The 57,231-nt window shown below is 62.7% G+C and carries 56 protein-coding genes (2 of these 56 running past the window's edge); 29 read left to right on the top strand and 27 right to left on the bottom strand.

What is annotated here, in order from left to right; all coding sequences use genetic code 11:
• Positions 1–327, bottom strand: the beginning of a protein-coding gene (locus tag V1280_RS46075; protein ID WP_334537956.1) for a fatty acid--CoA ligase. The gene continues 1,326 nt to the left of window position 1, outside the view; the window shows 327 of its 1,653 coding nt (coding positions 1–327); its start codon is at positions 325–327; its stop codon lies off the left edge, out of view.
• A 372-nt stretch (positions 328–699) separates the two neighbouring features.
• Between V1280_RS46075 and V1280_RS46070 the strand changes: the two genes are divergently transcribed.
• Positions 700–1,767: an AraC family transcriptional regulator gene (locus V1280_RS46070; protein ID WP_334537955.1), complete on the top strand. Its 1,068-nt coding sequence runs from the start codon at positions 700–702 to the stop codon at positions 1,765–1,767.
• A gap of 19 nt (positions 1,768–1,786) precedes the next feature.
• Here the strand turns inward: V1280_RS46070 and V1280_RS46065 are convergent, their stop codons facing one another.
• The 3 genes from V1280_RS46065 to V1280_RS46055 are packed head-to-tail and all read right to left on the bottom strand — an operon-like array spanning position 1,787 to position 5,158.
• Positions 1,787–2,659 (bottom strand): ABC transporter permease, encoded by an 873-nt coding sequence (locus V1280_RS46065; protein WP_334537954.1) that lies wholly within the window; start codon positions 2,657–2,659, stop codon positions 1,787–1,789.
• A complete protein-coding gene (locus V1280_RS46060) occupies positions 2,656–3,597 on the bottom strand; it encodes an ABC transporter permease (protein WP_334537953.1) in 942 nt (313 codons plus the stop codon). The genes V1280_RS46065 and V1280_RS46060 overlap by 4 nt, the downstream gene beginning before the upstream one ends.
• Positions 3,598–3,646: 49 nt before the next feature.
• Positions 3,647–5,158 carry an ABC transporter substrate-binding protein gene (locus V1280_RS46055; RefSeq protein ID WP_334537952.1) on the bottom strand — a complete coding sequence of 504 codons (1,512 nt, stop codon included), beginning with the start codon at positions 5,156–5,158 and terminating at the stop codon, positions 3,647–3,649.
• Between the two features lie 224 nt (positions 5,159–5,382).
• Between V1280_RS46055 and V1280_RS46050 the strand changes: the two genes are divergently transcribed.
• From V1280_RS46050 to V1280_RS46000, 11 genes are all read left to right on the top strand, one after another.
• Positions 5,383–6,591: an ROK family transcriptional regulator gene (locus V1280_RS46050; RefSeq protein ID WP_334537951.1), complete on the top strand. Its 1,209-nt coding sequence runs from the start codon at positions 5,383–5,385 to the stop codon at positions 6,589–6,591.
• A complete protein-coding gene (locus tag V1280_RS46045; RefSeq protein WP_334537950.1) occupies positions 6,588–6,788 on the top strand; it encodes a hypothetical protein in 201 nt (66 codons plus the stop codon). Before V1280_RS46050 ends, V1280_RS46045 begins: the two co-directional genes overlap by 4 nt.
• On the top strand, positions 6,785–8,380 hold the full coding sequence (gene ggt / locus V1280_RS46040) for a gamma-glutamyltransferase (RefSeq protein WP_334537949.1): 1,596 nt from the start codon (positions 6,785–6,787) through the stop codon (positions 8,378–8,380). The genes V1280_RS46045 and ggt overlap by 4 nt, the downstream gene beginning before the upstream one ends.
• 46 nt (positions 8,381–8,426) lie before the next feature.
• On the top strand, positions 8,427–10,043 hold the full coding sequence (locus V1280_RS46035) for an ABC transporter ATP-binding protein (protein WP_334538624.1): 1,617 nt from the start codon (positions 8,427–8,429) through the stop codon (positions 10,041–10,043).
• A gap of 33 nt (positions 10,044–10,076) precedes the next feature.
• On the top strand, positions 10,077–11,306 hold the full coding sequence (locus V1280_RS46030; protein ID WP_334537948.1) for a Gfo/Idh/MocA family protein: 1,230 nt from the start codon (positions 10,077–10,079) through the stop codon (positions 11,304–11,306).
• Positions 11,307–11,465: 159 nt separating this feature from the next.
• On the top strand, positions 11,466–12,452 hold the full coding sequence (locus V1280_RS46025) for an ABC transporter substrate-binding protein (protein ID WP_334537947.1): 987 nt from the start codon (positions 11,466–11,468) through the stop codon (positions 12,450–12,452).
• Positions 12,453–12,504: 52 nt separating this feature from the next.
• Positions 12,505–13,290: an ABC transporter ATP-binding protein gene (locus V1280_RS46020; protein WP_334537946.1), complete on the top strand. Its 786-nt coding sequence runs from the start codon at positions 12,505–12,507 to the stop codon at positions 13,288–13,290.
• Positions 13,291–13,300: 10 nt separating this feature from the next.
• Positions 13,301–14,200 (top strand): ABC transporter permease, encoded by a 900-nt coding sequence (locus V1280_RS46015; RefSeq protein WP_334537945.1) that lies wholly within the window; start codon positions 13,301–13,303, stop codon positions 14,198–14,200.
• Positions 14,201–14,328: 128 nt separating this feature from the next.
• A complete protein-coding gene (locus V1280_RS46010) occupies positions 14,329–15,117 on the top strand; it encodes an aspartate dehydrogenase domain-containing protein (protein WP_334537943.1) in 789 nt (262 codons plus the stop codon).
• 129 nt (positions 15,118–15,246) lie between these two features.
• Positions 15,247–15,678: a MarR family winged helix-turn-helix transcriptional regulator gene (locus tag V1280_RS46005; RefSeq protein WP_334537941.1), complete on the top strand. Its 432-nt coding sequence runs from the start codon at positions 15,247–15,249 to the stop codon at positions 15,676–15,678.
• Positions 15,679–16,192: 514 nt separating this feature from the next.
• Positions 16,193–17,764, top strand: a complete 1,572-nt coding sequence (locus V1280_RS46000; RefSeq protein WP_334537940.1) for a tannase/feruloyl esterase family alpha/beta hydrolase — start codon at positions 16,193–16,195, stop codon at positions 17,762–17,764.
• A 105-nt stretch (positions 17,765–17,869) separates the two neighbouring features.
• Here the strand turns inward: V1280_RS46000 and V1280_RS45995 are convergent, their stop codons facing one another.
• The 6 genes from V1280_RS45995 to V1280_RS45970 form a co-directional block, all read right to left on the bottom strand.
• The gene (locus tag V1280_RS45995) at positions 17,870–18,973 is read right to left on the bottom strand and encodes an ISAs1 family transposase (protein ID WP_334530142.1); all 1,104 of its coding nucleotides are present in this window, start codon (positions 18,971–18,973) and stop codon (positions 17,870–17,872) included.
• Positions 18,974–19,186: 213 nt separating this feature from the next.
• Positions 19,187–19,891, bottom strand: coding sequence for an ABC transporter ATP-binding protein (locus tag V1280_RS45990; RefSeq protein WP_334537939.1), 705 nt, complete (start codon positions 19,889–19,891; stop codon positions 19,187–19,189).
• Positions 19,884–20,660: an ABC transporter ATP-binding protein gene (locus V1280_RS45985; protein WP_334538623.1), complete on the bottom strand. Its 777-nt coding sequence runs from the start codon at positions 20,658–20,660 to the stop codon at positions 19,884–19,886. Before V1280_RS45985 ends, V1280_RS45990 begins: the two co-directional genes overlap by 8 nt.
• Complete coding sequence (locus V1280_RS45980) at positions 20,660–21,601, bottom strand: branched-chain amino acid ABC transporter permease (RefSeq protein ID WP_334537938.1); 942 nt, start codon at positions 21,599–21,601, stop codon at positions 20,660–20,662. The genes V1280_RS45985 and V1280_RS45980 overlap by 1 nt, the downstream gene beginning before the upstream one ends.
• A gap of 2 nt (positions 21,602–21,603) precedes the next feature.
• Positions 21,604–22,476, bottom strand: coding sequence for a branched-chain amino acid ABC transporter permease (locus V1280_RS45975; protein ID WP_334537937.1), 873 nt, complete (start codon positions 22,474–22,476; stop codon positions 21,604–21,606).
• 100 nt (positions 22,477–22,576) lie between these two features.
• Positions 22,577–23,758 (bottom strand): ABC transporter substrate-binding protein, encoded by a 1,182-nt coding sequence (locus tag V1280_RS45970; RefSeq protein WP_334537936.1) that lies wholly within the window; start codon positions 23,756–23,758, stop codon positions 22,577–22,579.
• A 156-nt stretch (positions 23,759–23,914) separates the two neighbouring features.
• Between V1280_RS45970 and paaG the strand changes: the two genes are divergently transcribed.
• The 3 genes from paaG to paaZ are packed head-to-tail and all read left to right on the top strand — an operon-like array spanning position 23,915 to position 28,175.
• Complete coding sequence (gene paaG, locus V1280_RS45965; protein WP_334537935.1) at positions 23,915–24,706, top strand: 2-(1,2-epoxy-1,2-dihydrophenyl)acetyl-CoA isomerase PaaG; 792 nt, start codon at positions 23,915–23,917, stop codon at positions 24,704–24,706.
• A gap of 49 nt (positions 24,707–24,755) precedes the next feature.
• The gene (gene paaK / locus V1280_RS45960) at positions 24,756–26,090 is read left to right on the top strand and encodes a phenylacetate--CoA ligase PaaK (protein ID WP_334537933.1); all 1,335 of its coding nucleotides are present in this window, start codon (positions 24,756–24,758) and stop codon (positions 26,088–26,090) included.
• Between the two features lie 6 nt (positions 26,091–26,096).
• Positions 26,097–28,175: a phenylacetic acid degradation bifunctional protein PaaZ gene (paaZ, locus tag V1280_RS45955; protein WP_334537931.1), complete on the top strand. Its 2,079-nt coding sequence runs from the start codon at positions 26,097–26,099 to the stop codon at positions 28,173–28,175.
• 48 nt (positions 28,176–28,223) lie between these two features.
• Here the strand turns inward: paaZ and V1280_RS45950 are convergent, their stop codons facing one another.
• The 8 genes from V1280_RS45950 to V1280_RS45915 form a co-directional block, all read right to left on the bottom strand.
• A complete protein-coding gene (locus V1280_RS45950) occupies positions 28,224–28,883 on the bottom strand; it encodes a TetR/AcrR family transcriptional regulator (RefSeq protein WP_334537929.1) in 660 nt (219 codons plus the stop codon).
• Between the two features lie 117 nt (positions 28,884–29,000).
• A complete protein-coding gene (locus V1280_RS45945) occupies positions 29,001–29,153 on the bottom strand; it encodes a hypothetical protein (protein ID WP_334537927.1) in 153 nt (50 codons plus the stop codon).
• Positions 29,150–29,728, bottom strand: coding sequence for a histidine phosphatase family protein (locus tag V1280_RS45940; RefSeq protein ID WP_334537925.1), 579 nt, complete (start codon positions 29,726–29,728; stop codon positions 29,150–29,152). Before V1280_RS45940 ends, V1280_RS45945 begins: the two co-directional genes overlap by 4 nt.
• A gap of 63 nt (positions 29,729–29,791) precedes the next feature.
• The gene (locus V1280_RS45935) at positions 29,792–30,871 is read right to left on the bottom strand and encodes an ABC transporter ATP-binding protein (RefSeq protein WP_334537923.1); all 1,080 of its coding nucleotides are present in this window, start codon (positions 30,869–30,871) and stop codon (positions 29,792–29,794) included.
• Between the two features lie 9 nt (positions 30,872–30,880).
• The gene (locus V1280_RS45930) at positions 30,881–31,714 is read right to left on the bottom strand and encodes a carbohydrate ABC transporter permease (protein WP_334537922.1); all 834 of its coding nucleotides are present in this window, start codon (positions 31,712–31,714) and stop codon (positions 30,881–30,883) included.
• A gap of 9 nt (positions 31,715–31,723) precedes the next feature.
• Positions 31,724–32,674 (bottom strand): carbohydrate ABC transporter permease, encoded by a 951-nt coding sequence (locus V1280_RS45925; RefSeq protein WP_148771595.1) that lies wholly within the window; start codon positions 32,672–32,674, stop codon positions 31,724–31,726.
• A gap of 140 nt (positions 32,675–32,814) precedes the next feature.
• Positions 32,815–34,077: an ABC transporter substrate-binding protein gene (locus tag V1280_RS45920; RefSeq protein ID WP_334537920.1), complete on the bottom strand. Its 1,263-nt coding sequence runs from the start codon at positions 34,075–34,077 to the stop codon at positions 32,815–32,817.
• Between the two features lies 1 nt (position 34,078).
• Positions 34,079–35,035: an N-acetylmuramic acid 6-phosphate etherase gene (locus tag V1280_RS45915; protein ID WP_334537918.1), complete on the bottom strand. Its 957-nt coding sequence runs from the start codon at positions 35,033–35,035 to the stop codon at positions 34,079–34,081.
• 81 nt (positions 35,036–35,116) lie between these two features.
• On the opposite strand from V1280_RS45915, the gene V1280_RS45910 reads away from it, so the two are divergent.
• From V1280_RS45910 to V1280_RS45890, 5 genes are read left to right on the top strand one after another with little or no spacing between them, the layout of a single operon-like run.
• Positions 35,117–35,995: a BadF/BadG/BcrA/BcrD ATPase family protein gene (locus V1280_RS45910; protein WP_334537916.1), complete on the top strand. Its 879-nt coding sequence runs from the start codon at positions 35,117–35,119 to the stop codon at positions 35,993–35,995.
• Entirely contained in the window at positions 35,986–36,741 is a 756-nt protein-coding gene (locus V1280_RS45905; protein WP_334537914.1) for a GntR family transcriptional regulator, read from the top strand. Before V1280_RS45910 ends, V1280_RS45905 begins: the two co-directional genes overlap by 10 nt.
• Complete coding sequence (locus V1280_RS45900) at positions 36,738–37,763, top strand: SIS domain-containing protein (protein WP_334537912.1); 1,026 nt, start codon at positions 36,738–36,740, stop codon at positions 37,761–37,763. The genes V1280_RS45905 and V1280_RS45900 overlap by 4 nt, the downstream gene beginning before the upstream one ends.
• Complete coding sequence (nagA, locus tag V1280_RS45895) at positions 37,763–38,929, top strand: N-acetylglucosamine-6-phosphate deacetylase (RefSeq protein ID WP_334537910.1); 1,167 nt, start codon at positions 37,763–37,765, stop codon at positions 38,927–38,929. Before V1280_RS45900 ends, nagA begins: the two co-directional genes overlap by 1 nt.
• A 15-nt stretch (positions 38,930–38,944) precedes the next feature.
• Positions 38,945–40,042: a Gfo/Idh/MocA family protein gene (locus V1280_RS45890; RefSeq protein ID WP_334537908.1), complete on the top strand. Its 1,098-nt coding sequence runs from the start codon at positions 38,945–38,947 to the stop codon at positions 40,040–40,042.
• A 75-nt stretch (positions 40,043–40,117) separates the two neighbouring features.
• Here V1280_RS45890 and V1280_RS45885 read toward each other — a convergent pair whose 3' ends face one another.
• From V1280_RS45885 to V1280_RS45875, 3 genes are read right to left on the bottom strand one after another with little or no spacing between them, the layout of a single operon-like run.
• Complete coding sequence (locus tag V1280_RS45885; protein ID WP_334537906.1) at positions 40,118–40,894, bottom strand: cyclase family protein; 777 nt, start codon at positions 40,892–40,894, stop codon at positions 40,118–40,120.
• Positions 40,895–40,931: 37 nt separating this feature from the next.
• Positions 40,932–41,918, bottom strand: coding sequence for a fumarylacetoacetate hydrolase family protein (locus tag V1280_RS45880; protein WP_334537904.1), 987 nt, complete (start codon positions 41,916–41,918; stop codon positions 40,932–40,934).
• Positions 41,915–42,142 carry a hypothetical protein gene (locus V1280_RS45875; RefSeq protein WP_334537902.1) on the bottom strand — a complete coding sequence of 76 codons (228 nt, stop codon included), beginning with the start codon at positions 42,140–42,142 and terminating at the stop codon, positions 41,915–41,917. Before V1280_RS45875 ends, V1280_RS45880 begins: the two co-directional genes overlap by 4 nt.
• Between V1280_RS45875 and V1280_RS45870 the strand changes: the two genes are divergently transcribed.
• The 5 genes from V1280_RS45870 to V1280_RS45850 are packed head-to-tail and all read left to right on the top strand — an operon-like array spanning position 42,141 to position 45,994.
• Positions 42,141–42,953 (top strand): ABC transporter substrate-binding protein, encoded by an 813-nt coding sequence (locus V1280_RS45870; protein ID WP_334537901.1) that lies wholly within the window; start codon positions 42,141–42,143, stop codon positions 42,951–42,953. The genes V1280_RS45875 and V1280_RS45870 overlap by 2 nt on opposite strands.
• An 11-nt stretch (positions 42,954–42,964) precedes the next feature.
• Complete coding sequence (locus V1280_RS45865; RefSeq protein WP_334537900.1) at positions 42,965–43,669, top strand: GntR family transcriptional regulator; 705 nt, start codon at positions 42,965–42,967, stop codon at positions 43,667–43,669.
• A complete protein-coding gene (locus V1280_RS45860) occupies positions 43,666–44,472 on the top strand; it encodes an ABC transporter ATP-binding protein (protein WP_334537898.1) in 807 nt (268 codons plus the stop codon). Before V1280_RS45865 ends, V1280_RS45860 begins: the two co-directional genes overlap by 4 nt.
• A complete protein-coding gene (locus tag V1280_RS45855; protein WP_334537896.1) occupies positions 44,469–45,233 on the top strand; it encodes an ABC transporter permease in 765 nt (254 codons plus the stop codon). The genes V1280_RS45860 and V1280_RS45855 overlap by 4 nt, the downstream gene beginning before the upstream one ends.
• Entirely contained in the window at positions 45,230–45,994 is a 765-nt protein-coding gene (locus V1280_RS45850; protein ID WP_334537894.1) for an ABC transporter permease, read from the top strand. Before V1280_RS45855 ends, V1280_RS45850 begins: the two co-directional genes overlap by 4 nt.
• 70 nt (positions 45,995–46,064) lie before the next feature.
• Here the strand turns inward: V1280_RS45850 and V1280_RS45845 are convergent, their stop codons facing one another.
• A complete protein-coding gene (locus tag V1280_RS45845) occupies positions 46,065–47,063 on the bottom strand; it encodes a LysR family transcriptional regulator (RefSeq protein ID WP_334537891.1) in 999 nt (332 codons plus the stop codon).
• A gap of 185 nt (positions 47,064–47,248) precedes the next feature.
• Here V1280_RS45845 and V1280_RS45840 point away from each other — a divergent pair, with 185 nt between their 5' ends.
• Genes V1280_RS45840 through V1280_RS45825 form a run of 4 tightly spaced genes read left to right on the top strand, consistent with a single transcriptional unit; the run spans position 47,249 to position 52,704 of the window.
• On the top strand, positions 47,249–47,623 hold the full coding sequence (locus V1280_RS45840; protein WP_334537889.1) for a hypothetical protein: 375 nt from the start codon (positions 47,249–47,251) through the stop codon (positions 47,621–47,623).
• A 4-nt stretch (positions 47,624–47,627) separates the two neighbouring features.
• The gene (locus tag V1280_RS45835; protein WP_334537887.1) at positions 47,628–48,818 is read left to right on the top strand and encodes an efflux RND transporter periplasmic adaptor subunit; all 1,191 of its coding nucleotides are present in this window, start codon (positions 47,628–47,630) and stop codon (positions 48,816–48,818) included.
• Positions 48,815–51,946 carry an efflux RND transporter permease subunit gene (locus V1280_RS45830; RefSeq protein WP_334537885.1) on the top strand — a complete coding sequence of 1,044 codons (3,132 nt, stop codon included), beginning with the start codon at positions 48,815–48,817 and terminating at the stop codon, positions 51,944–51,946. Before V1280_RS45835 ends, V1280_RS45830 begins: the two co-directional genes overlap by 4 nt.
• Positions 51,943–52,704 carry a hypothetical protein gene (locus tag V1280_RS45825; RefSeq protein ID WP_334537884.1) on the top strand — a complete coding sequence of 254 codons (762 nt, stop codon included), beginning with the start codon at positions 51,943–51,945 and terminating at the stop codon, positions 52,702–52,704. The genes V1280_RS45830 and V1280_RS45825 overlap by 4 nt, the downstream gene beginning before the upstream one ends.
• Positions 52,705–52,836: 132 nt before the next feature.
• Here V1280_RS45825 and V1280_RS45820 read toward each other — a convergent pair whose 3' ends face one another.
• The 5 genes from V1280_RS45820 to iolG form a co-directional block, all read right to left on the bottom strand.
• Positions 52,837–53,841 carry a substrate-binding domain-containing protein gene (locus V1280_RS45820; protein WP_334537882.1) on the bottom strand — a complete coding sequence of 335 codons (1,005 nt, stop codon included), beginning with the start codon at positions 53,839–53,841 and terminating at the stop codon, positions 52,837–52,839.
• 55 nt (positions 53,842–53,896) lie between these two features.
• Positions 53,897–55,000: an ABC transporter permease gene (locus V1280_RS45815; protein ID WP_334537880.1), complete on the bottom strand. Its 1,104-nt coding sequence runs from the start codon at positions 54,998–55,000 to the stop codon at positions 53,897–53,899.
• Positions 54,990–55,730 carry an ATP-binding cassette domain-containing protein gene (locus V1280_RS45810; protein WP_334537878.1) on the bottom strand — a complete coding sequence of 247 codons (741 nt, stop codon included), beginning with the start codon at positions 55,728–55,730 and terminating at the stop codon, positions 54,990–54,992. Before V1280_RS45810 ends, V1280_RS45815 begins: the two co-directional genes overlap by 11 nt.
• Before the next feature lie 241 nt (positions 55,731–55,971).
• A complete protein-coding gene (locus V1280_RS45805; RefSeq protein ID WP_334537876.1) occupies positions 55,972–56,781 on the bottom strand; it encodes an SDR family oxidoreductase in 810 nt (269 codons plus the stop codon).
• A gap of 80 nt (positions 56,782–56,861) precedes the next feature.
• A protein-coding gene (gene iolG, locus V1280_RS45800; protein ID WP_334537874.1) for an inositol 2-dehydrogenase crosses the window boundary here: on the bottom strand, positions 56,862–57,231 show its final stretch. It continues 635 nt past the right edge of the window; only the last 370 of its 1,005 coding nucleotides appear in the window; its start codon lies off the right edge, out of view; the stop codon is at positions 56,862–56,864.

Here is a 57,231-nt window from a genome sequence, read left to right as displayed (position 1 = left end):
GGTGTAGGCGATCTGTTCGGGCGACAGGCGAACGTTCACCGTCTGGAGCACGGCCCCCATCATCGGGATCGCGAAGAATGCCTCGAGGAAACGATGGCTGTCCCAGTCGAGGACGCCGACGGTGTCGCCGGCCTCTACGCCCGCTTTGCTCAAGGCCGACGCCAGACGGCCGATTCGATCCCTGATCTGGCGATAGGTGAAGCGCCTGAGATCGCGATACACGATCTCCTGGTTCGGTGCCTGCACGAGCGGCGTGTGCCACAACTGCTTGAAGATCAAAGGGAACTGATAAGCGGATTTGGCGGTCTGAATCAGCCTTCCCACCATGGCGGCCTCCCTCGACGTCTCATCCCCGCGGCCCTGGTCGCGTCCGCAGTTCTGAGCGCGCGGATCGCAGGCCGACTTGCCTCACGACGAGTTCGTCGTACGACACGAGCGCAAGCGTCGCGCGCGGCCTCGTCCTTGTGAAGGTCCGGAACGGACAACGCCCGGTCCGGGCCGGACACGTTGCGCCACGAACCGTGATGCGTCTTGGATAAAACTGCTGCCATCTGGCCTTCCGCGTCGCACAACGATCGACCTGGCAAGCCTTAGGACGATCGAAAATGCGGCTATTCCGTCTCGACAACAATGCAGCCTATGCTGTTTGCCCAGCCATGCTGGCTTGCGCGTTAGGGCCGTCTCCGGAGGCAGGTTCAGTTGAGCGATCCCAGGCACCCCGACAAGACGATCGATGCAAAGAACGCGCTCGTCGTCGGAATGGACGAACGTGTCTACGAGTCAACCAAGCTCGCGGCTCTATTCGACGAACTGGTGGCTCAGGGGACCTCTGCCAAGGAAATTCTACGAAACATCGCGCTCCAGGTGCCGGAGGTTCACTCTCCAAAGACCAGGATCTCGCTCACGGAATTGATGACGGCTTGCGAGAACGCCATTCGGCTCTCGAGCGATCGGCATCTGCCCTACCGCATCGGCGCATCCATCCACATTTCGACCTACGGCATGTATGGTTTTGCCATTCTCTGCTGCCCCGACTTTCGCGACGCGATGTCCTTTGCATGGCGCTATCACTCGCTTGCCGCGCCGCTTGCCACGATAGAGTTCAGGGAAGAGAAGGGATTCGCGAGCTGGACAATTGAGCCCAACGCGCGCGCAGCGATCGACCCACGGGTCTACCGCTTTATTGCGGAGATGCAGATCGGCATCCATATTTCGCTGATGCGCGACATCATGGGCGCGGCATTCGTCCCGGATCACATCAGCCTCACCTATCCGGAAGCTGATGATTTCCGTCTGCCCGCCGATCTGATCGGATGTCCCATCCGCTTCTCCAATGGATTCAATCGGATCGTCTTTCGCTCCGATTGGCTGGATCAGGCCGCACGTCTCGGAAACAAGACGACCTATCCAATGATCGTGGCGCTCTGCGATGAGCTTCTTGGAGAGCTGAAATTGCGGGTCGGGATCGCCGGCGAGATCCGTGCGCTTCTGCTGCGGGATATCGCCAACCCTCCGACGCTCGCTGCCGTCGCAACGCTGCTCGACATCAGTGATCGCTCGCTGCGGCGCCAGCTTCGGCAGCAGGGCATTTCCTTCCGCGGCCTCCTGGATGAGCTCCGGAGCCACCTCGCTCTGAAATATCTGCGCACGACGAAGCTCGCCAACGAGGATATCGCGCTGGCGCTGGGATTCAGCGACGCGGCCAATTTCCGCCGCGCCTTCCGCCGCTGGACACAGAAATCCCCCAGCGAGATCAGAACCGAATAGCCTGCGGGCCGGCTTCCATCTAACGCCTCGGATTGAGAGCATCATTCAGGCCGTCACCCATCAGGTTGAAGCCGATGACGAGCGCAATGATCGCGAGCCCGGGCCAGAATGCCATCCATGGTGCCTCGCCGAGAAATTGCCTGGCAACATCGAGCATGGCGCCCCATGATGGGGCGGGAGGAAGCTGGCCAAGCCCCAGAAAGGCCAGGCTCGCCTCGGCGAGAACTGCAATCGCCATGGTCAGCGTCGCCTGCACAATCGTCGGCGCAAGCACGTTCGGCAACACCTGTCCGATCAGGATGGCGAAGTGACCGAGACCTTGGGACCGGGCCGCCGCGATGTAGTCCTCGGTGCAGACAACCAGCGTCTCGGCACGCGCAACACGAACGAACACCGGCACGGCGGAAATGCCGATGGCAATCATCGCATTTTGCAGGCTGGGGCCCAGGAACGCGGCGAGCGCAATCGCCAGCACCAGAAAGGGGCAAGCGAGCAGCGCATCGGCGAGGCGCGAGATCACCATGTCGATGAGGCCGCCGAAATAGCCGGCCATGAGACCGAGCGGGAGACCAATCAGCACCGCGACCGTCACAGAGACCAAGCCGGCGCCAAGCGAGGCTTGCGTGCCGAAGATCACGCGCGACAGCACGTCCCGGCCGAGATCGTCGGTGCCGAACCAGTGTGCCGCACCGGGTGCCGCGCGGATCGCCATCCAGTCCGGCGAGTTTGGATCGTACGGCGCAATCCACGAGGCAAATACCGCCAGCACGACGAAGAACAGAATGATCGTGGCCCCGATGACGGCGGATGGTTCGCGCAACAGGCGGCGAAATTCCGAACGATCGGTGGTGGGCGCACGACTCGCGACCGGTGCGGTCTCAATCGAGCTCATGACCTGAGCCTCGGATTGAGCAGCACATAGGCCATGTCGGCAATCAGGCTCATCAGAAGGAATACGGCTGCTGTGCAGAGCACGACGGCCTGAACCACCGCATAATCGCGGCTGAACACGCCGTCGACCACCATCTTGCCGAAACCCGGGATGGAAAAGACCTGCTCCGTCAACACCGCGCCGGCCAGCAATTCGCCAAATTGCAGCGTACCCAGCGTGACCACCGGGATCAGCGCGTTCGGCAACGCATGACGCAGCACAATGGTGCTTTCGCGAACGCCCTTCGCGCGAGCAGTGCGCACGTAATCCTGCTTCATCGCCTCGATCATCGCGCTGCGGACATGGCGCATCATGATCGCAGCGGTGCCGGTGCCGAGCACCAGAGCGGGCATCAGCATCGAAACCAAATTGCCTCGCACGCTTTCAAACGGCGAAACAAAACCTCCGGCCGGAAGCCAGCCGAGATTCACCGAGAACAGAAGGATCAGCATGATCCCCAGCCAGAAATGCGGGATCGACAGTCCAGCAAGCCCGAACAGACTGGCACCGTAGTCGAAGGGCGTCCCGCGCCCCAGCGCCGCGAAGATCCCGATTGGCAACCCGACCAGCAGCGCGACCAACATCGACAGAATCGCGAGCTCAAAGGTCACCGGTAATTTTTCCACCAGCATGGTGCCGATCGGCAATCGGGTGCGAACCGAAGTGCCGAAGTCGCCGTGCACGAGGGCTTTCAACCAGACGCCGTATTGCACCGGGATCGGATCATTGAAGCGATACTTCTGCCGAAGATACTCGACGACTTCGGGATTACGCTCCTCTCCGGCGAGCGCCAGCGCAGGATCGCCGGGCAGCAGCTTCTGCAGACCGAACACCATCATCGACACCAGCAACAGGGTCGGAAGCAAAACGGCAAGTCGGCGCAGAAGCAGGGTCTTCATCGGGGCAGACTGGTCCTCACCATGGCAAGCGCGTCGGCGGGCGCGCGCATCAATTCACAGGCCTGACACCGACCAGACGCAAGAGACCATCCGGCACCATGACGATGCCGCCGACTGATTTGCGAGCCGCAAAGAACCAGTTCGGGTGATGCAGAGGAATCGACGAGAGCGCTGTCAGGTAAATGTCCGTCGCCTTGGCGTAGAGTGCCTTGCGCTTGCCTTCGTCAGCTTCGCCCCGGGCCTGCATCAGGATCGCATCGAGATCCTTGTTGCAGTATTTGTTGACGTTCTGAGAGCCCGTGCAACTGAAAAAGGCAACCAGCGTCGGGTCCGGGTCAGCGCGACCGCTCCAGTTGCCAATATAGGCTTCGAAATTGCCGTTCAGGTAGCGCTCGATGGCCGTCGTCGTTTCCATCGGCAGCAGCTTGACGTCGAAGCCGGCCTCGCCCGCCATCGACTGGATGATCTGTGCGACCCGTGAATCGCCGGCCGTATTCTCGTACTGGATTTCGACCGGCACACGCGTCATCCCGGCGGCGGCAATCATCGCCTTGGCCTTGGCAACGTCGCGCGCCGGCGCCTTGCGCGCACTATCGTAGAAGGGAGATGACGGCGGAATCATCTGGTTATCCGCCAGGAACTCGCCATTGAAGGCAACGCGATTGATGACGTTGCGATCGATCGCCAGCTCAAAGGCCTGACGTAGCGTCGCGTTCTTGCCGAGTGGCGTATCGGCCTTCGCGCCCGCGCCGACATTGAACATCAAATGCGAGACGGCAAGCCCCTGGCCGGAATGCAGGGCGAGGTTGGGATCGTCGCGCACGGTCTTGAGATCGGTCGGCGCGACACGCTCCGCGAGATCGAGATCGCCCGCCCGGACACGCGACAACCGCACGGTTGAATCGGGAACGTAGTAATAGACGACTTCGTCATAGCCGACCTGTGCGGCATTCCAATAGCCGGGATATTTCTTGACGCGAATGAGGTCGCGCGACTTGCGCTCGACAAATTGATACGGACCGGCGCAGACCGGCGCGGCTGCAAATTCCCCGGCCTTCTCCGTGGCAGCCTTGGGCGAGACCATCATGCCGGCACGATCGCTGAGATTGGCAAGCAGCGGCACGAACGGCTCCGACAGGTTGAACTTCACCTTGTCCGCAGCAAGCGCCTCGACGCTCGCGATCGGCGCCAGTTCGGCCTTGCGCTTGGAATCCGGCATCGTCTTCATGCGCTCGATATTGAACTTGACTGCCGCTGCATCGAAAGCGGTGCCATCGTGGAACGTGACGTTCTTGCGCAGCGTAAAGGTGATCGACTTGCCGTCCGCGGCCCACTCCCATGCCTCTGCCAGCTGCGGCACGATCTTGAGGTCGGGAGAGATATCGACGAGCTTGTCGCACAGCGCCGCAAATACGAAGCGGCCCGCGTAAGTGCCGCTGAGCGCCGGGTCGAGCGCATCGGGATCGTCCTGAATGCCGACCCGCAATGTCGCGGCACTCGCCGAGACAACGCCCGATACGATCATCAGAATTGCCGCCAACGCCGTCGCGATCCGCTTCATACGGAATTCCTTTCGTTCCGAGGCCGTTTCCCAGGCTCTGCCGCTGGGGGCCAAGACAAGCACGCCCAATTCAATTTGTAAACATCTCGAACAAATTGCTCTGGAGCATGGAATTTAGTTACAATTCGGCAGCCCCTTAACGGACAAAATCCGCTCAATACTCCTCTTGACGACAAGCTTGATGACGTATTAGTTCGGAGTATTGACTAATTGGACCCAGGCTCATGCAAGACGCTCCCTCGTCGCCCGTGGCGCGACAACAATCCGTGCGCCTTGTGGTTGAGCGCCTGCTGCGCGATCGCTCGGTATCGCGCGCCGAAATCGCCCGCAGCACGGGCCTGTCCAAGCAGACCATCTCTGAAGTGATGCGCGATCTCGAGCGTGACGGCTGGGTCCATGAGGATGGGCAAATCCAGGGCAGTGTGGGGAGAAGTGCCGTCACCTATGCGCTCCGGCCGGACGCCGCCTTCGTGCTCGGCATCGACCTTGGCGGCACGAAACTGCACGTCGCGCTTGCCGATCTGCACGGTGAGATCGTCGCCGAGAGCATCGAACCGACATCCTCTGACGGCGGCGCGGCTGTGGTCACCCAGATCGAGCGCATGAAGGATGCCCTGCTTCAGCAGGCCTCCGTATCAGCGCAACGTTTGCGCGGCGGTGTGATGGGAAGTCCGGGAATGGTCGACCCGGCGTCGGGCAGCATCGTCATCGCGCCCAATATCCCCGGACTGGACAGCCTGGACGTGAGGGCCGCGCTGCGCGAACGGCTCGGGATCGACATCGCCATCGAGAATGATGTCAATCTCGCGGCAATCGGAGAGCATTGGCGCGGCAACAGCCGCAAAGCCCGCAGCTTCGCCTTCGTCGCAGTCGGCACCGGCATCGGCATGGGCATCTTTTCGGACGGCTATCTCGTGCGCGGTGCACGCGGGGCTGCCGGCGAGATAGCCTACCTGCCGCTTGGGGGCGATCCCTACGATGCGCGCGGCCTTCGGTACGGTACCTTGGAAACCGCCATCGGAAGTGTTGGCATCATCGAACGCTATGTCGGGCTCGGCGGCAGCCCCGGCAGCACGGTGCGCGATGTCTTCGATCGGCTCGACATCGAGGAGGCGGCACGGATCACGATCGACGAGGTCAGCCGGATTCTCACGACCGCGATCCTGGCCGTGCACAGCATCCTCGATTCGGAGATCATCATCCTGGGGGGTAGCATCGGCGCGCGGCCCGAGATGAAGCTCCGGATCGATGAGCATCTGGGACGCTGCATGCGCGAGCCCGTTCGTATCGAGCTCAGCGGGCTCGGCAATCGTGCCACACTGATCGGCGCGATCGGCAGCGCGCTCGACCTCGTGCATCGCTCGCTGTTTGGCATCGGCAGGGATGCCGGCCCATTGGCTCTTCCCGTCTCGGCGGCAGACGTCGCGGCATGAAAGAGCACGCGCCCAGAATTGAGGTTGTAGGCAATGTGAGTGCCGTCGCCGAGCGCGCGGCCGCGCGCTACGAGGCGCAGATTGCGGCTGCCGGTGGCATCGACCTGCTGCTGCTGGGCATAGACGTCGATATCCTTTGCGATGAATCGGCTGCCGCGGCGCTCGCCACACGGCCCAACAATCGGAGACGGGCATGAGCTGGGGACAGCGCGATTTCATGGTGCCGGGGCGCTCGCTGGCGGTCGGCGACCGGGGCATGGCCGCCAGCTCTCATCCGGCTGTCACGCTCGCTGCCGTCGAGATCCTGCGCGCCGGCGGCAATGCAGTCGATGCCGCCATTGCAGCGATCGCGCTCCAGGGTGTCATTGATCCGCATATGACCGGCATCGGTGGCGACTGCTTTGCGATCTATGCTCCCGCATCCGGCAAATCTGTCGCGATCAACGGCTCGGGCCGAGCGCCGGCGAAAGCCGAGCTCGGCTGGTTTCGGCAACAGGGGCTGGCGTCGATCCCGGACGATTCGCCCCATGCCGTCACAGTTCCAGGTGCAGTCGATGCCTGGTGCCGCCTCTCTGCCGACTATGGTTCAAAAGGCCTTGACGAGGTTCTGGCGCCGGCGATCCGCGCGGCCGAAACCGGCTTTGTGGTGACGCCGCGCGCCGCGCTGGACTGGGCACGCTACGCCGATCGCATCAAACGTCATCAGGCCGGCGTACCGGTCTATCTGCCCGGTGACGCTGCGCCCGCCGTCGGCAGCAAGCTCAATCATCCCGCACTCGGCGCGACGCTGCGCCGGATTGCACGCGAGGGACGCGCCGCGTTTTACGAAGGTGCCGTCGCCGAAGAAATCATCGCAACATTGAAGGCGATGGGCGGCGTGATGCAGCTTGAAGATCTGGCAACTGCCCGACCGGAGTACGTTGAGCCGATCAGCGCCGACTATCGCGACCATCAGATCCTGCAATGTCCGCCCAACGGACAGGGCGTCGCGGCGCTGCTGATCGCCCGCATCCTTGCCGGCTTCGACATGGCCAACCCCGCACTCACTGAGGCGGATCGCATCCACCTCCTCGCCGAGGCAACCAAGACCGCCTACCGGCAGCGTGACAGGCTGGTCGCCGATCCGGCATTCCATCCGCTCAATACCGACTCGCTGCTCTCGGACGCGTCAGTCGCGGCATTGGCCTCCTCCATCGACAGGAAGCGTGCCGGCGCAGCAGCGCATTTCGACATGCCCGTTCATCGTGACACGGCTTACGTCGCCGTCGCCGACCGCGACGGCAACATGGTGTCTTTCATCAATTCGCTGTTCTTCGCCTTCGGCAGCGGCATCTACGCCCCTCGTTCGGGTGTGCTCCTGCAGAACCGGGGTTCGGGATTCTCCCTCGTCGAAGGACATCCCAATGCCATTGCGCCGCGAAAGCGTCCCTTTCACACCATCATTCCCGGCTTGCTGGCGAAGCGCGGCAAGCCGATCATGGCCTTTGGTGTGATGGGCGGACAATACCAGGCGGCGGGCCATATGCAGATCCTGAGCGGTGTGCTCGATCGTGGGCTCGACATTCAGCAGTCCTCGGATGCGCCGCGCAGCTTTGCGTTTGATGGCACTCTGACGCTCGAGCCCACGATTCCCGGCGCTGTCGCCGACGAATTGATTGCGCGCGGCCATCGCGTGATCCGGGCGGACGAACCGCTTGGAGGTTGCCAAGCCGTTCATGTCGATCTTTCCAGGGGCGTCATGTTCGGCGCGTCGGACCATCGCAAGGACGGCATTGCACTGGCGGCGTGACCAGGGTGAGAAGGACCGTGATGTCGGATCGGACAACATGAGCGAGATGGCAGAGCCGGTCCTGACGATCGAACGGCTGACGCTGGCGCTGCCCGCCGGCGCGGATCGTGCCTCTGCCGTCGAGGACGTTTCACTTGCTCTGTATCGGCGGCAAATCCTCTGCGTCGTCGGTGAATCCGGCTCCGGCAAATCGGTTTGCGCTGCTGCCGTGATGGGCCTGCTGCCCAAGGCCATTCGCCCGGTTGCAGGGGCCATTCACTTCGAGGGACGCGATCTGCTGAACCTCCCGGCAGCAGAATGGCGGACGCTGCGCGGGCGACGCATCGCGATGATCTTTCAGGAACCGATGACAGCGCTCAATCCTGTGATCAGGATCGGCGACCAGATCATGGAAGCGTTCGAGGCGCACGACCAGTTCACGCCAGCTGAGCGGCACGCTCGCTTGCGCGCCCTCCTCGAAGAGGTAGGCATGCGCGATCTGGAGCGGATCATCCGCAGCTACCCGCATCAATTATCGGGTGGCCAGCGTCAGCGTGCCATGATCGCCATGGCACTCGCGCTCGAACCGTCGATCCTGGTCGCGGACGAACCAACTACGGCACTCGACGTCACCACGCAGGCGCAGATCCTTCGGTTGATCCGGGATATTCAGCAGCGGCGCGGCATGGCGGTGCTGTTCATCACTCATGATTTCGGCGTCGTCGCCGACATCGCGGACCGCGTCGCGGTCATGGAGAAGGGCCGCGTCGTCGAACAGGGGCCAGTGGAGGACGTGCTCGAACGCCCAGGGCATCCCTATACGCGTCGGCTGCTCGCCGCGGTACCCGGCGGCACCCCGCCGGTCCGGACCGAGATCCAGGACGAACCGATCGCCTGCGCGGCGAACGGACTTGCAAAGACCTATCGTGGCAACGACTGGTTCAGCTCGCCGACCGAGGTCGCCGCCGTGAAAAATGTGACCTTCGAAATCCGACGCGGCGAGACGCTCGGCCTGGTTGGAGAGTCCGGCTCGGGCAAGAGCACGATCGGCCGGCTGGTGATGCGTCTCACCGACGCCGATGCAGGCGTGGTCCGCATCGGCGAACTGGATTTCTCCGAGGCCCGAGGGGCCCGCCTGCGGGACGCTCGCAAGCACGTCCAAATGGTGTTCCAGGATCCCTTCGCCTCGCTCAATCCACGTCGCCGGGTCGGACGGATTATTGCCGACGGGCCGATCGCGCACGGCGTCCCGAAGGCGCAAGCCTTCGCGCGCGCGGAAGAACTGCTGGCACTGGTGGGTCTCGACCCACGGGCCGGGCGACGCTTTCCGCATGAATTTTCAGGAGGACAGCGCCAACGGATCGGAATTGCGCGCGCGCTGGCGCTCGATCCGGAGGTGCTGGTGGCCGACGAACCAGTGTCAGCACTCGACGTCTCGGTCCAGGCGCAGGTGCTCGCCCTGCTCGAGACATTGAAGGCGCGGCTGCGGCTGGCGGTGCTGTTCATCACCCACGATCTCAACGTGGCGGCCCAGGTCTGCGATCGGATCGCAGTGATGCGGCTGGGCGAGATCGTCGAGATCAGGCCAACCGCGGATCTTCTGAATCGACCGGAGCATCCCTACACGCAGGCCCTGCTGGCCGCGATCCCGGGTCGACAACGCAGCATGCCCAAATCCCTCTGAACCGCCGCATTTTCATCGAAAAGGGTCTCTGACATGCAGAAGCTCCCGGAACTTCCCCAGCTGCGCATCGGCCTTGTCGGCAGCGGCTTCATCGCCGCGTTCCACCTGCAATCCATGCTCGGCGTGCGCAACGTCAGCGTCGGCGGCGTCTACAGCCGCTCTGCCGAGCGGCGCACGCGCATCGCGGACAAGGCGCGCAATCTTGGCCTCGGGCCGGCGCGGGTGTTTGACAGCATCGAAGCGATGGCAATGTCCGGCGAAGTCGATGCGCTTTGGCTGCTGACGCCGAACGACAGCCGTGTCGACATCATGCGCGAGATCCACCGCGTGACCAAGGCCGGGGCTCCCCTGCGCGCCATTGCCTGTGAAAAGCCCCTCGCCCGCACGCTTGCCGAAGCACGGGAAATGCGCAGGCTCGTCGAAGATGCAGGCCTGCTTCACGGTTATTTGGAGAACCAGCTTTTCTCGACCGCTGTGATGCGCGGCAAGGACATCATCTGGCGGCGAGCGGTACCCGGCAGTGGACGCCCCTATCTCGCGCGTGCCGCCGAGGAGCATTCGGGACCGCACGAGCCGTGGTTCTGGCAAGGCGACAAACAAGGAGGCGGCGTGCTCTCCGACATGATGTGCCATTCAGTCGAGGTCGCGCGCTTCATGCTGACCGCGCCGGACGCAAAGCGCGACTCCTTGCGGCTGCTCAGCGCCAGCGCCACGACGGCCAATCTGAAATGGACGCGCCCCCACTACGCTGCCGACCTCAAGGCGCGAATGGGGGTCGATTTCACCAAACGTCCGGTCGAAGATTTCGCGCGCGGGATGCTGACGCTGGAAGATGCCGACGGACATCAATTGATGATCGAAGCGACAACCTCATGGGCGTATGTCGGCGCTGGCCTGCGCATCCAGCTTGAACTGCTTGGTCCCGAATATTCGATGGAGTTCTCCTCGCTCTCGACTGGCCTCAAGGTCTTTCTCTCCCGAGCGATCAAAGGATCAGAGGGTGAGGACCTGGTCGAGAAGCAGAATTCCGAGCAAGGTCTGATGCCGGTTGTCGAGGACGAAGCCGGCATCTACGGCTACACCGATGAGAATCGTCATATGGTGGAGGCATTCAGGCGAGGCATGAGTCCGACAGAGACCTTCGATGACGGGGTCGGCGTTATGGAAATGCTGATGGGGCTCTATCGCTCCGCGGAACTTGGCCGGACCATCTATTTCCCGGATCCCGAACTCGAACACTATATTCCTCGCGTAGCTCGCTGACGGCGGTCTCGACGCCTGGAACGCGGGTCGGCGCTCTCCCATGGTCGAGTTCGTTGACAATACGGTCGCATTTCGATATCCCTGCCTAATAGTACGAATACGTATTAAGTCTGGGGACCGTATTCGGGGCGATTTGGCTCAGTCTTGGACGGAGTATCCATGATGCGCTCTTCGTTGAAATGGCTGCTCGCGGTTGCCACCAGCCTGGCCTTGCTAACCCCAGCGCCGCGCGCTCAGGCGCAACCAGCAGGGCAACCAACCCGGATTGCCATTGCCATGTTCGGGCCACACCCCACGCTGCAGCAGGTTGTTGAAGGCTTCAAGCAAGAGATCGCCGCTCAGGGGATCAATGCGATTTACGACGAAGGCAATGTCAATTTTGACCGCTCGCTCGCTCCGCAACTCCTGACCCGGATGGCTGCGGCCAATCCAGCGCTCATGCTGACGGTCACTACCCCGATGACACAAGCGGCGCGTCAAGTCCTCGCCAGCCGTAACTTCCCGATTGTGTTCGCCCCGGTCACGGACCCGGTGGCTGCCAAGCTCGTCCCGTCCTGGGAGCATGGTGACGCGCTGATGACCGGCGTGTCCAACATTCCCGATCTGGACGCGACCTGCGACTTCATCAAGACGCTGCTTCCTTCGGCGACGCGGCTTGGAATCGCCTACAATCCCGGCGACGACAGTGACGTGGCCTTCGTCAACAAGTTGGAGAAGATCGTTGGCTCCCACGGGCTGCAACTCGTCAAAGTGGGCATCGACAATGCCAACGACATCGCACCGCGCCTACAATCGCTGCAGGGACGAGCTGATGCGCTGTTTGTGCCCGCGTCGAGTTTGCTCCAGCCGGCAGCGGCGACGATTGCATCGGTGACCAATCGCATCAAGCTCCCCGTGTTCAACAGCAACACGACGCAAGTGGTCGACCATCAGTTTCTCGCGGCGCTGTCGGTGGACTGGGGCCGCATTGGCGTCAATGCCGGTCGCATGGCCGCAGACATTCTCAAGGGCAAGAAGCCGGTCGACCTGCCTGTATCGCTGCCATCCCGGGCCGATCACGAGATGAAGATCAGCGCACGTCGCATGAGCGATCTCGGACTCACGCTCCCGGACTCGCTGAAGAGCTGCGACTGCGTGATCAAGTAGTTCGATTCACGGCGCCGGCTTGGTAAGCTCGGCTGAAGCGAGCGCGAGGCCAATGATTGAACTGCATGATGCAAGAGTTGTGTTTGGTCCAGGTACGCCCGACGAGAAAGTCGCGCTGGATGGTCTGAACCTGCGTTTGGGCGAAGGCAGCTTCACGGTCGTGGTCGGTGCAAACGGCGCAGGAAAGAGCACGCTGTTGAACGTGTTTGCCGGCTCGATCATCCCGCTTGGCGGCCGCCTCCTCATTGATCGGACTGATGTAACCTCGTGGCCGGTCTACCGCCGCGCGGCAATGGTGTCCCGCGTGTTCCAAGATCCGATGTTGGGCACGGCCCCCACACTCACGGTCGAGCAGAACCTCGCGCTTGCGGACATGCGTGGCAGAACTCGCACGCTGTCGATGGCCCTCGACCGTAAACGTCGGCAACGTTTTGAGGAAAAGCTTGCGGCTTTCGGCCTTGGTCTTGAATCTCGCATGACAGCGCTTGCCGGTACGCTTTCCGGCGGTCAGCGCCAGGTGCTGGCGCTGATCATGGCCACCCTCAATGCGCCACGCTTGTTGCTGCTAGACGAGCATACGGCCGCACTCGACCCTCGCACGGCCGCGCTGGTGATGGATGCCACGCGGCTCGTAGTTGATGCTCAGCGACTAACGACGTTGATGATTACCCACAACATGCAGCACGCTGTCGACTATGGGGACCGGTTGCTGATGATGGACGCGGGGCGAATCAAGCTCGACGTGGCAGGAGAAGAAAAGGCCGGTCTTAGTGTCCCGGAGATCGTGCAACGTTTTGGTACAGCGACCGATCATGTGCTTTTACAAGCCGTAGTTTGAGACCCGTCCGATGGAATTCTTCTCGGTCTACATCAATCTCATTCCGGTGACGCTGGTCCAGGGACTTGCCTATGCTTTCGTGGCGACGGGGATCATGATTCCTTTCCGTTTGATCAGCCTGCCCGATCTGTCGAGCGAAGGTACGTTTCCGCTCGGCGGCTGCCTGGTCGCGACCCTCATCACAACTGGGCTGCATCCTGTCTTGGCCACCCTGTTGGCCGCTTGCTCTGGCTTTGCAGCGGGCGCCAGTACCGCGCTGATCCACCTCAAGTTCAAAGTGCACTCTCTGTTGGCCGGCATCCTCACTGTGACCATGCTTTGGAGCGTGAGCTTGCGAATTATGGGCAAGCCCAACTCCGCGTTGTTCGGGCTACCAAACGTTTTCGACTGGCTGCATCCCGCCATCGCCGGCAGCCTGCTTCTGCAGTGCCTGCTATTTCTCGTCCTGCACATTCTGCTGATCGGCTTATTGTGGTGGGGTCTGCAAACTCACGCGGGTCTGGCCTTGCGCGGCATCGGTGCAAATAGCCAACTCGCTCCCTCCCTCGGCATCAATGCCGTGCGCTACACCGTGTTCGGCTTCGGAATGGCCAACGCCATCACCGCATTCGCCGGGGCCTTGATTGCGCAAAGCCAGGGATATGCCGACGTGAGCATGGGTCTTGGTCTGCTGGTCAACGGCCTGGCGTCCGTGATCATCGGAGAGGCGATTATCGGACGACGGCGCCTGCTGGCGCAGCTCTGCGCGCCGGTGGTCGGTGCGATCGCGTACTATCAACTCGGCTCGATTGCCCTCTCTCTGGGGTTGGCGCCATCAGATCTCAAATTCGCGACAGGCCTCTTCGTCCTCTTGACGATCGGATGGCCCGTATTGACCGGAAAACGGCCAGGAGCGGCTCTCAACACCTGATATGTTTATGATGCCTCCAGATCCCACCTGGCTCGACCAACAATACAACGCGTTGGTCGCAGCTCCCGACGCGCCAGCCATATTCAAGGGCTGCAGACTGCTCGACTTCGATCGCTGAAGGACTTCAAATGCGCATTGGCATCATTGGCTATGGCTACATCGGCAGGCATGTGGCACATGCGATCCTCGAACAACCCCAACATGGAATGGAACTGGCGTTCGTCCACGCGCGCAAGCCCGAGAAGCTTGCCGGATTGCCCGATACCTGCCGCGCAGAGCGGCTCGACGACATCGAGCGTTTCCATGCAGAATTGATCGTCGAATGCGCGCATCCCGACGTAACGCACCGCTATGGCGCTGGTTTCCTGCGGCAGGCTGACTACCTGCCGCTGTCCGTCAACGCATTGGGCGATGCGCGCACCGAATCTGCTCTACTCGAGTCGGCACATCGTCATGGCCATCGATTGCTGATACCGCATGGCGCCCTGATCGGCCTCGACAATCTCGTGGAGGTGCGAGGCAATTGGGCTGAAGCGACGATCACCTTCCGGAAGCATCCCAAAAATATCGATTTCACCGATGCGGGCATCGATCCGACGGACATCCGCGATGCTCGCGTACTCTATGACGGCCCGGTACGGGGCATCACCCGTCTGTATCCGCGCAACGTCAACACCATGGCGACCTTTGCCCTGGCGACGATCGGGCTGGACCGTTGTCGTGCCGTGCTCGTGGCCGATCCGTCGCTCGATGTGGCGATTGCCGAGGTACACGCGGTCGGGATTGATGGATCAATCCACGAGTCGCGCAAGGTGGTCCCGGTCGTGGGCGTGTCTGGCACCGAGATGCTCGCCTCACAACTGGGCTCTGTCTTGCGCGCCGCGGGCACGCGGCTTCCAGGGCTTCAATTCGTGTGAAGTGGCCCTGTTCGGAACGCCAGTCTTTCCTGTTTCACTCTGCCATGCCCTCCATCAGTCTCCCAAAAGGCGATCGACGAGGGTGGGACAGGTCAACGCGTGAGGATGCACCCAAGCTGGACTATGGCTTTGACAAAGAAATCCGCATTCAAGCTTCTTCACCATTTGCCACATTTGCTGCGCCGTGCTCACTTTTCGGCGGACGCCGCGTTTGTACAGATGCATGGCAACACAGTTACGTCGCCCCAGCTTGCGCTGCTGTCAGCCGTTTTGCGCCAACCCGGCTCTTCGCAAAGCCAGGTCGCGCAGGAGATTGGTCTCGACCTCAATACCTGCAGTGATCTGGTGACTCGAACTATCGCCAAGGGGCTGTTGGTCCGCGAGCGTTCCAGTATCGACGCACGCAACTTTTGTCTTCAACTGACGGAAGAAGGCATGCGGGTCGCTCTCGATGGAATTGCAAGGGCACCAGCTTATCAGGAGGTGGTCGCGCATCGCCTGACTGCCGAGGAGCTGAAACAATTGATAGCCCTGTTGCGTAAACTATTGGGTTTTACGTGAGCGTCGTTCTCAGGCCACAGCCTTGAGGGCTTAAGCGGGTGCGGCCCAGAGCAGTAGCTGGTCGACATCGCAGTGGTGATGCCCGTTGACGATCCTGGTCAGCACGTCTGCAAGACGGGCGAGCGCGTAGCGCGGCGATCAGAGTGACAGGATCGCCCTGGACGAAGGACCAGCGGTGGCCACAATTCGGCGCATGCGCGAACGCTTCAAAAAGCCGAGCATGACTTCCGAGGGCTTATTGCTTCTGATGAAGGCTGCCGGCTGATCGAAACAGCTGGTTTGTCAAGGCCGCAGTCGAATCCGTATAGCGTCATTCCCGACTGGGCTGCATGCATCCTCGCCTTGCCGTCGCCCAACAAGCGATCCGTCGAAGGTTGCAACACATCATCAAGACAATTTTCGGGCGATCGAGACGATCGACCCTACCGCAGAAAAACACGCTTGCATTGACCGACCGGACGGTAAATCTTAGCGGCAGGCCCGGTGAGGCCAAATTCAAACAGGGAGGGTACTTATGAGCAGACGCGAACTCCGCTCGAATTCAGCTCGTTTCGCATCGACCAGACTGGCGCTCGCGGGATCGGTGCTGACGGCCGTTCTCGGCGCAGGCCACGCCTTCGCGACGACCCCTTGCGACGGCCTCGCGTCGCTGTCGATCCCAAACACCACGATCACGAGCGCTGCCATTGTTCCCGCGAATGGCGCGACGCCCGCCTACTGCAACGTGCTCGCCACCGTCGCGCCGCAGACCGACATCCAGGTGCGGATGCCGGCGAATTGGAAGGGGCGGTATCTCCATCTCGGCGGCGGCGGCTTCGACGGCACGATCGCGACAAATGCGCCGGCGGCCTACAATTTGAACCTGCTTGCCGCGGGTTACACCATCGGCGCCTCCAACGGCGGGCACCGGGCGGCGCAATATCCCGGCCCCACCTTCGCCGGTACCCAGCAGCTCGTTCTCGGATACGCCTACACGGCGATCGGCGATACCGATACGGTCGCCCGCGCGCTCATCAAGGCCTATTACGGCAAGCCGGCCAACTATCGGTATTTCGACGGTTGTTCTAACGGCGGCAAGAACGCGTCCGTCGCGGCCGAACGCTTCGGCAAGGACTACGATGGCGTCATCGGCGGTGACGGCGTCTGGGGCCACGCCTATGAGCGCGGCGGCGGCGGCGACATGGCCGGCCTGACGGCCGTGTGGGCCCGCGTCGTCAACGTCACGAGTACGGTCAACCCGGCGACGTTCCCGGTGAAGCTGACGGCACTCTACAACGCGCAAATCGCAAAGTGCGATGCTCTCGACGGGATTGCCGACGGCATCATTTCCAATCCAGGCAAGTGCCATTTCGACCCGGCGGTGCTGGCATGCGCGAAGGGCGTCGATGCGCCATCATGCCTGACAGCAGCCGAGGTCGCGGCGGTCAAGACGCTCCAGAGCGATCTGCTGCTCAATCATGAGGTGGTCGGCGCCCCCTACGGCCTCGGCAACCTCGTGAGCGGGCTGAGTGCGGTGGCCGGAGGCGGACAAGGGCTCGGTCAGGGCTTCCTGGCCATGGCTTACAACAACCCGGCATTTGCCATTTCGAGCTTCGACCTCCAGAGGGACTTCTCATACATCTCGAACCGGTTCGACATGATCGACGACATGACGGGTTCGCTGCATGGCATTGCCAAATACGTCAGCGAAGGCGGCAAGCTGATCGTCTGGACCGGCGGCGAGGACCCGCTGGTTCCGGCCGCGGGCTCAGTGCGGTTCGTCGAGCGCCTTCGGGATGTCGTTGACGATCGCGGCAGGGAGAATGTCCGCCTGTACACCCTGCCCGGCGTCACCCATTGCGGTGGAGGCCCCGGTGCCGACACCCTCGATCTGCTGACGCCGATCGCCAATTGGGTAGAGAATGCCGACCGGCCGAAGCAGCTGATCGCCTCGAAACTCAACGCCGCTGGCGCAGTGACCTTTACGCGCCCGCTCTGCCCGTTCCCGCAATGGCCGAAATACACGGGAGGCAACGGCAACAGTGCATCGAGCTTCGCTTGCGCCAGACCTGATAACGACGACAGGCGCGTCGGGTGGGATCGCTAGGTCCAATCGGACCGAAACGGCGTTGAAGCTGCATCGATAAAAAAAAGCCCGCTGCCCAAAGGCAGCGGGTGTGATCGCGAGCTTGCGACCCAGTAGAGGGCAGGGCTATCGCATGTGGCTGATGAGTTCGAGAAGGAAGGCATCGTCCCAGCCAGCGCGCTTGACCTTTTGGCGCATGGAGATGCGGGCGGGGTGAGCGCGAATGAGGTTGACCGCGTTCCGCCGCAAGGTCGCAAAGTTCTCGGGACCGTTGTCTTTTCGGGTTCGGCAGGCATCCTCGCCAAAGACGACGTCCAGGACCCAGTGCAACTGGTTCTCGATGCTCCAATGGCTGCGGACGACCTGCAAGAATCGTCTTGCAGGCATATACTTGGACAACACGTAATATCGCACGGCCGGTTTTCCGGCTGGTTTGCCATGCAGCCGTCGGCGCGAGGTAACGCGAGCGATGGCGGCCATTCCGGGAAAGCGGTTTGCCACCCCCAGGCTGCTGTTGCGCATGATGGTGGCGCGTCTGGATTCGGATCGATCGTGGGTGCTCGGCTCGAGACTCTGCGCCACGTTGCGCTTGCCCGAGCGGGTGAAGCAGCGTTCGACGTCCGCAAACAATTTGCTTTGATTCTCCTTGAGAGCCAGCACGTAGTTGGCGCCGCGTGCGAGCACCTTGTTGGCGAAGGGGCGATTGCAATGCAGGGCGTCGGCCGTGACGATGCAGCCTTCGAGCGAGAGCATTTGCAGCACGTCCAGCGCCCCTTGGGCCTCGTTGCGACCCGGTGCCTTGCACGAAGCAAGCGCCATCCGCGCCTCGGTGGCGAAGACATTGACCATGTGCAGCGGCGTAGCGCTGCGGCCCCGCTCGTAGGCTCCTCGCACCGCCTTGCCATCGACGGCCACAACACCGGTGAGTTTGATCCCGTTGGCCTCGGCGAAGGCTGCCATAAAGCATCGGAAGGCTTGCTCGAAAGCCGCAGGGTCGAGCGCGTTGAGCACGCGGCTGAACGTGTCGTGACTGGGAACTCCGTGCTCCAGCCGAAGGAATTGCCGCAACAGCTTTTCCTTGGACGATGCAAATACCTCCATGTCCGTCGCGCTCTGCCCGCCACACAGGATCGTGGCCAGCGCGATGACGATGATGTCCAGCAAATCGTGCAGCGCGTTCGGTGCACGCGGATCGGGCAACGTACTGAAGATATTGCGGATCTTGCGCATGGGGCCCCCTCTGCGAATCGGGAGCCCTCTTCAGAATCCATATTGTCGGCCCGCGCAACACCTCGCGCAAATTCACATGCGATTCCCCTGCAGTAGAGGGGAGGAAACGCCCCACGTACGGCGGAAGCGAAGCTCCCGCCACCGCCCGACGCCGCGAAGGCCCCGGACGGATTCTGCGACATCCCGGCGTGCGCAAAGCCGGCGAATGATGTCCTACTCGAATCCCAGATACGCATTCTTGACCTTCGGATCGGACAGCAGCGCCGAAGCCTTGTCGGAAAAGGCGATCCGGCCGGTCTCGATCACGTAGCCACGATCGGAGATCTCCAGCGCCGCGGCCGCGTTCTGTTCGACCAGCAGCACCGTGACGCCATCGGCACGCAACGCTGCGATCGCGGCAAGGATCTGATCCACGAGCAAGGGCGAGAGGCCGAGCGACGGCTCGTCCAGCAGGAGAAGCTTTGGCTTGCCCATCAGCGCTCGCCCGATCGCCAGCATCTGCTGCTGTCCGCCGGATAGCCCGCCCGCAAGCAGATGCCGCTTCTCGTGCAGGACCGGAAACATCGCGTAGACTCGCTGACGATCGGTCTCGATCTCCTTGTCGCGCCGGACGTAGCCGCCGAGACTGAGATTGTCCTCGACGCTCAACGGGCCGAACACATGCCGGCCCTCCGGCGATTGCACCATGCCGCGCCTGACGCGGGCGTGCGCGGGCAGTCGCTCGATCCGCTCGCCGAGAAATCTGATGGAGCCGGCCGTGATCGGTTGCACCCCCGATAGCGCCCGCATCAGCGTCGTCTTGCCGGCGCCGTTGGATCCGATCAGGGCCACGACTTCGCCGGCCTGAACCTTGAGGCTCACGCCCTTGAGCACTTCGATGCGTCCATAGGCGCTGTGCAGATCTTCGATCTCAAGCACCCTGCACCTCCCGCGTGCCGCGGTTGCCAAGATAGGCCTGATGGACGACCGGATTCTCGCGCACTTCGGCCGGCGTCCCCTCGGCGAGGAATCTGCCGCGGTCCAGCACGAGAATGCGATGCGAGATCTTCATGACGAGCTTCATGTCGTGCTCGACCAGGACGACGGCGATGCCCTTTCCGGCGACGCGGCAGATCAGCCGGTCGATCTCCTCGGTCTCGACGGCGTTGCAGCCGGCGGCCGGCTCGTCGAGCAGCAACACGCGCGGCCCGGTGGCCAGCGCACGCGCGATCTCGAGCCGCTTGCAGCCGCCATACGACAGATCGCCCGCAAGCAGATCCGCCTTGTCGCCAAGACCGACCTCGTCCAGCAATTGAAGCGCAGCCTGCCTCGTCTCTCTGTTCTGCCGATCGACGGACGGCAACCGCAACAGATCGGCGAAGAGATTGCGGCGCTCCTTGAGATGACGACCGACCATGACGTTCTGCACCACGGTCATGCGCTGGAATATCTGGAGGTTCTGGAAGGTGCGCGATAGTCCGCGCGCCGCGAGCGCATCCGGTGCGAGGCTCGTGACGTCCTCCCCGCACAGCTCGACGCTGCCATGACTGGCGACATAGACGCCGGATATCACGTTGAAGAGCGTCGTCTTGCCTGCGCCGTTCGGGCCGATCACCGTCAGGATCTGGCCCTCCTTAGCGGAGAAGCTGACGTCGTCGATCGCCTTCAGCGCCCCGAACGAGATCCCGATGTTCTTGACGGCGAGCATCACCGCGCCCTCGCGATCAGCTTCGACGCCATCGGAACGATGCCGTCGCGCATGAAGACCATCGCAACGATGATGATGAACCCCAGCATCAGATTCTCGTAGTCCTGAAACACAGTGAGTACTTGCGGCAACACGACAAGCACGGCCGCACCGACGATGCTGCCGACGATGGAGCCCAGCCCTCCGAGCACCACCATCGTCACCAGTTCGACCGAATGCTGGAAGCCGGCCAGATCGGGATTGACGAAGCCGTTCATCATGGCGAGCAGCGAACCAGCGATCGACGCGTAGACGGCGGCAATGACGAAGGCCCGCAGCTTGAGCCCGGCGACGTCGATGCCGACGACACGCGCCGCGACTTCGCTGTCGTGCAGCGCGAGGAAGGCCCGCCCCGTCGGCGTGTCGTCGAGATTGAGCGCGATCCAGGCGCCCACCAGGAGGAACGCACCAGACAACCAGTACCAGGCATATGCCGTTCCGATGCGCCATCCGAACACCGTCAGCTTGGCAACCGGCATGCCATCCGGTCCTCCGGTCCAGCGGCTTTCCGTCGTAATGACGAGCGCGACCAGCACACCGAAACCCAGCGTCGCGATCGCGAGATAGTGTCCCTTCAGGCGAAGGATCGGCCGCCCGACGAAAAAGGCCAGCAGCCCCGAGATGCAGGCGCCGATCACGAGCGACGCCCACGACGGCAGACCGAGATGGGCAGGCCCGATCGCCGTCGAATAGGCGCCGACACCGAAGAAGGCGGCGTGACCGAGGCTGACCTGGCCGGCCTTGCCCATCAGCACGTTCAATCCGATGGACGCGAACGCGGACACCCAGACCAGCGACGCGACCCGGAGGTAGTAGCTGGACGGGAAGGTGAACGGGAGGATCGCGATGACGACGGCGAGCGCCGCCACGATAGCGTAGCGATTGTTGGGCAACGCGGTCATCGCTAGACCCGATCCACGGTACGCCGGCCGAGCAGTCCCTGCGGCATGGCGAAAAGGATCACAAGGATCATCACGAACGCGAAGCCGTCCTTGTAGGTCGAGCTGACATAGCCGGCGCCCAGGGTCTCAAGCAGGCCAAGGAGCAGGCCGCCGACGACGGCGCCAAGCGGATTCCCCATTCCGCCCAGCATGGCCGCGGCAAATCCCTTCAGCGCCATCATGGTCCCGACGTCGTAGCTCGTGAGCGTGATCGGCGTGACGAGGATGCCTGCGATCGCGCCGATCGCGGCCGATCCACCAAAAGCCAGAGCCATGATCGTGGCCGTGTTGATACCTACCAGGCGCGCGGCGAGCCGGCTGGCCGAGGTCGCCAGCACCGCCTTGCCGACAAGCGTCTTCTCGAGGAACAGGTACAGAATCAGGACGGCTGCCGCCGTCCCACCCAGCACCCAAAAGCTCTGCGACTGGATCGAGGCGCCGAGCACGTCGATCGGAGCGTCGCCCGAGAACGACGGCAACTTGTGGAATTGCTTGTCGAACGCGATCTGGGCCGCCCCCCTCAGGAGGATCGAAGCACCGATTGTGATGATGATGATCGAGACGGCCGACGCGCCTCGCGCGGGTGCGATCGCGAGCCAATAGAGCAATAATCCGACCGCGACCGCGACCGATATCGCGATCAGCGCCGCCACCGGCAACGGGACGCCCGCGGCCGAAGCGAACACCGTCACCATCCCGCCGAGCATCACGAATTCGCCCTGTGCGAAGTTCACGACGTCGGAGGCGTTGTAGATCAGCGTGAATCCGAGCGCGACCAGCGCATAGACGGCGCCAACCGTAAGTCCCGAAAAGAAGAACTGGAGGAATTCAGACATGCTCGCGTAACGGCCCTCTCTCTGCCAGTGTGGCACCGCGAGAACTCACGGCGCCAGCGGACGCACTCTTGGGTCTTTCAGATATTGGGCCGGAGCCTGTTCAGCTTCCGGGCTGGATCAGCGTCCAACCCCCGCCCTTGATTTCCAGCATCCGGAACGCCAAAAGATCGAGGCCGAGATGGTCGGTCGGAGACATCGTCACGATTCCTCCCGTGCCCACGAAGCCCTTGGTCTTTTCGATCTCGTCGCGCACCTTGTCGGAATCGGCGGAGCTCGCGCGCTTCATGGCGTCGACCAGGATGAAGAGCCCATCATAGGCGTGACCGCCGAACGTGGAGACCGGCTGCTTGGCCGACGCCTCGTAGGCCTGCTTGTAGTCCACGACGACCTTCTTCTGCGGGTCGGCGTCGGGCAGCTTGTCCCCGACCAGAAGTGCGGCCGCCGGAAGCCGGACGCCGTCAGCAGCAGCGCCGGCGAGTTCGATGAAGCTCTTCGAGGCGACGCCATGGCTCTCATAGAGCGGCGTTGCCGACATTCCCAATTGGGCATAGTTGCGGGTGACGATCGCCGGGCCCTGCCCGAAGCCGGGATTGACCACCGCCTGAACGCCGGCGGTGTTCTTGATCTTGGTCAGCTGCGCCGTCATGTCGTTGTCGCGCGGGCCATAGGTCTCGTCCGCAACAATCTGGATACCGTAGTTTCCGGCGACCTTGAGACACTGCGCTCGCATCGAGGTACCGAAGCCATCCGTGCCGGAGATCATCGCGATCCTGGTGAAGGCGCGCAGCTTGAGATTCTCGAAGATCTTCTCGCACGCCATCTTATCGGTATGCGGCGTCTTGAAGACGTACTTGCGGACGGGATCGACGACCTCGATGGCGCCCGCGAGTGAAATGAACGGCACCTTGGCTTCTTCGAAGACGGGAATCATCGCCATCGTCGTGCCGGTGGTCGAGCCACCCACTATCGCGGTGACCTTGTCGTCCTCGACGAGGCGCGTGGCGAAGGTGCGCGCCTTGTTGGCGTCGCCGCCATCGTCGTACACGACCAGCTCGATCTTCCGGCCCGCGACGCCGCCCGCAGCATTGATCTTGTCGACGTATAATTTCAGCGTCTTGTCCTCGGGATCCCCCAGGAACGACGCGGGCCCGGTGATCGAGAGCACCGATCCGATCTTGATCGTCTCCGCGGCGTAGGTCGGACCGCAAATGGCAAGCCCGAAGACGGAGACGCCCAGCAGGCAGCCGATGGCACGTCGATTCAACTGATCCAGATCCGGCATTTTCGTCGATCCCTCCCGTGTCGGGAACCTTCCGGTTCCGCTGATATTTGTTGCTCGGACAATTACTATTGACCGACCGGTTGGTCAATAGTAATCCATCGGCAGATCTTCGATTTTCAAATCGCGGCCGTCAGAAGCCGCTTGCGGGAGGTGGATTTGGAGAACGACCTCGTATTGACCGACGCCCGGGACGGTTATCGGGTGCTGACGCTGAACCGACCCGACCGGCTCAACTCCTTCACTTCCGCGATGCACACAGCACTCATCGCCGCATTGTCCGAGGCGGAGTACGACAAGACCTGCCGCGCCTTGATCCTGACCGGAGCGGGACGCGGCTTCTGCACCGGCCAGGATCTCTCCGACGGGGTCTTCACGCCGGGCGAGACGCCCGATCTCTCGGTCCCGATTGCCAAATACTACAATCCACTCGTGCGCAAGCTGCGCCACATGCCACTCCCGGTCATTTGCGCCGTCAACGGCGTAGCCGCCGGCGCCGGCGCGAACGTCGCGTTCGCCTGCGACATCGTCATCGCGGCGCGCTCGGCCAAATTCAGCCAGCCCTTCGCCAAGCTCGGTCTGGTCCCGGACGCGGGCGGCACCTGGTCCCTGCCCCGCCTCGTCGGCAGCGCCCGGGCCCGCGCGCTCGCACTGCTCGCAGAGACGATTCCAGCGGAAAAGGCCGAAGCCTGGGGAATGATCTGGAAGACGGTGGAGGACTCCGAGTTGATGGCGGAGGCCCAACGACTCGGCACTTATTTCGCCAGCCAGCCCACCGACGGACTGGCGCTGATCAAGCAGGCCTTCGCCGCCTCCGAGACCAACAGCTTCGACCAGCAACTCGATCTCGAACGCGATCTACAGGGCCAGGCCGGCCGTTCCGCCGACTACGCGGAAGGCGTCAGCGCGTTCCTGGCGAAGCGCCCTCCGAACTTCGCGGGGCGGCGTTAGGCCCACCGCCTGTCTTCCGACACGAGCCCGAAAACCCGGAGTTTTCTCCTTGTTGCACATTCCCTTGCGTAAGCTCGACGAGCTCAAGCCTCGCCCGACCGATCTCGACCGCCTCGAAAAGGCGACGACTGCCGAGCTGCGGGCATGGCAGCGCGATCAACTCAAATGGTCGCTGCGGCACGCCTACGAGAACGTTCCGCACTATCGCGCCAAATTCAATCTGGCGGGCCTGCGTCCGGACGATTTCAAGAGCCTCGAAGATCTCGCGAAATTTCCCTTCACCACGAAGTCCGACCTCCGCGACAATTATCCGTTCGGCATGTTTGCCGTTCCGAGGCAGAACGTCGCGCGCATCCACGCCTCGTCCGGCACCACAGGGCAGCCGACGGTCGTCGGATACACCAAGCGCGACATCGATACCTGGAGTGACGTGGTGGCGCGTTCGATCCGCGCCGCTGGCGGACGCCCCGGGATGAAGCTGCACAATGCCTACGGATACGGTCTGTTCACGGGAGGGCTTGGCGCGCATTACGGCGCCGAGCGTCTGGGCTGCACCGTGATCCCGGTCTCCGGCGGGATGACCGAGCGCCAGGTGCAGCTGATCCACGATTTCGAGCCTGATATCATCATGGTGACACCGTCCTACATGCTCGCGATCCTCGATGAATTCCGGAAGCAAGGCCGCGACCCGCGAAAATCCTCGCTGCGGATCGGAATCTTCGGCGCCGAGCCCTGGACCAACGCCATGCGGGAGGAGATCGAGGAGGCCTTCGACCTTCACGCCGTCGATATCTATGGGCTGTCGGAGATCATGGGGCCCGGAGTCGCGAGCGAATGCGTCGAGACCAAGGACGGTCTCCATATCTGGGAGGATCATTTCTATCCCGAGGTGATCGACCCCACGACCGGAAGGGTCCTGCCGGACGGTGAAGAGGGCGAGCTGGTCTTCACGTCGCTGACGAAGGAAGCGCTGCCGATCATCCGCTATCGCACGCGCGACCTGACCCGCCTGCTTCCCGGCACGGCCAGGACCATGCGCCGGATGGAAAAGGTCACCGGCCGCAGCGACGACATGATCATCCTCCGCGGCGTGAACGTGTTTCCAACACGGATTGAGGAGATCATCCTCGGCATCGATGGACTATCCCCTCATTTCCAGATCGTCCTCACCAGAGAGGGCCGCATGGACCAAATGGAGATCAGGGTCGAGGCACGCCCCGACGCGCCCGAGCCGGGTGCCCGTCTCGCGGCCGCGACCCGGCTCGAACATTTCGTCAAGAACACCGTCGGCGTCACCGCCCGCGTCAGCGTCCTCGATCCCGAAGGCATCGAGCGCTCGGCCGGCAAGGCGCGGCGCATCGTCGACCATAGACCAAGGGGATAGATTTCGATGACTGAACTGCGAACGAACCGCGCGCTGCCGGGCGAATCGACCGAGGACGTCGTGAGGCTTGCAAGCTTCATCCGCGGAGACTGGTCGGCCGGCCAGAATTCGACGGACGTGCTCAGCGCCGTCACCGGCGACGTCGTGGCGATCGCAACCGGCGGCGGTTTCGACATGCGCGAGATGCTCGCTTACGGGCGTTCGGTCGGCGGTCGCAATCTGCGACGGCTGACCTTCCATCAGCGTGCCGCCATGCTGAAGAAGCTTGCCGAGCACCTCAACGAACGCAAGGAGCCGCTCTACAAGCTTTCGTTCCAGACCGGCGCCACGCGCACCGACGCCATGATCGACGTCGACGGTGGTATCGGCACGTTGTTCGCCTATGCCAGCAAGGGGCGACGCGAACTTCCAAATTCGACGTTCCTGCTGGACGGCGAGATCGAAGGGCTGTCCAAGGGCGGGACCTTCGCCGGACAGCACATCGTGATGCCGCTGCGCGGCGTGGCGGTCCATATCAATGCATTCAACTTTCCCTGCTGGGGCATGCTCGAGAAGCTGGCCCCTGCCCTGCTCGCCGGCGTTCCCGTGGTCACCAAGCCCGCGACGGTCACGTCCTATGTCGCGCATGAGCTGGTGCGGACGATCATCGCGTCCGGCATCCTGCCCGAAGGCGCGCTCCAGTTCGTCGTCGGCACGACCGGCGACCTGTTCGACCATTTGACCTGCCAGGACGTGGTGTCCTTTACGGGGTCGGCCGATACGTCGCAGAGGCTGCAACGGCATCCGGTGATCTCGCGTGAGGCCGTCCGCTTTATCGCGGAGCGGGATTCGCTCAACGCCGCCATTCTCGCGCCCGATGCGACGCCTGGAAGCCCCGAGTTCGACCTGTTCGTCAAGGAAGTGGCGAAGGAGATGACGGTGAAGGCGGGGCAGAAATGCACGGCCATCCGCCGCGCGCTTGCGCCTGCGGCACACATCGACGCGGTCGTGGCGGCGCTGCGCGAACGTCTTTCGAAGGTGACGGTCGGCAATCCCGAGCTCGATTCGGTCAGGATGGGACCACTCGTCGGGCTCGCTCAGAGAAGCGACGTGCTGGCCAACCTGAACAAGCTCCGCGCCGAGGCGGAGATCGTCGCAGGAGACATCGACGATTTCCAGCCTATCCAGGCCGACGCCTCACGAGGGGCATTCCTTCCCCCGATTCTGCTGCATTGTCCCAATCCGCGAGACGCAGCCCGCGTTCACGAGATAGAGGCGTTCGGCCCCATCTGCACGGTCATGGGGTACGACGGTCTGGACGATGCCGTTGCGCTCGCCAACCGCGGCGGCGGCAGTCTCGTCGCCTCCGTTTACACGCACGACACGGCGACTGCCGCCGAGCTCACCTTCGGCATCGGGAGCTTTCACGGACGCATGGTCTTCATCGACCGCGACTGCGCCAAGGAACAGACGGGCCACGGTTCGCCCCTGCCGCAAATGGTCCATGGTGGCCCTGGCCGGGCCGGCGGCGGCGAGGAGCTGGGCGGCGTCCGCAGCCTGCATCACTACATGCAGCGTTCCGCTCTACAGGGCTCGCCCGCGATGCTCGCCAGCGTCACCGGGCGATGGTCGAAGGGCGCTCCCATCCTCGATGGAGACCTGCATCCTTTTCGCTATCACTTCGAGGATCTCGACATCGGCCGTACCTTCGTCTCGAAGGAACGCACGATTACGCTCGACGACATCGAACATTTCGCGCACTTCACCGGCGACACCTTCTATGCCCACATGGACGAGGAAGCGACCAAGGGGCACCCCTTCTTTCCGGGCCGCGTCGCGCACGGCTATCTTCTGCTGTCGTTCGCGGCCGGCCTGTTCGTCGATCCCGAATACGGGCCGGTGCTGGCCAATTACGGCCTCGACTCCCTGCGCTTCCTGAAGCCGGTCCAACCCGGAGAGGCAATCAAGGTCAGGTTGACCGCAAAGGAGAAGGCGCCGCGCAACAAGCAATATGGCGAGGTCCGCTGGGACGTCGAAATCACGACAAGCACGGGTGAAACCGCCGCCACCTATGAGCTGCTGACGATGAATGCCATGCGGAGCTAGGAGCCGGGACAGGCCGGCACCGAGGTTGTGAAGGGAAGAGCGGCTAAACTAAAGCAGCTCTTTCTGCCGACCCTTGCTTGCCGGCTTCGACTTGCCGTTCGATCGCGTGAGCGTCGCAGCCGCGTCAGCCGCCCCGGACAGGACGAGGCGCGTGACGAACTCTGCATATTCCGCCCGCGTCATCGCACCACCTTCGCGGAACCAGAGATAGTGCCAGTTCAGCATCCCGAAGACCGTCATGGTCAACGGCTTCAGGACACGCTTGTGGTTCACGCTTGGGCGCGCTGCGGCCAGCGCATCGGCGAGGATATCGACGAGTATCCTCTCCTTCGCCAATAGAGGTTGCTGCTTCTCCTTCGGCAGAAGTTTGAGGCTGGCGATCTGCACCTGATGCTCGGCATCGGCATGCCGATATTGCTCGAGAAAAGTCGAAATGATCGTCTTCAACCGCGCCTGGGGATTGGCCGTCTCCTCGTCGGCCTTCTCGACGGCCGCAACCAGCTTTTCGAGATGGGCGGAGAGGATGTCGAAAAGAAGCGCCTCCTTGTCCTGATAGTAATGATAGAGCAGCGCCTTCGAAACGTTGCAGCCGTCCGCAATCGTGTTCATGGACGTACCGACATAGCCAGATTCCGCGAACAGTTGAGCCGAACGGTGCAGAATGAGGAGACGCTTGTCGTCGTAATCCTTCGCGCGGGAGCGGGCCATATATCCTGTTCCGTTCTCTGCCAATCGGCACTTGATCGTTCTCTGGAGTAGATCAATAGATGTGATTTTACAAATCGCACAGGAGGTAAATTCGCCTCCCAGGGCCGCCTAAACCGACTATTGACCGACCAGACGGTCGATATTAGACGGGCCGTCGACCTCGAGCCAACCGTCGCCGCCGATGCCGGCAAGCAGATGCGCCGAGGCAAGCAGCACGATGCCACGGCCCCCGACCGCGCCCGAGCCCAATTGCTCTTCTGCGAAAATCACAGCTCCTCGAGGCGACGCCAGCCATGCAGCACGCGACGTCCTTGCGAGGTGAAGGCGAAGAAGCAACCGCCGCCAGCGGGCTGGTCGTGGGCGCGATCAATCCCCAAACCGGAGTAACGGCAGTACAAGAGAGTACCAACGCCACCGTGGCCGACAAGAAGCACGTCGCCCGGCGTGTTGCGGCTCAGCACATGCTCGACCTCGCGGACAATGCGCAGCTGGGCGTCGATCGCTCGTTCCCAGCCACGAATGCTGGTGTGGGGATGCCCGAAGAACTGATTGGCCATCACCTCGAACTCGTCGGGGACGAGGAAGCCTGTGGCCGATCGGTCGTTCTCGTGCATCGCTTCGCGCACCTCCACGTCGACCCCCATCTTTGCAGCAATGATCTCAGCAGTCTCGATCGCCTTTCGCTCTCCGCTGGAGATGACCTGCGTGGTACCCGACAGCAGCCCCGTGGCCGTCACGGCTTCCGTACGCGCTTTGCCGACCTCACTCAGGCCCCAGCGCGGAACGGGAACCGACGGATCGATATTCACCTGAGGATGGGTCAGATAGCGTACGACATTCGTCATGACTGAACGATCCCGCCCTCACAGCTGCTTGCAGTCGGCATCGCATCGCCTCCGTCAACGGGTTTATGTCGCAACGCGCAGGCCTGAGGCGTCGAAGACGTGGACATCAGGATTCGCGGCAACGAGTGTCACCGTCTCGCCGGGCGCCGGCGTCTGGCGGCCGCGGACCTCCGCTACGAACATCCTGCCGTCGACGCGGCGCAGATAGGCGAACGAGGCCTCGCCAAGCCGTTCGACCAGCTCGACGATACCTTCGGCCAGGAAGGGACCGGCCCCGCCCTGAACAAGATGCTCCGGACGGACACCGACAGTCAGCGCGTCGCCGACTTTCAGCGATGCCGCCGGTATATCGAAGTTGCGAAACGCGGTGCCGGCCACGCGCGCGCGTCCGCCCTCGATGCCTCCGACCTCTGCCTCGAAGAAATTCATCGCAGGCGAGCCGATGAAGCCGGCAACGAACAGATTGGCGGGTTCATAATAGAGGTCGAGTGGTTTTCCGACCTGCTCGATGCAGCCCTTGTTCATCACGACGATGCGGTCGGCAAGCGTCATCGCTTCGACCTGATCGTGCGTGACATAGACGATCGTCGATTTCAGCAGCCTGTGCAAATTCGCGATCTCAACGCGGGTCGAGACACGCAAGGCTGCATCGAGATTGGAGAGCGGCTCGTCGAACAGGAAAACAGCGGGCTCACGCACGATCGCTCGGCCGATCGCGACACGCTGACGCTGACCGCCGGAGAGATCGCGCGGATAGCGCTCGAGCAGCTCCTCAAGACGTAGCATGCGAGCCGCTTTCGCGACGCGCCGCTCGCGCTCGGTCGGTGGCACGCCAGTGAACTTCAATCCGAACGTCATGTTCTTGCGCACATTCATGTGCGGATAGAGTGCGTAGGACTGGAACACCATCGCGATGCCGCGTTCGGCGGGCGCGAGCGTATTGACAAGCTTGTCAGCGATATGGATGTCCCCACCCGATGCACCATCGAGCCCGGCAATCATCCGCAGCAGCGTCGACTTGCCGCAGCCTGAAGGGCCAACGAGAACGACGAATTCGCCGTCCCCGATGCTCAGGTTGACGTCGTTGAGCACCGTCGTCGCGCCATAACGCTTGTTGAGGTGCTCGATGCGCAGATTGGCCATTCTGAGAACCTATTTGACTGCGCCGGAGGTGAGGCCTGCGATGAGCTGGCGCGAGAGGATGACGTAGATCATGACGACCGGCAGGATCGCCATCGACAGTGCGGCGAGCACGGAATTCCAGTCGGTGATGTACTGGCCGAGAAACTGCTGCACGCCGAGCGTCACCGTATGGGTCGAATCGCTCGAGGTCAGGATCAATGGAAACCAAAGGTCGTTCCAGATCGGCACGATGGTGAAGACAGCGACCGTTGCGATGGCCGGCCGCAGCAGCGGGGCAACCACTTCGAAGAAGATGCGAGTTTCCGGCACACCGTCGCAGCGCGCGGCATCGCGCAAGTCCTTGGGAATCTGCTGGATGAATTCGCTCAATATGAAGATCGACATCGGCAGGCCCTGCGCGACATAGACCAGGACCAAGGCCGTCAGCGTGTCGTTAAGGCCAGCGGACCGCATCATGTTCAGGATTGCGACGGAGCCAAGCCGGATCGGCACCATGATGCCGATCGAGAGGAACAGCGCCAGCGCCGTCGAACCGCGGAAGCGATATTCGGTAAGCGCCCAAGCCGCCATCGCCCCGAACAGCAGGACGAGCGCCATGCTGACGAGGGTCACTATCAGCGAATTCGAATAGTACGTGAGGATATGCGAGGAGCGAAACACCTTCTCATAGCCGACCAGGCTGAAGGTTGATGCGTCCGGCGGTGCGAGCGGGCTACCGAAGATGGCGCTGCGCACCTTGAACGAATTCATCACGACGAGCAGGATTGGACCTACCGCCAGAAGGCTGTAGGCAATCAGGACGAGATGAACGCCGATGCTCCTTGCGCGCTGGTTCGTCGTCATGCCTCCCCCTCAGAAAGCGTAACGGCGGATGCGCCGTTGCACGAGGAAGAGATAGAGGCAGAGGCCGAGAAGGATGATGAAAAACATCACGGTCGCGACCGCGGCGCCCATTGTCGGATTGCCGAGCTGGAGCTGATTCCCGAAGAAAGTGCGGTAGAAAAACGTACCGAGGATGTCGGTGGTGAAATTCGGCCCCGCAAGTGCGCCCTTGACCGAGTAGATCAGATCGAAAGCGTTGAAGTTGGCGACGAAGGTCAAGACCGAGACCAGGCTGATCGTCGGCAGGACGAGCGGAAGCTTGATGTGGAAGAAGATGCGGAACTGTCCGAGCCCATCGACGCGTGCCGCGTCGATCAACTCTTCGGGGATGTTGAGCAGCGCGGCGTAGATTAACATCATCGGGATGCCGACGAATTGCCAGACAGACATCAGGGACAGGGTGACGAGTGCGCTCGATTCGAGCCCCAGCCAGGGAGCAAATAGTGAGCCCAATCCGACGGCTTTCAAAGCGCCTGCGGCTACGCCCCAGAGCGGCGAAAGAATCAGGTTCCAGGAGAAGCCGACAATGACAACCGACAGCATTGTCGGGAGAAACATCACGGTTCGATAAAAGCCCTTAAGCCTCACGCCCGGCAGGCTGAGCAATCCTGCGAGCGCAATACCGATCGGATTCTGCACGCACATGTGCACGGCGAAGAATATCAGATTGTTTCCGAGGGCATTCCAGAATGGCTTTGACCAAAGAGCATCTCCGAGCAGCGTTTCGAAATTGGCGAGGCCGACGAAAGATCGGGCTCCGGACGGATCGCTCGTGTAGGTGGAGAGCGCCATCGTCGCGACGAGCGGATAGATCGAAAACAGGGAATAGATCGCCACCGCAGGCCCGAGAAAGAACAACAGAAGGCCCGCGAGTTTTGCGCGAGGCATCTGGACGGTGATGTTCGAGAGCGGTTCAGGCATGACGGGAAGAGAGCACCTACCGTAAGTTATCGTCGCCGTCCGCTTGCGGCTCGTGCCATCTCTTGGCGGAGCGTGCAGGCAACTGTCGACCAGGGAGGGACAGCCCCTCTCCCCGCGAAAGCGGAGAGAGGGGACCTACATCACTTGGCGGGCTTGTACCACTTGTCGAGACCATCCTGGAGCTGCTTGCCGGCGGCCTCGGGCGTCAGCTTGCCATTGACCACCTGCGCGGACACGTTCCAGAGCTCGTTTTCGAGATTCGGCGTACCTCGCGACAGTATCTGATACGAATTGCGGATCGTCGACTTGCAGGTCTGCCGCCATCCGACCATCGCCGCAGCGACATCGTCTTCGACCTTCACCGGAGTCTTTGAAAGGGAGAAGAAGCCGGGAAGCGCGTTGGCGTAGATCGTTGCGAATTCCGGAGTCGTCAGCCATTCCAGGAACTTCTTGGCGTCCTCCTTGTTCTTCGAGGCTGCGTTGACGCCCATCGCGATGTCGGTGTGATCTGAGATATAGCAATCCGTCGTGCCGGCCGGCTGCGGCGGCGGGAATGCACCCATGGCGAATTTCGCCTGGCCCCGGAACGTCGAGATGTCCCACGAGCCAGCCGCATAGATCGCGCCCTTGCCGAGCGAGAACAGGTTCTGACTGTCGGCGTAGGTCTGCGCCTGGAAGCCCGATCCGAGATACGGCGCCCAGCTTGCGATCTCCTTGAAGGGCGCGACGTATTGCGGGTCGGTGAGCTTCTCCTTGCCAGCAATCAAATTGGTCCGACCCGCCTCGCCCTTCCAATAGTCGGGTCCGATGTTCTGGAAGCCCATGGTTGCGGCCTCCCATTGGTCAGCCGTGCCCATCACCAGCGGGACATAGGTCCCGTCCTTCTTCAGCTTCTCGAGTACGGCGTGGAATTCGTCGAGCGTCTTCGGCTCGGATACGCCGACCTTTGCGAAGGCCTCCTTGTTGTAGATGAACCCGGCGATAACGGATGCGATCGGAACACAGAAAGTGGTTTTGCCATCGTCGGTTTGCCATGCAGCCTTTGCGACATCGGAGAAATTGTCCATGCCCTTGATGCCGTCGACGCTATCGAGCTGATGTTTCTGATAGAGCGCGAGCGAGGCGTCGAACGGACGGCAAGTAATAAGGTCGCCGGCGGTACCGCCATCGAGCCGCGCGTTGAGGGCGGCATTGTATTCCTTGGGCGCCGAGGGCGCGAATTCGATCTTGATGTCGGGATAGTGCTTGTTGAAGGCGGGAATGATTTTGGAGTTCCAGATGTCGGCGTCGTCATTGCGCCAGCTCTCGATCTTCAATGAGCCTGCCTGGGCCGACGCCAGCCCCGCGAGCAATGCCAACGCGGCAGCCTCAGCTCCCAATGCGGCCTTGAATGTCCGTCTCATGCTACGCTCCCTTGTTCGGGCCTCCGCCCTTGATTCCGTTGACCCCTGCGCGGCGCAACGCGTCGTCGATGCGGCCTTCCGCAGCAGCGAGCCAGTTGACGGCTTCGCTCATGCTGGCGATGCCGCAGGCAATCAGCACCGCTGGCTTGACATCGCCGCCGGCCTCACGCAACGCCGCCGCCGCTTTGGCATCGCTGACACTTGCGATCGCTGCGACGATTCCGCGCGCCCGCTCGCGCAACTTCGCGTTATCGGCCTTCAGATTGACCATCAGCCCCTGGTGGATGTGACCGAGCTCGAGTCCCATCAATGATGAGAGCATGCCGAGCGCGGCCTTTTGCGCCGCTCCGGCCGCGAGCCGCGTCGAACCCCGCAGCGCCTCGTCCCCGCTTTCGAGCAGGATTGACGCGTCGGCGCCAATGAGCAACGGCGAGGCCGGATGGTGCGCGATGCCGACCACGAAGGCGCCGCGGCGACGCGCCTCTGCGGCCGCAGCGACGGTGAACGGCGTCGAGCCGCTCGCCGATACAGCAATCACGGCGTCGCGGGAGAGATCGCCAAGCTCGGTCATGGACCGCTCACCGGCTGCAGCATCGTCCTCCGCCGCACTGTCGATGCGAAATGGCTCGGCGGTCCCGCCGGGCAAGACGATCGCGATGCGGCTCTGGTCAAGGCCGAACGTACCGGGAAGCTCGGCAGCATCTTCGGCTGCCGCAAGGCCGGAAGACCCCGCACCGGCATAGATCAGACGCCCGCCGGCTCGCCAAACGGCGGCGAGCCGAAGTGCCGCCGTGCGGATGTCCCTGGAGACAGTCGCGACCGAAGCAATCGCTCGGCGGTAGGAGGCGAGCATTGCGTCCGCAAACATCGCCTCATCGGTCGTCACGACGTCGGTGGTGCCGCCGCACCTCTCTCCGCCCGTCTCCAAGCTCGGCAACACCGACATCGTGAATACCAATGGTAGATACCTCTTGTATTCGTTTTATCCACGTGACATACCACTTGTCTAGAGGCGTTAAGAATATTTTTAGGAGGCCCCTTGGCGACAGCCCGGTTCTTTCTCGGAGTAGACGGCGGCGCCACCCGCTGCCGTGCGAGACTGCGGGACTCGTCTGGCCGCGAGCTCGGGCGTGGCCTCGGGCCGGCTTCGAACATCTATCTCGACTTCGACGAGGCGATGCGGGTCGTGCGCGAAACCATCGAATCCGCGCTCAGTGCCGGCGCGTCACGGCAGGAGATCGCCGTCGGCCTGAGCCTTGCCGGGCTTTCGGACGACAATGAAGCGGAGCGTGTCTCCGCCGCCCTGCCCGGCTTCGCGCGTATCGTCGCCGTCAATGATGCTGTCGCCGCCTGCGTGGGAGCCAACGGGGTCGGCGACGGTGGCCTGATCATCGCGGGCACGGGCTCGGCGGGCATCGCTCGCGTGAGAGCGCGAACGACCATCATCGGCGGACGCGGCTTCTGGCTGGGCGACGACGGATCCGCCGCACGCCTCGGCGAATCGGCGTTGCGCGCGACGCTGCGTGCGATCGACGGCCTCGAGCCGATGAGCGGACTCGCCCAGGCGCTCGGGCGACATTTCGACGATGATCCGTTGCGAATGAGCCGCTGGGCAGCGGAGGCCAGACCCAGAGACTACGGCTCCTTCGCGCCCCAAATCCTGGCTGTCGCGAGGTCCGGAGATATGCGCGCGCGCGAAATCGTCGGGGAAGCGGCCAGCGCGATCACGGCGCTCGCGAACGCGCTGAACGCGCTCGGCGCCGAGCGCATTGCGCTCGCGGGCGGCTTCGGCGAGCCCTTGCGCCCCTTCCTGCCGCCTGATGTGGCCAAGCGCCTCGCCCAGCCCCGGCGCGACGCGGTCGACGGCGCGATCCTTCTCGCCGGCGGAACGCTCGCGGAGGACGCGGCATGTCCATGACGGTCGAAACGGCGCCGGGCCAAAAGCTCTATCGTGCCGTGGTCGACGCGCTTCGGCGCGAGATCGAGACCGGACGCTTCGTGGAGACGCAACTGCTTCCGGCGGAGCGCGTGTTGTGCGAGCTGCTCGACATATCGCGCACCACGCTGCGAAAGGCGATCGCTGATCTGATTGCCGAAGGCGTGCTGTTTCACCGCCACGGCGCGGGCACCTTCATCCATCGCGCAACGCCGCGCGTCGAACAGCCCTCGTCGCGTCTGACGAGTTTCACGGAAGACATGCGGCTGCGCGGATTGGAGGCGAGCTCGCGCGAACTCGAACGCGGCGTATTCCTGCCGACGCCGGAAGAGGCGATGATGCTTGGCGTACGACCGAACGACCGCGTGTTCCGGCTCGGACGCCTGCGCCTTGCCGACGGTTCGCCCATGGCAATCGAACGCGCCGCCGTGCCGATACGCTTTCTTCCTGAACAGGATTCGGTCGGCGCCTCGCTCTACGAGGGGCTCTCCGCAAGGGGCTTCAAGCCAACCCGGGGCCTGCAGCGCTTGCGTGCGACCCTCCTCGATCATACCGATGCTGAACTGCTCGGGGTCGCGCCAGACAGCCCGGCGCTCTACATCCAGCGCATCGCCTACCTCGCCGACGGAGCCTGCGTGGAGTTCACGAAATCCTGGTACCGTGCCGACGCCTATGATTTCGTCTCCGAACTCACGCTGTCGCCCCCGGCCCGAAAGACGCACCGATGACGACACAGATGCTTCAGGAGATCGGCGAGGCAGGCGACGCGGCTGCGCGCCAGCTCGGTCAAAATGCCGAGCGGCTCGCTGAACTCGGAGCGCGTCTGCGTGCCCTCGACCCGCCGCTCGTCGCAACTATCGGCCGTGGTTCGTCGGATTGCTGCGCGCTCTATCTGAAATATCTCGTCGAGATTCTTTCGGGGGTGCCTTGTGCCTCCATCGGTCCCTCGATTGCGACGCTTTATCGGACGCCGATGCGGCTCGAAGGGAGCGTTTCCGTCGCGATCTCGCAATCGGGGCGGAGCCCGGACATCGTGGAAATGCAGCGTGCCGCACGAGACGGCGGTGCGCTCGCTCTCGCATTGGTCAACGACGTGGCCTCGCCACTCGCGCAAGAGGCCGAAATCCTGCTGCCGCTCTGCGCCGGCACGGAACGTTCCGTCGCCGCGACCAAATCGATGATCGCTGGCCTCGTCGCGGGGGCGAGCCTCGTCGCGGCCTGGCGCGAGGATCGGCAGCTCGCAGACGCCCTCGCCGGCCTGCCGGACGTCCTGCGCGCCCAAGCAGCGCCGCCGCCCGCGACGATACTGGAGAGACTTGCAAATGCCCGCAGCGCTTTCGTGCTCGGCCGCGGCGCGACACTTGCGATCGCCGCGGAAGCGGCACTCAAACTCAAGGAAACCTGCGCGATTCACGCCGAGGCCTACTCCGCGGCCGAGGTGCTGCACGGCCCGGCCGAACTTGTCGCTCCGGGCTTCCCCGTCATCGCCTTCCTGCCGTCCGACGCGGCGCGCGAAGGCATGCTGCCGACGCTCACGGCGCTGGCCGACGCCGGCGCGACGGTGATCACAATCGAAGCGGGCGGCGCCGATGAGTCGGATCGTCTCGCTACGGCACGAGTCGGGGCTCCCCTGTTGGAGCCCATCGTCATGATCCACCGCTTCTACCGGCTTGCCGAAGCGCTTGCGCTCCGGCTCGGGCGCGATCCCGACCGCCCGCGCAATCTGCGCAAGGTAACGGAGACCGTCTGATGATCGTTCTGACCGGCGCGCGGATTTTTGATGGAGAACGCTTTCTCGATGACCACGCGGTTGTCGTCGAAGGTGCGCGCATTGCCGCAGTCGTTCCCCACTCCGAGAGACCTGACGGCGCAGCGCGGGATCTCGGCGGCGGCCTGCTTGCGCCCGGCTATGTCGACGTTCAGGTCAACGGCGGCGGCGGCGTCCTGTTCAACCAGGACCCGACGCCCGATGGCATCGCCCGCATCGCGGCTGCGCACCGTAAACACGGGACCACCGGGCTGCTGCCGACGCTGGTGACCGACGCGCCGCAGGTGATGGCCGCTGCCATCGCTGCGACGCGCGAGGCGCGGCGTCTGACCCCTGCGGCACTCGGCATTCACCTGGAGGGGCCCTTCCTGGATCCGCGCCGCAAGGGTGCGCATGAACTCAGCTACATCCGCGACCTCGGGCGCGATGACGTCGCGACAATCGCCAAGGCGAATTGCGGCGCGGTCATGCTGACGCTCGCGCCCAATCGGGTCGGGACCGAGAGCATCGCCGAGCTCGCGCGGCATGGCGTGCTCGTCTCGCTGGGCCACTCCGACGCGAGCTACGAGGAGGCGCGCAGGGCCGTACAAGCAGGCGCGCGCGCGTTCACCCATTTGTTCAACGCGATGAGCGCGCCGACCGGGCGCGAGCCGGGCATGGTCGGCGCCGCGCTCGATCTCGACGATGTGTTCGTCGGCCTCATCGCCGACGGCCATCACGTCCACGAGGCGAATTTGCGCAACGCGCTTGCCGCCAAGCGGCACGATCGTTTCATGCTGGTTACCGACGCGATGCCCCCGGCGGCCGGTGGCCCCGATCATTTCGATCTTCAGGGCCGCCACGTGACGAGTGCAGACGGTTGCCTGCGGCTCGACGACGGGACGCTCGCTGGCTCGATTCTAACCATGGATGAGGCGGTGCGCTATGCCGTCAACGTCGTCAGGCTTCCGCTCGCCGATACCCTCGCAATGGCATCACGTGTTCCGGCGACGTTTCTCCGGCGCAATACTGAACTCGGCCGTATCGCACCAGGCTGTCTCGCGAGCCTCGTGCATCTCGACGACGAGCTGCGGGTGCTGGAAACCTGGATCGAAGGCCAGCCCCCCAACGGCTATCAGCACGATGCGGCGGCGGACAACACCTACTAAGGACGCGATCGAGCCATGTCCTCGCTCTCCATTCCGGCTCCACAAAATGTTCGCGTTCTCGTGGTTGGCCTCGGCACCATGGGAACCAGCCATGCCCGCGCCTATAGATCGGTCGAGGGTTTCGAGCTCGTCGGTCTTTGCACCTCTCGTGCGGCCGATCGCGATGATCTCGAGGTCGAGTTTCCCGCTCTTCCGCGCTTCGAAAGCTTCGACGAGGCGCTCACGAGCTTGCGTCCCGATGCCGTCGCGATCTGCACCTACACCGAGCATCACGCCGCCATGGCGTTGCAGGCTTTCGCTGCTGGCGCGCATGTTTTCTGCGAAAAGCCGCTGGCCGACACGCTGGATGCGGCGCGACAAGTCGTTAGCGCTGCACACGCGGCCGGAAAGGCGCTGCTGATCGGCTATATCCTGCGCGTACATCCCGCATGGTCACGGTTCGTCGAAATCGGCCGAACGCTCGGAAAGCCGCTCGTGATGCGCATGAATCTCAACCAACAGTCTGCGGGTTCCTTCTGGGAGGTGCACAAGAGACTCATGCGATCGACTTCACCGATCGTCGATTGCGGCGTCCATTACGTCGACATCATGTGCCAAGTGACGCGAGCGCGTCCCGTCGCGGTCCACGCGGTCGGGGCGCGACTGACGAGCGAAATCGCGCCGGCCATGTACAATTACGGCCATCTTCACATCATGTTCGACGACGGATCCGTCGGTTGGTACGAGGTCGGCTGGGGTCCAATGATGAGCGAGACCGCTCATTTCGTGAAGGACATGATCGGCCCTAACGGCAGCGTGTCGATCGTCGCGAAAGAGAGTGGCGATGCGGACGTGCGTTCGGCCGAACATGACACGCATACACGGACCAACGCGCTTCGCATCCATCACGCAGCGCGCGACACCGAAGACCGCTTTGCAAAGCCGGACGAGTTGATCTCGACCGCCGATGAACCCGACCATCAGGAGCTCTGCGAGCGCGAGCAGCGGCTGTTTCTGCGTGCGGTCCGTGGCGAGATGGACCTGTCCGAGCATCACGAGGACGCGATCAACTCGCTCCGCATCGTCTTTGCCGCCGACGAGAGCGTTCGAACTGGTGAAGTCGTACGCCTGTAGATCCACACCTATCGACCACGCCGCGCCAGGATCCGACAGAGAAATACCCATCTGTCCGGTACTTGCTTGCGACCTCTAGCCGTCAACGATGGCAACCGCCCGCGTCCAGCCCGCGGATGCCCGCTCGATCTTCACCGGGAAGCATGAGACCATGAAGCCGGTCGAGGGCAGAAGCTCGAGATTGTGCAGCTTTTCGATGTGGCAATAGCCGATGTGGCGTCCGGCCTTGTGACCCTCCCAGATCAAGCCGGCATCCCTGGTCTCCGCATATTTCTTCGCGGTGTAGACGAAGGGCGCGTCCCAGCTCCAGCCATCGATCCCGGTCAGCCGCACGCCGCGTTCCAGCAGATACATGGTCGCCTCATAACCCATGCCGCAGCCCGACGTGACGTAGTCCTGCCGACCATATTTGGCGCCGGCGCTGGTATTGACGACGACGATCTCGAGCGGCGACAGCGTATGCCCGATCCGCTTCAGCTCGGCCTCGACATCCCCGGCAGTCGCCACATATCCGTCCGGAAGATGGCGGAAATCGAGCTTCACACCGGGCTGAAAGCACCATTCCAGCGGCACCTCATCGATGGTCCACGAGCGCTCGCCGCGGTTCATCGTGGGATGGAAGTGCCAGGGGGCATCAAGATGAGTGCCGTTATGGGTGGAAAGATTGACCATCTCCACCGCCCAGCCCTGGCCGTCGGGCAGATCCTCCGCCTTCAGCCCATCGAAAAACTGGAGCATGCGCGGCAAGCCTTGTAGATGATCGATGTACTGAATGGTCGGATGATTGCCCGGCGGATCGGCCGGCACGTCGTTTTGCAGCGGTACGGAGATATCGATGAGTCTGCGCGCCATGGTGTTTCCTCGTTGCCTGTTCTTGTCCGTCGAGAGCTCAGGCGTCCTGCCGTTCGACCCTGTTTTTCAAGATCCCGATTTTTTCGACTTCGAGCTCGACCGTATCGCCATGTTCGAGAAACCAGCCGAGCTCGAGTCCGCAGCCATTGCCCACCGTGCCCGACCCGATGAATTCACCCGGCATCAGCGTCTCGTCCTGCGTGACATGGGCGATGATCTCCTCGAACGAGAACAGCATCCCGTCCGAGACGCCGGTTGAGCGGGTCTCGCCGTTGACACGCGCCTCCATCTTCAACTTGTAGGGATCGCCGATCTCATCCGGCGTCACGATCCACGGCCCCATCACATTGCCGCCGTCAAAGCTCTTGCCCTTGGCGGGGCCGAGTCGCCCTTCCATCTCGATGCGCTGCGCGTCGCGCGCCGAGAAATCGTTGAAGATGGTATAGCCGAAGATGTGATCCTTCGCCTTCGCCGCAGAGATATTCGCGCCCCTGTTCCTGGTGATGATCCCGAATTCGAGCTCGTAATCCATCACCTTGCTGTAGCGCGGCCACCTGACTGTGGTGTTGGTGCCGCGGACGCTGAAACGGTTGGTAATGTAGAAGATCGGTTGCTTGCGATAGACCTCGGGCAGCTCGCCCAGCGGCTCCGCGTCGATCCGCGCCAGTTCCGCCATGTCTCCTTTGGCGCGCGCCACGAGCTTCCGCTGCCCGCGCGGCGCTTGCAGGATGTGCAGCGGAAACGACATGCCGTCGCGCATCTGCCGGGGCTCTGGCACCGGCGCGAGGATGTCCACCGAACTTGTCGCCAACGATAGCGCCGGGTCCTTGCCGTGCTTCTCGAGCAGCGCCGCCGCCTGTTCGAGCGCGCGAGGCCCGGCATCGATCAGCGCCAGCATCGATTTGAAGGCGGGATTCTGTCCATCGCGCGCCGCGGCCGCAGCGATGTCGAAGACCCGGCTGTCATTGGATTGCACGATGCCGATCTTGTCCTGACCAGCCGACCTGAATGTAGCGAGTTTCACCTTGGATACCCCTTGCTCTTGGTAAAAATATATGATCGAATAAAATATCGATAATCAAGATAAAAAAATGCGGATGGGGAGGATAGTTTGAAGAGGCAGTTGGCAAGATTGGCGATCACACTCGGAATTTCGCTTGAGATGTCTTGCGCATTGGCAGGCTCGGCGGCGGCACAAGCGAGAATCCAGATCGGCTGCACGGCCACGTCCGACTGCGCCTCCGCCATGGTCGCGGTCGACGAGGGCATCTTCAAGAAGCACGGGCTTGACGTCGAGATGACGCCAATCGCCATCAACTCGAACATCCCGGCCGCGATCCTGTCGAACTCGATCCAGATTGGCGGGCCGACCTCGACTGTCTTCCTCCAGGCGGTTGACGGCGGCCTCGATCTGGTCGGCATCGCCGGCGCGTCGGTGATGAACACGACGTCGAACAACGCCATTACGGCTTTCGTCCGAAACGGCATCACCATCAAGGAGCCCAAGGATTTCGTCGGCAAGAAAGTCGGCGCACCAGGACTGAACGCCTTCCTGCACGTGCTGTTCGTGAAGTGGCTGGTGGAGAAAGGCATCGATCCCAAGAGCGTCAAGTTCGTCGAGGTGACCTTCCCGACCATGGCCGACATCATCAAGTCCGGGGGCGTTGATGCCGTCCTCACCGCCGAGCCATTTGTCGCCCGCATGACCAATGCGGGCCTCGGCTCAGTCGGTGCGCGCTACGCGGTCGACCTCGCTCGCACCGACCCGATCATCTTCTATGCCGCCTCGCGCGAATGGGCGGAGAAGAACGCCGCGACCGTGACGAAGTTTCGCGATGCGATCGCGGAAGCGGCAGTGATCGTCAACGGTGACCGCGAGAAGGCCTCCGCTTCGATCGCAAAGTTCACCAAACAGCCGCTCGATCTCGTCAAGGCGACGCCTCCGAATCAATCCGAGCCGGGCTTGAAGCCGGAAAGCCTCGCCTGGTGGATCGACGTGATGTCGTCGCAGAAGATGCTGCAATCGAAGCTCGATACGAGCAAACTGGTGCTGAACTGAGGACCCATACGATGCCGGCTTCCGAACGCACTGTCGAACGTCCGAACGGCGAGGCCGGCACCTTGAGCGAGCGCGCTGCCACCCTCCTCGAGCAGGACATTCTCGCCGGACGTCTGGCGCCGGGGGCGCGGCTTGGCATTGTCGATCTCGTGCAGCGCTATGAGATCGGCGCCACACCGCTCCGCGAGGGATTGTCGCGCCTGATGTCGCGCGGATTGATTGTCGGCATCGGCCAGCGCGGCTTTCGCGTTGCCGAGGTCAGCCGCGAGGACCTGGCCGACATCACCTGCATGCGCGCCGCCGTCGAAAAAGAGGCGGTCCGGCTCGCCATCATCCACGGCGATGACGCCTGGGAGGCCGGCATCGTGAGCGCGCTGCATCAGATGCGCCGGCACATCGAGCGTACCGGCAACGAATTCCGCGAGGGTGCCGCCGATTTCGACCGCCTGCACAAGGGCTTTCACACTGCCCTCCTCGCGGCCTGCGGCTCGAGGCGGATGCTCGGCGCGCATTCAGACCTCTATGACCAGGCTTACCGCTACCGCCGCGTGATGATGCGCGCGATCGATAACAGTGCAGGATTTATCCGTAGCCATCAGATGCTCGCCGACCGCGTGCTGGCGCGGGACGTCCCAGGTGCACAAACGATGCTGGAGGAACACCTGCATTCGACCATCAATTTCGTCTATCCGCCCGGCAGCGAGAGTGACCGATGACCCTTCTTGCAAGACTTGACGAAGCAAAGGCGGAACGGCAGCAAAAGCCATTGATCACCTTCAACGGCGCGACGCTTCGGCTTGGCGGCAAGACCATCATCGAGAATCTCGATCTCGAGGTGCGTCCCGGCGAATTCCTCTGCATCGTCGGCGCCTCGGGTTGCGGCAAGACCACTGCGCTTCGGCTCGCGGCGGGCCTCTATCGCCCGACCGGTGGCGCCGTCACCTTCCATGGCCAGCCGATGCTCGCACCACGTCGCGAGGTCGCGATCGTGTTCCAGGACTATGGCAAGGCGCTGCTGCCCTGGCGAACCGCAGCCGGCAACATCTCGCTTGCGCTGGAGGCCTGCGGAATTCCCGCACGCGAGCGACCCGGCCGCATCGCGGAGTTGCTGCGCAAGGTTGGCCTGCCCGCCCACGCCGAGAAATATCCAGCGGAAATGTCCGGCGGCATGCAGCAGCGGTTGCAGATCGCGCGCTGTCTCGCACAGGAGCCGACCACGCTTTTGATGGACGAGCCGTTCGCCGCGCTGGATGCGATGACACGGCAAGGTCTCCAGGATGAGGTGCTATCGTTGACGGCGGCGAGCAACACGACCGTCATCTTCGTGACCCACGATCTCGACGAGGCGATCTATCTCGGCGACCGCGTCATCGGTCTCTTGCCGCATCCCGGGCGGATCGGAATCGAACTGGATGTGAACTTGCCGCGCCCTCGCGACCAGCTTGCCACGCGCGAGCACCCGGAATTCCTGCGGCTGCGCCGGCAATTGTTCGACTTCATCAAGGCGACCGAACATTGAGCCTCGAACGCACCAAACCGCTGTTGCTGCCGCTCGTGGTGCTGCTCGTCTTCGAACTCTGGGCCCGCCTCGCCCATTTGCAGAGCGACAGCCTGGCACCTCCGAGCGCAGTCCTGGCCGCTCTGGCCGCAGCACTCGCCGACCTCACGATTCTGATCGCTACCCGTGACACTTTGCTCGCGGCGTTCGCAGGGCTCTCGATCGGCAGCGTCATCGGGCTTGCGCTCGGAATAGCCTTCGGCGTTTCGAGCATGCTTGACCGGCTGATGGAAGTAACCATCGAGGCGATCCGGCCGATTCCGTCGATCGCGCTGCTGCCGATCGCACTGATCGCGCTCGGCTTCGGTTATCGCATGGAGATCGTGATTGTCGCCTTTGCCTGCGTCTGGCCGATGCTGGTCCTGAGCCGCACCGCGGTCCGCGGCGTCGAGCCGCGATTGATGGAGGTGTCACGGGCGCTGCGCCTGACGCCGGTGCAGCGGATCATCAAGATCATCATTCCAGCCGCTTTGCCGCGGATCTTCGTCGCATTCCGGCTGTCCGCCGGCATCGCACTGATCGTCGCGGTGACGGTCGAGATCGCGATCAATCCGCTTGGCCTCGGCGCCGGCATCATGCAGGCGCAGCAGGCACTGCGCGCCGACCTGATGCTCGCTTATCTCGTCTGGATCGGCATCATAGGCTACGGGCTCAACCTCGCTCTGGTCGTCGTCCAGCGCCGCATGTTCGGCCGTGCCGCAATCGCCGGAGCAGGTTCATGAGCGCCACCGCAATGATCTGGCGTATTGCGAGTTTTGCGGTCGCAGCCGGCTTTGTCGGGCTCTGGCAGCTTGTCGCCAATCTCAAGCTGATCTCACCTGTGTTTCTGCCCGGCCCCGACCGCGCCTGGACCGCACTGATGCGTGGCTTTGCGACCGGCGATCTCACAAGCAAACTCGTCGGCACGCTGGAACACATGGCCTATGGCTGGCTCGCCGCCTCGGTTGCAGGCATTGCGCTCGGCGCCCTGATCGGATCGTCTCGCCTGATGCGCATCTACATCGCGCCATCGCTGGAATTCCTGCGTCCGCTGCCGGTATCCGCGATCATTCCCGTCGCGATCGCGATGCTCGGCCTGACGCAGGGGATGGCCCTGTTCGTGATCGCCTTCGGTGCGATCTGGCCGATCATGCTTGCGACCATTCACGGGTTTGCCGCCGTCGAGCCGCGCCTCTACGAGGTCGCGCGCGCGTTGCAGATGTCGCGCCCCGCAATCGTCTTCAAGATTGCATTGCCGTCGGCCCTGCCCGACATCCTCGCCGGCATGCGGCTCAGCCTGACGGTCGCGCTCATCCTCTCCGTGGTCTGCGAGGTGCTCGCCGGGCTCGACGGCCTCGGCCACTGGGTGTTGTTGTCAGCACGCGCATTCCGCTCTGCCGATTTGTTTGCCGGCGTGATCCTGCTCGGGGCGACGGGCTACGTCACGTCGATTGCCATGTCCCTGGCCGAGCGCAGACTATTGGCGTGGCAGTCGACGCGCTAGTTGGTGTGAGGGATGCAGACGGTATGGCGGAGAGAGCTCGTGGCCGCTTGCGACAACGAGCGTTCACCATTCACAAGGTGGTGGCGGCTCCGATGATAGTACTGCGCAGCCATCGGTGGGCAGGGACATCGTCAAAGCGCCGATGCCAGCTCATCACGCTGTGCAGCGTGGGCGCTTCGAACGGCAGATCCCTGATCTCGATCGGATAGGCGCGGCGGAACTCCAGCGCCAGCTTCCGTCCGAGGATGGTGACCAGGTTTGACTGCACCAGAACCGCCCCTGCGGAGAGATAGGGCACCTCGGAAGCGACAAAACGAGCGCTCTTCCGGGCCTTCAGGAACGTATCCACGAACTCCAAATTCTCACCGCTCGAGCTGATCCCCAAATGCCGCAGCTCGGCCAGTGATGCCGTCGTCAACCGCTTCCGCAGTGCTGGATGGCCGCTGCGAAGCACGGCCACGAAGCGATCCTCGATGAGCTGCTGCGAGGCAAACCGCTCTCCGCCGAGGGCTTGCGCCGACAACGCAAGATCAAGCTCGCCGCGGTCGAGTTTGTCCCTGAGATCCAGGGTCCCGCTGGGCACTAATGACAGGCGCACGGCTGGCGCCTGTGCGCGCACCGCAGCCACGATCGGTCCCACCGCGACCACGGCGGCATAATTGTTCACCGCAATCGTGAAACGTCGGTCTGCCGTCGAGGGGTCGAAGATGTCCCCCTCGACCGCGAGCTGCAGCTCGTTGAGCGCCTTGCGAACCGGAAGCGCGAGCTGCTCGGCTCTCGGGGTCGGGCTCATTCCCGCGGGTGTGCGGATAAACAACTTGTCCTTCAACGCATGACGCAGCCGGTTGAGCGCGTGACTGACGGCTGGCTGGCTGATGGCGAGGCTGTCTGCGGCACGTATCACGCTGCGCTCGCGCAACACCGCGTCGAACACCAGGAGCAGATTGAGATCGAGGTTGCGGAGTCTCATGTGGCCTCTATGCACATTGTGAATTCGTGAATTATACCAATTCATTTGAATAATAGAGGCGCGGCGTCCAACTTCAAGCCATGTCAACGCGCTCGCCATACAGGATCGCCGCGCGGCCCGCGCGCACTGCCGCACGGGTCGCCGTCATTGCCGGGCCGAACTCCGCGCTCGTTGCGACACCGGAACAACTTGGCCGCTGGTGGTGTCTGACGCCACTCGCTCTATGGTCCACCGTTTCCGTACGCAGCACTGATCCTGATGAGATTTTGCGCGGCGTTGCCTCCGTGCTCGCACGACACGATGCGCACCGGCTGATCCTGATTGCGGAGGGTCAAGCAGCCCGTGCCGCGCTCGAACTCGTGCTGCAAGGAGCCATCGACTGTGCCGGCCTCCTTGCGATCGCCGTTTCCCGCACGGCGCTATCGTTTCGCATCGTCCCTACCGCCGCGGCCATCCGACTTGTCGTGCGCGGCGAGGATCGCGAGGACACGCCGGTCGATCTCATCAGCGAGCTGCGCGCTGCCGATATCGACACGCGGATCATCGGGTTCGCTTCGGGCGCTGCGAACGATGTACGAGCCGCGGCGAGTGCCGCCGAAACCTTCGTCCAGGAGCTGGTCGCGAATGCGACCCGCCCAATCCGCCACTATGGAGTGTAAAGCGATGCTGTCCAGAAAGACTTTTCTCCTCGTCGGCACGGCTCTCGTGGTCGGAGCCGGAATCGGTGCTTATGTCCTGCACGACGCCGCGCCTGGCCATGCGGCTGAGCCCAAGCTCGCATCCAAGGCAGCACCGGCCGTTCCGGTGACGGCTGCGCATGTGCACAAGGGCGACGTGCCCATCGTGCTCGAAGGGCTCGGCACCGTGACACCGATCAACACCGCGACCATTCACACCCAGGTCCAGGGGACGCTCGACAGTGTGGATTTCGTCGAGGGGCAGAACGTGAAACGTGGCGACGTGCTGGCAAAAATCGATCCGCGCGTGTTCGAGGCACAGGTCGATCAGGCGGAGGCCGCCCTCGCCCGTGATCAGGCGGCCTTGAAGAACGCGCAAGTCAACCTCGCCCGGACGCAGCCGCTTGCCACGCGCGGATTTGCCACCCAGCAATTGCTCGACACTCAGGATTCCCAGGTGGCGCAGGGCCAGGGCACGGTCGCGCTCGACAAGGCGGCGCTGGAGGCTGCGCAAACCCAGTTGAGCTACGCCACGATCACCGCGCCCTTCGACGGGATCACCGGCATCCGCCACATCGATCCCGGCAATATCGTGCATCCAACCGACACGATCGGGCTGGTGATCCTTACGCAACTCCAGCCGATCTCGATCATTTTCACCCTGCCCTCGACCGACATTCCCGAGGTGCAGAAATCGATCGCGTCCGGCGAGGCGTCCGTCGACGCCTATGACGCGGCCAACACCCACAAGCTCGACCATGGCAGCTTGATGCTGATCGACAATCAGGTGGACGCATCGACCGGTACAGTGCGGCTGAAGGCGTCCTTTCCGAATGAGAGGAAGAATCTCTGGCCAGGATCTTTCGTCAACATCCATCTCACCGTCGCGCTCCGCCATGACGCCGTAACCGTGCCGCTGACGGCTGTTCAGCAGGGACCAGGCGGCACCTTCGTCTACGTCGTCGATGCGAACCACATCGTGAGCGCGCGCGACATCAAAGCCGGCCAGTCGCGCGAAGACAAGGTGCTGATCGACCAGGGCCTGTCGGGTGACGAAACCGTCGTCACCGCCGGTCAGTACCGGCTGAAGCCCGGGACATCGGTCGAGGTCGTCCCCGACAATCGCAAGGACATGGTCCAGAACGCCACCACCGCAAGCGCAGGTATGCTGCCATGAGCATCTCCCAAGGAATCTCCCGAGGCTTTATTCGCAACCCCGTCGCCACGGCCTTCCTCGCAATCGGCATCACGCTGATCGGCCTGGTTGCCTTCTTCAGGCTGCCCGTCTCGGCCCTGCCGGCGGTCGACACGCCAACGATCCAGGTCACCGCGCAACTGCCCGGCGCAGATCCTCAGACCATGGGATCCTCGGTCGCCACGCCATTGGAGCGCCAGTTCGGGCAGATCGCGGGCCTGACCGCCATGACCTCGTCGAGCGGCTTCGGCAACACTGAGATCACCCTGCAATTCGCACTGAACCGCAGCACCGACGCGGCCGCTCAGGACGTGCAGGCCGCGATCAATGCGGCGGCCGGGCAATTGCCGAAAACCATGCCGTCGCCGCCGATCTTCCGGAAGGTCAATCCGGCCGACGTGCCGGTGCTCCTGATCGCGCTGACGTCAGACACCGAGCCGCTCACCAAGGTCGACGACTATGCCGACAGCATCCTGGCGCAGAAACTGTCGCAGGTGCCAGGCGTGTCATTGGTCACGATCGGCGGCATGCAGAAACCGTCGATCCGCGTCCAGGTTAATCCGGCGAAGCTCGCCGCGGCAGGCATCGATCTCGAGCAATTGCGCGCGACGCTCGGCAACGTCACCGTCAACCAGCCCAAGGGCGTGCTCTACGGCGATCAGCAGGCCTATACGCTCGCGACCAACGACCAGGTGCTGACCGCCAAGGGCTATGACGATCTGATCATCGCCTATCGGAACGGCGCACCGGTCCGACTGCGTGACATCGGCCATGCCGAAGTCGCGGCGGAGGATTTGACGCTGCACGGCTGGTACAACGACAAGCCGTCAGTGATCCTCGCCATTCAGCGCCAGCCGGGCGCTAACGTGATCAGCACGGTGGACGGCATCAAGAAGCTGCTGCCGCAACTGGTCGCGGGCCTGCCTTCGGATATCAAGGTCACGATCGCATCGGATCGGACGCAGACCATCCGCGCCAGCGTCGCCGACGTGCAGTTCACGCTGCTCCTGACCATCGCACTCGTGGTCGGCGTCATCTTCCTGTTCCTGCGCAATTTCTGGGCGACCGTCATTCCCGCGATTTCGGTGCCGATCTCGCTGATCGGCACGTTCGGCGTCATGTATCTCCTGAACTACAGCCTCGACAATCTGTCGCTCATGGGGCTTTCGATCGCGGTCGGCTTCGTCGTCGACGATGCCATCGTCATGATCGAGAACATCTCGCGGCATATCGAAGAGGGATTGTCGCCGCTGGAGGCCGCGCTGAAGGGCGCCGGTGAGATCGCCTTCACCATCATATCGATTTCGGTGTCGCTGGTGGCGGTGTTCATTCCCCTGCTCCTGATGGGTGGCGTGATCGGACGGATGTTCCAGGAGTTCGCGGTCACCGTGTGCGTCGCGATCGCCGTCTCCGTCGTCGTCTCGGTGACGTTGACACCGATGATGTGCGCCTACCTGCTCTCCGACCACGGCAGGGGTCCGGGCGTAATATCGCGAACGCTGGAACGCGGATTCGTGGCGATCCAGCGCGGCTATGAGGCTGTTCTGTCCGTCGCGTTGCGCTTCAAGCTGGCGACGCTGGTGGTCATGCTTGCGAGCGTTGTGGCGACGGGCGTGCTGTTCGCTGGCATTCCGAAAGGATTCTTTCCCCAGCAGGACACCGGCATGATCACCGGCATCACGGAAGCTTCGGCCGACGTCTCACCAACGCAGATGGCGGAGCTGCAGCGGAGCGTGATCGACGTGATCGCGACGGACCCTTCGGTCGCCAACGCCACGGGTTATATCGGCCCGGGCGGGCCTACCGTGACCGAGAACAACGGCCGTCTGTTCGTGCTGCTGAAGCCGCGGAACGAGCGCCAGTATAGCGCCGACGAGGTGATCCGGCAGCTCGATACCAAGCTCGCCAAGCTTCAGGGGATCGCAGTCTTCATGCAGGCGACGCAGGACATCAATCTCGCCAGCCGACTGTCCAAGACTCAGTACCAGTTCACGCTCACGGATGTGAACCAGGACGAGCTGAACAGCTGGGCCGGCAAGCTGTTCGAGAAACTGAAAAAGCGGCCGGAGCTCGCCGACGTCGCCGGCGACCAGGCCAACGCCGCGCGCCAGCTCAAGCTCAAGATCGACCGCGATGCCGCCTCCCGCCTCGGCATCGATCCGGCGGCGGTAGACAATACGCTGTACGACGCGTTTGGCCAGCGTCACGTCGCCCAACTTTTCACCACGCTGAACACTTACTACGTGATCCTCGAGGTGGATCCGTCATTCCAAACCGGCCCCTACGCGCTCAACCGCATTTACGTCCGCTCATCGAACGGATCGATGGTGCCGCTCGGTCAGTTCACGACCATCGAATATGGCTCGGCGGCACTGGCGGTGAACCATCAGAACCAGTTTCCGTCGGTCACGTTGAGCTTCAACCTGTCGCCCGGCACAGCGGTCGGCACGGCAGTCGCCGCCGTGCAGCAGGAGACGGCCTCGCTGCATATGCCTTCGACCATTGCGACGAGCTTCCAGGGCAACGCCCAGGCTTTCCAGTCTGCGCTCGCCTCCACGCCCGTCCTGATCCTGGCAGCGATTATCGCGGTCTATCTGATCCTCGGCATGCTCTATGAAAGCACGATCCATCCGGTCACGATCCTGTCGACGCTGCCATCCGCCGGGCTCGGCGCGCTCATGGCGCTCTGGACTTTCGGCTTCGGGCTCGACGTCATCGGGCTGATCGGGATCGTTCTGCTGATCGGCCTCGTGCAAAAGAACGGCATCATGCTGATCGATTTCGCGCTTCACGCCGAGCGCCATCGGGGACTTTCGACTGAGCAGTCCGCACTGGAGGCCTGCAAGGCCAGATTCCGTCCGATCCTGATGACCACCATGTGCGCAATGCTCGGCGGCGTTCCGCTGATGATCGGCACGGGAACCGGATCGGAATTGCGGCAACCGCTCGGCTTCGCGATCGTCGGCGGCCTGATCGTTTCCCAGCTCTTGACGCTGTTCACGACGCCGGTGGTCTACATCTACCTCCAGAACGTCAGCGACTGGTTCGCACGCAAGCGCGCGGCGCGTCGCTCTCCCCGTCCCGCTGTCAATCCGGAGCTAGCAGGATGAACGCCGAGACGAAGGATGACGTGAGGGCCCGGAATGGCACGCTGTCGGTCCGCACGCGTATCGTCCCAGAGCTCACGGCCGCGTTCTGGTGTTACTGGTTCCTCGCTGCCATGGCGGGCGAGATCGAGGGCCGTTCGCTCAGTCATATCTACCTTCACCGCTCGGGGCGAGTGATCGTCGCGCTGTTGCTGTGCTTCCTTGCGATGTCGATATTGCAGGGAGCGACCCGGCGGTTTCCGCGGACAATGTTCTGGTCCACCACATTCTTGCTCAGTCTCTTGGGTGCGGTGCTGGCAAAGACGGCCGACATCTCGATGGGAGGCGGCGACATCGGTGCGATTCTGCTGATAGCCATCCTGCTCATATTCTCGTTCGTGATCTGCTATCGCCTCACGGGAAACCTGCCAGGGCCGACAGACCGCTCCAATGTTCGCGGCTTCTTCTGGATCACGGCACTACTGGCCCAAACCGCCGCCAGCGCATGCGCGGACTGGATCATCGACCGCGGCGGCCCGTCGGAGCGTCTGGCGATCGCCGTGATCACGCTTGGCATCGCAGCGACCATCGGGCTCTATTTTTCGACGCGGATGCCGCGTTCGATATTGTTTTGGTCCGCTTTCGTCCTGTCAGGGACCGTCGCCGCACTCGGAGGACACCTCGTTCCGAGATCAATCGAATTTAGTGGGCAGAATGCAGCACTTCTTGCGACCGCAGCAGCCGCAAAGTCCTTCTACCCAACAGACCGCTTCTCGGGTTGATGTGCCACCAGTCAGCTAAAGCGGCCTGACCGTTGGCGATTTTCCACAAAGGTCAGCCTCACGTTCCAAGATTGACAGTGGTGTCGATGAGGAGGCAGCGGGCTGGATCTCCCAGCTGCCCCCAAGCACGGACTACTTCGCGATGCAAGTATCGACGTTCTTGGTTGTGCAAACATCAAGGCCCGTATAGGTCGGATCTTTAGGCGGAGCTTTGCCTTCCTTGACGTCCTTCAAAGCGAACATGGTCTTGTAGCCCATTTCGAACGGACGCTGGCCTACTTGGCCGAGCGAGAATCCTTCCTTCATCTGGTCGATCTGAACCGGCAGCGTGTCGGCAACCACCAACGCAAGATCCATCTTGGCGATTTTGTCCTTGTAGGGCGTGACCGCAGCACGGTTAGCGTCCGGCACGAATTGCGGGAAGCCGCCCGTCGGCGTGAACGCGTCGAGGCTCGGGTTCTTTGCCATGGTGTCCTGGAATTGCTGCACCGACAGCGGAAAATCGTCGTTGGTGTAGAGCGGGCAGCCGTCGATCTCCTTCCAGCCATTCTGTCCGGTCAACCGTTCTCCGGGCGATTGGGCAGCCTCCTTGCCCGCCAGCGTGTCACGGATGCCCTTCATGCGCTCGTTGTGGTTAGCCGCTGCTGCGCCGCCGGACTGGATGCAGATCGAGCCGCCCTTCGGCTTGATGGTCTGCACGATCTTGGCAATGTTGACGCCAATCTCGTAGTTATGGGTGCCAATATAGGCAAGGCGCAGGTCCTTGTTCTCGGGCAGCAAGTCCGAGTCCCAGGTCAGCACGGGAATGCCGGCACTCTTGGCGGCCTGCAACGCAACCGCCATCGCAGCCGCGTTGGACGGTGACACGGCGATGCCGTCCACCTTCTTTGCGACGAGGTCCTGCACGATCTGCACCTGCTCCTCGCCACCACCATGCTCGCCGGGGCCGATATACATGCATTGGAAGGCCCCCTTGGACTCGGCCTCCGCCTTCTTGCAGCCGTCGCGCGCCTGGTCGAAGAACGGATTGTTCATGTTCTTGGGAACGAGCGCAAAAGTGAACTTCTGCTGCGCGCAGGCTTGTCCTCCCATCAGCGCTGAAAACGCGACGGCCGCCATCAGAATATGCTTGTTCACGTGTCTCCTCCATGTTTGTTGACGCCAACCCTCCGCCCCTTTTGTGGTCGGATTCCTAGCCACGCTTCCAGGCAACCCACTCGCGGACCGTAGCAACAAGCGACGTTCCGCTCGTCTGCATGCCCAGAAGCACGGCAATAACGATGAACATTCCAACGAAGGCGCCCTGCCAGTTCGAGTCGATGCCGGCCATCAGAAGCGCGTTGCGGATCACTTCGAGAAAGGCAGAGCCTATCACGGCCCCGAATGCGGTTCCGTAGCCGCCCATCAGGTTGGCACCGCCAATGACGGTGCCGGCGATAACGCGAAGCTCGTAGCCGGTGCCCATCGCGTTGATGGCTGAGCCGCTGTAGCCGAGGAGCAGCAGCGAAGCGACAGAGGCGGTGAAAGACGAAAACACATACGCCTGGAACTTGATCCAGTCGACCGGCACACCGGTCAGGCGCGCAGCGTTCTCGTTGGAGCCAATCGCATAGAGGTGACGCGCCCACGCCGTAAAGATGAAGATGGCACCGACGATGAGGGCAAGGATCACCATGACCCAAAAATGGGAGGAGAACTCCGGTATCCAGCGCGGTGCCCAGCCGGCCGGCGCATGCAGCGGCCATTTCGCCTGGCCGATCGCCCTGACGATCGGCGCGTCTGGGCCAAACTGGTAGAGCATCTGATTCCCGGAGATCACGACGGCGAGCGAGCGCGCGATCGACAGCATACCAAGCGTGACGACGAAGGACGGCATACCAACATAGGCAACGAAGAAGCCATTGAAGGCTCCACATGCCAATCCCGCCAAAAGCCCGGCCGCGAAGGCGACGTACCAGGAATAGTGCCAGGTCAGCAGCAACCCGGTGACGATGGCGACCAGCCCCATCACCGAGCCGACGGACAGATCGATACCTCCCGTGATGATGACCACAGTCATGCCGAGGCTCATGATCGCAAGCGGAGCGAAGTTGCGCGTGACGTTCGTCGCGTTGTCGGCCGTGCCGAAGGTCGGCTCCAACCACGTCATGAAGACCACCAGAGCCAAAAGCGCGACCGCTACCCAGAACGCCTGACTTGCCATCAGGCGCTGGAGGGTGGTCTGCTCACGAACTCCGACGACGTCACTGATTGCGGCGTGCGTTTCTTCTATTGCTTTGGCGACACTAGGCTTCACGGATCGCTCCCGTAATCAGGCCGGTGATCTGCTCCGGTGAGGTCGCCGCGGTCTCCTTGTCGGCAACCTTTGAGCCGCGCCGAAGGACAATGATGCGGTCGCAGACCGTAAACACGTCGGGCATGCGGTGGCTGATCAGCATCACCGATACTCCCCGAGATTTCAGCCGGCGGATGAGCTCGAGCACTTCGGCGACCTGTCGTACAGAAATGGCCGCGGTCGGCTCGTCCATCAGGACGAGCTTGGCATTGGACAGCCGGGCCCGGGCGATCGCAACAGCCTGGCGCTGTCCCCCTGACATCTTCTTCACGAGGTCGCGGGGACGCGTTTCCGATTTGAGTTCCGCGAAGAGCTCGCCGGCGCGCTTGATCATCGCCTGCTTGTCGAGGATGCGAAGCGGCCAGATCCCCTGCTTGATTTCGCGTCCGAGGAAGACGTTCTCCGCTGCGGTCAGATTGTCGGCAAGCGCGAGCTCCTGATAGACAACCTCGATGCCCTCAGCCCGGGCCTCGATCGGTCTGTGGAAATGGCATGCCTTGCCATCAACGACGACGGCCCCCTCGGTCGGCGGGAAGTTTCCGGCAATCAGTTTTACCATGGTCGATTTGCCGGCGCCGTTGTCGCCCATCAACCCGACCACCTCCCCCGCATCGATCGAAAAGCTGACGTCATGCAGTGCTCGAATGGCACCAAAGCTCTTCGAGATGCTCCGCACATCAAGCAAAGCCACGCGTTCCCTCCATCGTGCGGTGGCAGCTCTGTCCGGCCGCCTCACCTCTCCGATCCATGCAATTAATATTGCACAAATCGCAATCTCGCAACATCTATTTCATGCGCATTGCATGAGCGCTCGTTGCGGCTTGAGCGAAACGATTGGACATCGGGAGTGCGCGAGACCACATCGCGCTTGCCTGGCGCGATGCCATACCCGCGCCTGCACATTTTCAGAAAAGCCTCTGGCCCTGAATTTCTCAGAGCGGCGTTTCGGGCTGCGGTGACGTATCGTATGCGCCCCAGATACTTTGGTCGAAATTGATCGTGGCTCCCGTCATCATGCCAGACTCATCACAGGACAAGAACGCGACGGCGCGCGCCACCTCGATGGGATCGAGCAACCGACCAAAGGGTTGTCGCGCGGCGGCTTCCTCGAGCCAGTCCGCAGTACGGCCGTGAAAGACCTGCTGCGTGTTGAATTCGCCTTCCGAGGCCATCCATCCAATGTTGAGACCATTCACGCGGATGCGATTGCGCAACAGCGCGTGGGCCGCATTTCTCGTCAGAGTGTCAAGAGCCCCTTTCGATGCGCAATATGCAGCTATGAAGGATTGGCCACCCATCGCCGACATCGACGAGATGTTGACGATCGTGCCCTGCACCCTGTCGCGGCGCATGAGTTTGATCGCGTCCTGCATGAGGAAGAAGGGCGCGCGCGTGTTGATGGCGAAAATCTTATCGAACAGTTCGGGGGTCGTATCGATGATCGTGCCGCGACTCGTGTCACCCGCGGCGTTGACCAGGGCGTCGACGCGCCCGAAGGCTCTGTCCGCCTCAGCCACGACTCTGGCGCAATCCTCGATCTTTGTGAGGTCAGCGCGCACAAATACGACTGCCGCGCCTGTCGCTGCGGCGATCGCGTCGGCCTTCGCTCGGCCCTTCGCCTCGTCACGACCACACGTTACGATGCCTTTGGCACCACGCTCGGCGAACAGTTTGGCGATGGCGGCACCGAGTCCCTGCGTACCGCCGGTGACGATCGCGATCTTTCCATGCATCGACGTCATTCAAGTTTCCCAACGGTTGGTGAGAGCGCTGCTGAGCTTGCCCCTACTGCTCGACACCCGTAAGCAGGTCCCATTCAAGGTCATCCGATATCGCGGACCTCAACCTTCTTGCCGGTCCTGGCAGACTCGACGGCAGCCTCGGCGAGCACGAGTGCGCGGTAACCGTCGTCAAATGTCGCCTGGATCGGCCGACCATCGCGAACAGCCGCAATAAATGCGGCGATCTCGGCTCGATAGGCCTCTGCGTAGCGCTCGATAAAGAAGTTGAGGTAGGGCTCGGCCGCATCAGTCGTGGTCGATCCGTAAACCTTCAGCTCGTGCGCCTTCTTGTTGTCAGAGATGATCATCCCCTCGCTGCCAAACAGCTCGATCCGCTGATCGTAGCCGAAGGTTGCGCGTCGGGAGTTGTTGATATGACACAGCTTTCCATCAGCAGTGCGCATGATCACC

Origin of the sequence: Bradyrhizobium sp. AZCC 2230, assembly GCF_036924495.1 — a bacterium.
Taxonomy (GTDB): domain Bacteria; phylum Pseudomonadota; class Alphaproteobacteria; order Rhizobiales; family Xanthobacteraceae; genus Bradyrhizobium; species Bradyrhizobium rifense.
The sequence above is the reverse complement of the archived record's forward strand: the minus strand, read 5'-3'. Positions and strand labels throughout refer to the sequence as shown.

Excerpts from the sequence above, each read along its gene's own strand:
- V1280_RS46000 (WP_334537940.1), top strand. The coding sequence starts at position 16,193 with ATGAGCAGACGCGAACTCCGCTCGAATTCAGCTCGTTTCGCATCGACC.
- V1280_RS45885 (WP_334537906.1), bottom strand. The coding sequence starts at position 40,894 with ATGGCGCGCAGACTCATCGATATCTCCGTACCGCTGCAAAACGACGTG.
- V1280_RS45975 (WP_334537937.1), bottom strand. The coding sequence starts at position 22,476 with ATGTCTGAATTCCTCCAGTTCTTCTTTTCGGGACTTACGGTTGGCGCC.
- nagA (WP_334537910.1), top strand. The coding sequence starts at position 37,763 with ATGATCGTTCTGACCGGCGCGCGGATTTTTGATGGAGAACGCTTTCTC.
- V1280_RS45950 (WP_334537929.1), bottom strand. The coding sequence starts at position 28,883 with ATGGCCCGCTCCCGCGCGAAGGATTACGACGACAAGCGTCTCCTCATT.
- V1280_RS45875 (WP_334537902.1), bottom strand. The coding sequence starts at position 42,142 with ATGGCGGAGGCGCAGTCGGACGTGGCCGTGCAGCCGATCTGGATTCTC.
- paaZ (WP_334537931.1), top strand. The coding sequence starts at position 26,097 with ATGACTGAACTGCGAACGAACCGCGCGCTGCCGGGCGAATCGACCGAG.
- V1280_RS46025 (WP_334537947.1), top strand. The coding sequence starts at position 11,466 with ATGATGCGCTCTTCGTTGAAATGGCTGCTCGCGGTTGCCACCAGCCTG.
- V1280_RS45850 (WP_334537894.1), top strand. The coding sequence starts at position 45,230 with ATGAGCGCCACCGCAATGATCTGGCGTATTGCGAGTTTTGCGGTCGCA.
- V1280_RS45940 (WP_334537925.1), bottom strand. The coding sequence starts at position 29,728 with ATGACGAATGTCGTACGCTATCTGACCCATCCTCAGGTGAATATCGAT.
- V1280_RS45860 (WP_334537898.1), top strand. The coding sequence starts at position 43,666 with ATGACCCTTCTTGCAAGACTTGACGAAGCAAAGGCGGAACGGCAGCAA.
- V1280_RS46010 (WP_334537943.1), top strand. The coding sequence starts at position 14,329 with ATGCGCATTGGCATCATTGGCTATGGCTACATCGGCAGGCATGTGGCA.
- V1280_RS46050 (WP_334537951.1), top strand. The coding sequence starts at position 5,383 with ATGCAAGACGCTCCCTCGTCGCCCGTGGCGCGACAACAATCCGTGCGC.
- V1280_RS45835 (WP_334537887.1), top strand. The coding sequence starts at position 47,628 with ATGCTGTCCAGAAAGACTTTTCTCCTCGTCGGCACGGCTCTCGTGGTC.
- V1280_RS45900 (WP_334537912.1), top strand. The coding sequence starts at position 36,738 with ATGACGACACAGATGCTTCAGGAGATCGGCGAGGCAGGCGACGCGGCT.
- V1280_RS45925 (WP_148771595.1), bottom strand. The coding sequence starts at position 32,674 with ATGCCTGAACCGCTCTCGAACATCACCGTCCAGATGCCTCGCGCAAAA.
- V1280_RS46015 (WP_334537945.1), top strand. The coding sequence starts at position 13,301 with ATGGAATTCTTCTCGGTCTACATCAATCTCATTCCGGTGACGCTGGTC.
- V1280_RS45805 (WP_334537876.1), bottom strand. The coding sequence starts at position 56,781 with ATGACGTCGATGCATGGAAAGATCGCGATCGTCACCGGCGGTACGCAG.
- V1280_RS45920 (WP_334537920.1), bottom strand. The coding sequence starts at position 34,077 with ATGAGACGGACATTCAAGGCCGCATTGGGAGCTGAGGCTGCCGCGTTG.
- V1280_RS45890 (WP_334537908.1), top strand. The coding sequence starts at position 38,945 with ATGTCCTCGCTCTCCATTCCGGCTCCACAAAATGTTCGCGTTCTCGTG.
- V1280_RS45825 (WP_334537884.1), top strand. The coding sequence starts at position 51,943 with ATGAACGCCGAGACGAAGGATGACGTGAGGGCCCGGAATGGCACGCTG.
- V1280_RS46065 (WP_334537954.1), bottom strand. The coding sequence starts at position 2,659 with ATGAGCTCGATTGAGACCGCACCGGTCGCGAGTCGTGCGCCCACCACC.
- V1280_RS46020 (WP_334537946.1), top strand. The coding sequence starts at position 12,505 with ATGATTGAACTGCATGATGCAAGAGTTGTGTTTGGTCCAGGTACGCCC.
- V1280_RS45905 (WP_334537914.1), top strand. The coding sequence starts at position 35,986 with ATGTCCATGACGGTCGAAACGGCGCCGGGCCAAAAGCTCTATCGTGCC.
- V1280_RS45985 (WP_334538623.1), bottom strand. The coding sequence starts at position 20,660 with ATGCTCGCCGTCAAGAACATCGGGATCTCGTTCGGGGCGCTGAAGGCG.
- V1280_RS45970 (WP_334537936.1), bottom strand. The coding sequence starts at position 23,758 with ATGCCGGATCTGGATCAGTTGAATCGACGTGCCATCGGCTGCCTGCTG.
- V1280_RS45865 (WP_334537900.1), top strand. The coding sequence starts at position 42,965 with ATGCCGGCTTCCGAACGCACTGTCGAACGTCCGAACGGCGAGGCCGGC.
- V1280_RS45935 (WP_334537923.1), bottom strand. The coding sequence starts at position 30,871 with ATGGCCAATCTGCGCATCGAGCACCTCAACAAGCGTTATGGCGCGACG.
- V1280_RS46055 (WP_334537952.1), bottom strand. The coding sequence starts at position 5,158 with ATGAAGCGGATCGCGACGGCGTTGGCGGCAATTCTGATGATCGTATCG.
- V1280_RS45930 (WP_334537922.1), bottom strand. The coding sequence starts at position 31,714 with ATGACGACGAACCAGCGCGCAAGGAGCATCGGCGTTCATCTCGTCCTG.
- V1280_RS46030 (WP_334537948.1), top strand. The coding sequence starts at position 10,077 with ATGCAGAAGCTCCCGGAACTTCCCCAGCTGCGCATCGGCCTTGTCGGC.
- V1280_RS46060 (WP_334537953.1), bottom strand. The coding sequence starts at position 3,597 with ATGAAGACCCTGCTTCTGCGCCGACTTGCCGTTTTGCTTCCGACCCTG.
- ggt (WP_334537949.1), top strand. The coding sequence starts at position 6,785 with ATGAGCTGGGGACAGCGCGATTTCATGGTGCCGGGGCGCTCGCTGGCG.
- V1280_RS46045 (WP_334537950.1), top strand. The coding sequence starts at position 6,588 with ATGAAAGAGCACGCGCCCAGAATTGAGGTTGTAGGCAATGTGAGTGCC.
- V1280_RS46035 (WP_334538624.1), top strand. The coding sequence starts at position 8,427 with ATGGCAGAGCCGGTCCTGACGATCGAACGGCTGACGCTGGCGCTGCCC.
- V1280_RS45995 (WP_334530142.1), bottom strand. The coding sequence starts at position 18,973 with ATGCGCAAGATCCGCAATATCTTCAGTACGTTGCCCGATCCGCGTGCA.
- V1280_RS45870 (WP_334537901.1), top strand. The coding sequence starts at position 42,141 with ATGGTCGCGGTCGACGAGGGCATCTTCAAGAAGCACGGGCTTGACGTC.
- V1280_RS45980 (WP_334537938.1), bottom strand. The coding sequence starts at position 21,601 with ATGACCGCGTTGCCCAACAATCGCTACGCTATCGTGGCGGCGCTCGCC.
- V1280_RS45845 (WP_334537891.1), bottom strand. The coding sequence starts at position 47,063 with ATGGCGAGCGCGTTGACATGGCTTGAAGTTGGACGCCGCGCCTCTATT.
- V1280_RS45830 (WP_334537885.1), top strand. The coding sequence starts at position 48,815 with ATGAGCATCTCCCAAGGAATCTCCCGAGGCTTTATTCGCAACCCCGTC.